Consider the following 57,671-nt stretch of genomic DNA (forward strand, 5'->3'; position numbering starts at 1 on the left):
GTCAGCGTCAGTTGCGTCAGCGTCTACTGCATCGGTCGCGTCAGCGTCAGTTGCATCAGCATCAGTTGCGTCAGCGTCTACTGCATCGGTCGCGTCAGCGTCAGTTGCATCAGCATCAGTTGCGTCAGCGTCTACTGCATCGGTCGCGTCAGCGTCAGTTGCATCAGCATCAGTTGCGTCAGCGTCTACTGCATCGGTCGCGTCAGCGTCAGTTGCGTCAGCATCTACAGCGTCAGTTGCATCAGCATCTACAGCGTCAGTTGCATCAGCATCTACAGCGTCAGTTGCATCAGCATCTACAGCGTCAGTTGCATCAGCATCTACAGCGTCAGTTGCATCAGCATCTACAGCGTCAGTTGCATCAGCATCTACAGCGTCAGTTGCATCAGCATCTACAGCGTCGGTAGCTTCAGTGTCGACATCAGTTGCCTCAGCATCAGCGGCCGGATCAACGACAACGAAGTTCACAACGTCAGTTGAATCGTTCTCGTCCGTTGCAGTGGCTGTATGGTCACCAGCCGGTACGTCAGGGAACGTAACAGTCCAGGTTCCGTCTTCGCCAACATTGGTCACCTGATCAGCTTGTCCCGGGATCGAGACAGTTACTTCAGTACCTGGCTCGCCGGTACCCGTCACGTCAACGTCGCCAACAGGAACTTCTTCACCCTCAGCAGGAGTCAAAATATCGACAACGGCCACTGCTGGTGCTTCAGCTGCTGCACGAACAGCCGAGGTACCCAGGTCAACGCCAACAGCTCCCGCTCCGAGCACTGGCAGAACATCGATTGCCAAAGCGGTAACGTAGTTCAATTCACCTTCGGGAGCTGGAGCTACAATCTGCGCAGCAGCCGGAGCAGCGGCACCAGTCGCAGGAACTGTCACATCAGTTGATGCGACGGTGCCCTGCTCGTTCAGGGTGACGCTCAGAGCACTTTGCAGCACCGGCTCAATGCCGGTGTCGATTAGTGGTCCGGCTACTTCAGTTACGAGCGCCTGGATTGCTTCTGGGTAACCATCGAGCAGTGCGTTCACACCCTGGAAGGCAGGACCAGTCACGCCAAGAACAAGTTCAAGAACACTGTCGAGCAGCGATCCAACGTTGATGCCGCCGAGACCTGGCAAGAGCTCTAGGGTATTTGCCAAAGTGAAGGCTTCAGTGTTGCCGTTGAGTAGATCGGCCAAGGAGCCACTGATATTGACACCACCGTCGACGAGGTCGCCGGCGAGTACTACTTCAGCGTTGACGTCAGCAGTCAGCGTGAAGGTTGCTTCCGCAAGGATCTCATTGACTGCATCAGTGAGGTTGGTGGTGACTTCATCGAGGAGACTGGTAATTTCCGCAGAAATTTTCGCTACAGTAGCGTCGTCCAGCAACTCAGTGTTTGCAGGCTGGTCGTTTAGGCCACCGGTAATGATCTTGGACAGATCAATGTTTACGGTCCCTTCGCCCAAGTTCAGCGAAACCGCGCCGGTGTCGGAAACCAGTTCTTGAGCAAGTACGGTGCTCAGGGTGCCGGTAACATCATCTAGGCCGTTGACAACCAGGTTGGAGTTCGACAGGCCAATTTCTGCAAGGAGCAGATCAACGTTGACAGCGTTCAGCGAGCTACTGATCGTATCGGTCAGGCCGCCATCTCCAACAATCCCGTTTAGCGCAGCGCCGAGCTCGGTGGTAGTGGTGGTCAGGCCGGTGCTCAGCTGGGAAATCAGCGGGCTACGCAGGTCAACGGTTGCCGAAGCGATCTTGTATTCGTGTGACGGGTCTGCGCCATCGGTGCGCTCGGTGGTGGATCCGAGTGCGCCCAGCTGGAGTTCAGCCTGGTCGAGGATGTCGTCGGTCACGCCTTCGAGTCCAGTCTGGCCGAACAGCTTGGTCAGGTCGATGGAAGCAAGGTCAGAGGTATTGCCGTCCACAGCCAACGCACCGTCGCCACCAAGTACACCAGCAGATGCCTTGGCGTGAGTTGCGGTGTCAGCAATTGCGTACGAGGACAAGGCACCAGCCTGACCCAGCTGGATAAGACCAGTTCCGTCATCACCGATGACTGGCAACGTAATAGCGCCTACCTCAACGCCAAGCAGTCCGTTAAGTGCGGAAAGGTTTAGTGGGTTCTCCTGAGCTGCAGGGGAGCTCGGGTTGGCTGAGTAGGAGTAGCCTGCGTCAGCTACATCCAGACCCAGGCCGTCGACGTTAATGACCTGGCCGAATGCTTCCGAGTGGTCTGTAGGAGCTGCAAAAGCCGCAGTAACAGTTGGCGCAGTAAAAAGAGCCGTAACAACTGCGCCGGCAAGTACCCGGCGAGCCGCGCGCGGGCCTGATCTCTGCTTAGTAGGGGTTTGATTCGCTTGCACCGATGTCCTCCAAGATTGGCTAAGTGATCCGGGCGAGACTAAATATGCCCAACTTTGACCCTACGATCGATAAACAAGAACTCACAGGTTATGTTCAGCCATTTCTGGGCAAATTCAGGTCAAACTTATGAGCCGAATGGTTATGAAAAATGAGCTACTAGGCGAACCAGCCAGTAACTTAGCTCATACACATGCCTGTATTCTCGGTATTTTTGCACAATGCTTCGCTCCAAAATAGCGAAAATAGGAAATCTTATTAGCTTGCAAGTTGATCGATTATGACCTTGTCGGTTAGAAACAATGTCCAGATGGCCATATGATAAAGCCAGCTGACGAAATGAAATGCACGTGGGGACGTGTTGGGGTCGTTCCACGCTGTCGTATTCGTTGCATTTTGAGGCAAAGGTGGTCCCCATTGAGCAAGATTCGGGTTCATTTGGCAGATAGCGATCATTTTTCGCGAGCCGGAATTTCAGGCGTTTTGGCTATGGCAGACGATATTGTGATTGAAAAAATTACGGATTCAATGGCCGGCGCGGTATCCGCGTCTTCGGAGCACCGCCCCGACATTGTCCTTCTTGAAGCGTCATTAAACGGTAATGATATCTATCGGGCGATCCATTCGATCGTCACCGAATCACCCAATACCAGGGTCGCTGTCTTGGCAACTAAATATGACCGCAACGAAGCCCTGCTCACTTATTCTGCAGGTAGTTCGGCCTTGATTTCCAAAAGCTCGATCAGTGAAGAATTACCCAGCACTCTGCGTCTGATCGCAACCGGGTACAAGATTTTCGCAGCACCAGATGACGGCTGGGAAATTGTTTCGCTTTCCCCTCACCGGACTCAGAATCAGAGCATCATCGAGGCGCTCAATGACCGGGACCGACGATTGATCTATTCCGTGGCGGCCGGCCTCACCAATACACAGATTTCTCGTACCCTGCATATTTCTGAAGGCTCTGTAAAACTTCACTTAGCGCGTTTAATGGACGAGCTACATGTCAGCAACAGGGTTCAGCTTGCCGTGATCGCCACGGAAAATGGTCTGATCACTTCCGCTGATCTCAAAACGGCCTAATAAACGGTTCGTAGCTGCGTGGCTGGGATCCACATCTCTTCACCATCACGTTCAATTTGTCGCCACGCGCCTTGACGCGCCACGATAATCACCGCGGTATCGGACTGCAAAATGCGCGCTAATGAATGGTGGTCCCCAGGGCCACGACGCGCGTTGAGCCGGATGGTGGTTAATGCGCGCTGATTCGGTACAGCAATCAACCCACCCTTGGCAGGGCGTGAGGGCAGAGTCTGCAAATACATACTCGGCACCCAGCCCAACAGCTGACCGAATTGTACTTGTGACCAAAGCCCTTGTTGCAGAACCATGCGCACCTTGCTCGCCTGCTCAATCACTTTGAGCACTGGATATCCGGTGCCGCTTCCTTTGCGAAGGTTTAGTGTAGCGGTGGTGACATGGGTAGCTTCGATTAACGAATAACGCGAAAGCACCCGTGGGCTTTGCTCATCTTCGCCCTGGCCTTCAATTTTTTCGTCAAACGCTGACGGAATCGGCTCTAGATAAATATTTGGTAGCCAGCCATAGATGCGGTGAACATATACGTGAGCCCAGGATCCTCGCACTTCAACGAGTGCAATTTCAGTTCCGGTGCTCAGATTGCTCTGAACAAGGTAGTGTCGCCCGGCACCCTTACGTAGTTTCAGCTCTGCCGTCGTGCGGTGCGTATGCGTCGGTGACGACGTCCGAGCCGAAGGATGCGGATAACCCAATTGGTTCACAACCACCTCGATATAGAAAAACTTAAGGAACCAGCAAGTAGCTGATTCCCTAAGTTTATTTCATGTTTGAAGAGTTTTTCTCTTCTTGTGGTTTTATTCGCCTGCCGACTGACGTGATCCTAGCTCACGGTCTAGTCGTAGGATGCCGCTTCCGTCATCTCCGACAAGCTTCAGGCGGTCCAAGATCTCGGATACGGTGGCCTCTTCTTCGACCTGTTCCTCGATAAACCAGTTCAGCATTGGGATCGAATCGATGTCACCCTCGGTCTGCGCCAGTCGGTACAGTTCACGGATTGCTTCCGATACTTTCCGTTCGTGTGCCAAAGACACTGCGAAGGCGTCTGCAACGGTTTTGACGTTCATCTGTGGTGCTGGCTGCTCACCGATGGTTGGGTGTGCGTCACGGTCAGTCATATGAGTCATGAACTTTTCCGCGTGCACGATTTCTTCGGCTGCCTGCGCACGGAACCAACCGGCAATGCCGGAAAGGCTCATGACATCCATCTCCACTGCCAGCTGCCGGTAAACGGTCGCAGCGGTCAATTCGAGAGTTAACTGAGTATTGAAGGCTTCTGCAAGTTTTCCTGTAAGTTCCATGACTAAAGACTACGACTCATTTCCCTACTTGTCATCGAAGTTCGGACACACTAATTAGCAGAGTAATTAGCGAACACTTTTGAGTTGACCAGTAGTTAATTGAGCCGATGCTAACCAAGGTTAGGGCAACCGAACTGATTCGCTAGGCTTACTTTCCCAGCCCCGCACGTCGCAACGCTTCCGCCATCGCGGTGTTTCCGCTCGGCGCCGGAGCTGGCTGACGGTTCGCCTTTGGGGCGCGGTCCCCGCGAGTCTTCGCTCCAGCATTGGGACGTTGTCCGGTACGAGCCTTTGGCTGCTCCGAAACAGTTTTCTCTCCGGGCAATTCATCATCTAAACGCAGGGTCAAAGAAATTCGCTTACGAGCAGCATCAACTTCAAGGACCTTCACCTTAACTATCTGCCCCGAGCTGACCACTTCGCGCGGATCCGAAATGAACTTAGTGCTCATTGCCGAGACATGGATCAGTCCGTCCTGATGCACACCCAAATCAACAAAGGCGCCGAAGGCCGCCACGTTGGAAACAGTACCTTCCATGATCATTCCCGGCAGCACATCGGAGAGTTTCTCCACGCCCTCACGCAACGCAGCGGTCACAAATTCGCCACGCGGGTCACGCGCGGGACGGCGTAGTTCTGCAATCACATCGCGAATGGTTGGTTCACCGAATTGTTCGGTGGTAAATTCCGCTGGATCTAATTCTTCTAAACGCCGTCCACGACTTTCTGCCGCTTGTTGCAAACTCTTGGCTAGTGCATAAGCTTCCGGGTGCACCGAGGACGCATCCAGCTTTTCCTTGCCACCGGTGATGCGCAAGAACCCGGCACACTGCTCATAGGCTTTGGCGCCCAAGCGCGGAACCTTGAGCAGCTCGCGGCGCGTAGCAAAGGCACCGTTAGCATTTCGGTGGTCCACAATGTTCCTGCTCAATAGTGGACCTACACCGGCAACACGTGAAAGCAGTGCCGGGGAGGCGGTATTAACATCCACGCCTACCGCGTTCACACAGTCTTCAACCACAGCGTCCAGTGCCCGGTCAAGCTTTGTCGCACTGACATCGTGTTGGTACTGGCCCACTCCAATGGATTTTGGATCAATTTTCACTAGCTCCGCGAGAGGGTCCTGCAAACGGCGGGCGATAGACACCGCTCCACGGATTGAGACATCTAGATCTGGCAATTCTTGGCTAGCAAGTTCTGAAGCCGAGTACACCGAGGCACCTGCCTCGGAAACGATGACCTTAGAGAGCTCTTGACCGCCCAGGGCCTTGATCACTTCTGCCGCCAGACGATCTGTTTCACGACCGGCCGTGCCATTACCCACGGCAATCAGCGAGGTGCCATGTTTCTGTGCCAGCTTGGTGAGCGTCTTAACCGATTCATCCCATTTGTTGGCAGGCGCATGCGGGTAAATCGTGGCAATGTCCACGACCTTGCCGGTCAGGTCCACCACTGCCACCTTCACCCCGGTACGCAGTCCCGGGTCAAGGCCAAGGACTGCCTTGTTTCCGGCTGGCGCAGCCAACAGGACATCGCGAAGATTAGCGGCAAAGATTTTGACCGATTCATCTTCGGCAGCATCAAAGAGACGAGCCCGAAGATCTGATTCAAAACGAGTTAATAAGCGGGCTTTCCAGGCCAGACGTACCGTCTGCTGTAGCCAGCTTGCTGCCGGTGTATCGCCACCGGTGCTGATGCCCAAGGACGCTGCAATAGCGTTCTCGTAGCCCGAACGAGCGTGTGCTAGAGCTTGGTCATCGCGCGGGTCTGCCTCGGCAAACTGAAGCTTCAGCACCCCATCACGTTCACCACGTAGTAGCGCGAGCACCCGATGTGAAGGCAAGGAATCTAGCGTCGCCACGTAGTCCAAGTAGTCCTTGTACTTTCCTTGAGCCTCCGCGGTCGCAGTAGCTGCGGGGCTGGCCCCGATCCTGCCGGTTTTCCACAGGCGCTCACGCAACTCGGATGCCAGCACGATATCTTGCGAGACTCGTTCGGTCACAATCGAGCGCGCACCGGAGAGCGCATCTAGCTCGGTAGCAAAACCTGCCTCGGCGTTCAGGTACGCACCCGCTGCAACCTGCGGATCAGTGTTGGGATTGGCTAAGAGTAGATCTGCCAACGGTTCCAGGCCCGCTTCTCGCGCAATCTGAGCCTTGGTGCGACGCTTGGATTTGAATGGAAGATAGATGTCTTCCAACTCGGCTTTAGTCGCCGCAGCGGTAATGGCTGAATCGAGTTCGTCGGTGAGTTTCCCGACTTCGTTAATTGCTTCGCGGACCGTCACGCGGCGTTCTTCGAGTTCACGCAGGTAGCGCAGTCGCTCTTCGAGAAGGCGCAGTTGAGTATCGGAGAGCATGCCAGTGACTTCTTTACGGTATCTGGCGATGAACGGAACGGTGGATCCGGAGTCCAAAAGTTCAACGGCGGCTTTGACCTGCCAGATGGCTACTTTGCTGTCGCCAGATAGTTCGATGGCCAGCTGTTCAAGGATTCTCTGCTCTGTGCTACTCACCGAACCATTGTGCCTCACACAGCTTATTCTTCAGATGATCGACTCGGTTGACACCCAGCTGATCCTAAAACTTGGACGTTAGACTTGCTAACTATGGGGAGTGTAACTATTCGAAAAACTGCTGCGATACTTGCCGTATCGTCGCTCGTCGTGTTGACCGCAGGTTGTTCAGTTTTAGAGGACACCGCATCGTCAGCCGCAACACAGCTAACCGATGCTGCTGCGAAGGAAATGGTGCGCCAAGCGTGCGCTCCAGTTCAGGACGGCACCATTGACGCCGGAGAGTTACGCGTGCTGGGTTCCATCATTACTTCGGTCGAGGGTGGCGGGTTGCCACAATCCATGATTGATATTCTCAACGAGCTAGCGAACGCCGGGGATCAGGCCCCGCGTGCCCTGCAGGATCGGCTAGTTAAAGCCTGCGAGGATTCCAACGCGGCAGGTAACTAACCCCGCGGTGATCTAGACTTTTGAATCATGGTCGAAATTCCCACTCGCGGTAAGGTCCGTCTCGATGCGTGGCTGTGGGCCGTGCGTATCTATAAAACGCGTTCGGCCGCAACGACTGCCTGCCGCGCTGGACACGTTCGGCTTAATGGGGACCCGGTCAAAGCCTCTCAAATTGTTGTTCCTGGAGATCGCATCCGTGTACGCAAAGACGGTTGGGACCGGGAGCTGGAAGTCACCGCGCTTATTTCCAAACGTGTCGGTGCCCCGGTAGCGGTTAAATGCTATCTAGACCATACTCCGCCGCGTGAAAAGGTCGTCGTCCCGCAAGTTCCCATCCGGGACAGAGGAGCCGGACGCCCCACCAAGAAGGACCGCCGCGAAATGGATCGCCTGCGCTCCTCTTGGTTGGACACCGAGGACTAGCTCAGCGTAATCGCGGGAACATCGGTCTCAAATTCGAAAATTTGCGCGTAGAACGCTAATGAACTTTCCAAGGCCTTGATGATATTTGCCGACTGCCGGAAGCCATGCTGTTCACCAGCAAACAGGATGTAGGCATGCGGAATTCCACGCTTTGCTAATGCGTCGGCGACCACTTGTGATTGTGCCGGCGGTACCACCTTGTCCTCGTCACCTTGCAAGAGCAACACCGGGCAGGAAATCTTCTCCACATGGTTGATCGGAGCCCGCTTTTCATAAAGATCAGCTGCCTCCGGATACGGGCCGACAAGCGAGAACATGTACTGGGACTCGAAGTCATGGGTATCTTGAACCAGTCCCACTAAGTCCGAGACACCATAACGACTGATCCCAGCGGTAAACACGTCGGAGAACGTCAGAGCACACAGCACGGTCCACCCACCAGCGCTTCCGCCTTCAATGCCGATCCGCTGGGGATCTGCCAGTCCCCGGTTGATGAGCGCCTTGATCACCGTGACGGTATCGGCAACGTCAACAACACCCCATGCGCCGCGTAGTCGATTACGGTAGTTGCGTCCGTATCCGGTGGAGCCACCGTAGTTCACATCCACCACCCCAATACCGCGTGATGTGTAGTAGGCAATGGAGGTGCTCAATGTAGCCACGGCCTGACTGGTAGGTCCACCGTGAACGAAGGTTACATACGGTGGAAGTTCCCCTTCAAGCCCGGCGTAGCCACCTTGGCGAGGTTTGTAGAGCAGTGCGTGCACCGCTTGTCCTGCCTCATTAACACACTCAAATTCTTCGACTTCCGGAAGCATTTGCGGGTCTGGCAACTGCTCGATAGAACGGGTCACACAGCTGTGCTCTAGAGTTTCGACATTGATCAAGGAGATTTCTTCTCCATTGGTCAACGAGGATGTTCGGGCCAGTAGCCAGTCGCCGTCAAGATCCAGCGGGCGCACCCTGGCGAAAGGCAAATCTAGATCCTCTAATCCCCCGGTGGTGGTGTGAACTCGTGCGAGCTTAGTAGTTCCGGTTCCATAGGAGCACAGTAGTGTCTGTGGGTTTTGACGTAGGTACCATCCGGTACCTACCTGCCATAGCGGGCCGGCAAATTCTGCGGCGCGGTCCACCAGTCGCACGGTTCGTCCCGAGCTGAGCTGGTAGGTGTAAGGATTCCACCACCCAGAGGAGTCTGAGATAAATGCCAGCCGGTCATCATCAGCCCATTCGGGCTGCAGTACCGATATTTCTGGTCCTCCGGCAATGACCGTGTCTTTCAAGAACCCTTGCGTGGAATATTCTGCGAGGTGAAGTTCGGTGCTGTCCCATGGCATATTCGGGTGTTCCCAGCTAATCCAAGTCAGCTGTTCACCGTTCGGGCTCAGCCGTGGACCGGCAACAAAGCGCGCAGGAGAACTGAGCAGTCGGATTGCTGCTAGATCTTCGCTAGCACTGCCATCAAGAGGAATTTCCACGATATGGCGGACTGGTTCACCGCGTAAATCTTCCATAATCGCCAAGACGTGCCCTGCCGGGCCGGGAACAAATTCGGCGAAACGCAGCGTGGGGTCCGAGTCGACCATGCTCTGCGGGGTCAAGGCAATCGGGGTTTGGTCTGCCAACAGCTGCAAATACACTCGCTGATCGCTGAAGTTCGCGAAGACTACCGCAGGAACATCGCCCGCTAACAGCAGCCAGCTAGCGCCGCCGTATTCGTGCACTCTCGAACGCACGTTATAGGGAGCATCAATAAGAGTTCGTCCCGCTTCAGGGCTGTGACGGTCATACTCCACCAGGGTCATCCGGCCGCCCTCGGAAGGCAGGCCTTCTTGCACAATGAGTTTGTCGCCGAAGAACGAGGCGGCACCCAAAGGTTTAGTGCCGGCCGCTACTTGCTCGGCTGAGATAGTTGACGGCCAGGATCCATAAGGCATGTGCTGAGGCATGTGTTAGATACTAGTCACATATTCTGCTCGGAACGACCCTCGACAAGCCATAACACGGTGCGCTTGGATGGAGTTATGGCTAAATTTGTGCTGTTTTTACGCGGAGTAAACGTCGGTGGGGTCAAGATTCTGATGAAAGATCTTACTGAGCTACTTAGCGATGCCGGATACAGCCAGGTAAAAACGGTGCTCGCCAGTGGCAATGCTGTCCTTGAGGCCCCACACGACAACGCGTCGGTGCTTCGTGAGCACTGCGAAGCACTATTGGCTCAACATTATTCTCGTGCGATTCCCTGCCTGGTCTTCACCGCGCAAGAGGTCCATGAGCTTTCTGAGGACTTCCCGGTGCAACTACCGGATACCCATCACGAGTATCACCGGTACCTTAGCCTGTGCGCCAGTCAGGAGGATGCCCAGCAACTTCAGCTTGGCGCGACGGCGCTGGATTCGACACAGCAGACGGCCCTTCGCGGCCGAGCACTGTGCTGGGTGAGTCCGAAAGGGCAAAGTCTGGAGAGTCCGGTAGCGAAATTGGTGGCCGCTCAGTCTCGCAGGTACCTGATCACCACGCGGAACCTAAATACCTTAGTAAAACTTTCGACAATTATTCGAGCGCAGTAGTTCCGAGCATAATTAGCTCTGCTGTTTCCATTTCAACTCGCTGAGGGCCACGTCCATGCTCATTGTCTTCGAACTCGTTGGCATCTTCTTTTTTGCGGTCGCCGGGTCGCTGATGGCTGCGCGTCGCGGTTTCGACATCCTCGGTTCGTTGTTCTTAGGTGGCGTCACTGGCTTAGGAGGCGGCGTGGTGCGCGATTTGATCCTTAATGAATCCCCCGCAACCTTTGCGCACCCCATATATTTTGCGCCCCCGGTACTCGCCGCATTATTGGTCTACGGTTTTACTCCGGCTATTCAAAAACTTCACCGTTTGGTGCTGGTCTTTGACGCGGCCGGGTTAGCGCTGTTCTGTGTCACCGGCACCATGAAGGCGCTACAGCATAACTTCAACCCGGTAACCGCGGTACTGCTAGGAGTCATCTCCGGAGTCGGTGGCGGTCTCTTACGTGACGTGATTTCCAACGTCACCCCGGATTTGTTCAACCCGCGCGATATCTATGCGATTGCCGCGATGTTCGGTGGCACGCTCACCGCAGTGTTCTGGAGCTTGGAGCTATTCAACCCGGTAGTTGTGGTGGCTATTGCTGCGCTCACCTTTGCCATTCGTCTGGCCTCGTTGAAGTTTGGCTGGCGGATTCCGCTGGCTGCCGGACATTGGTATCGTCCTAGCCCGAGCGCTCCGCCGCATGATGGGCCACAGCGACATTTCTAGGCGTTGCTACTGAACGCGTTCGAGCCTGCCCTCGCCCTCGGCGCCGGGAGCCGTGTCTTCGATGGTGCGTGGTGGGTTGATGATAATTGCTCCCACCAACATCACCACGATGCATACGCCCAGCATCGAGAAAGCCACTCCCCAGGAGCCGCTGGCCTGCTGGACTATGCCAAATAGCATCGGTACAACCGCTGCACCGGCGTAGCCTAAACCTTGAGCAAAACCGGAGAGCACTCCGGAGCCGTAGGTGGTGCGTGAGCGCAGATTCATCATCAACAAGGCGATGGCAAAGGTTCCCTGCCCGAGCCCTGCCATGGAAACCCAGATCCAGGTCCCAGAGGTTGGTGAAAGGTAAATCCCTAGGTGGCCCACGATCCAGCAGGCAGTAAAAACACCCACTGCGATGATCGGGTTTTTTAAGCGTGGAACCCATAGCGGAACCAACAAGCTCACCGGAAGTCCAAGGATCGCGAACAGTGCCAGCATATTGCCACTGCTCGCTTCGCTGAGCCCCTGGGCGTGAAGATACGGCGGGAGCCAGGTGAAGTAGACGTAGGTCTGTGCGGAGTTGCCGGCAAGGAAGATCGCCAGTCCCCAGGCCACCTTGGATTTCCAGGGGTTGATTCGCACAATTTCATGCCCACCCACCGCTGGTAGCTGAGTTTCGGGACGCTGCACACGGCGGTCAGCAAATAGCTGCACCATCCAGGGAATCAGCACGATGGAAGATAGTAGCGCCCAAGAACCAATGGAGGTTTTCCAGTTGCCGATATTGGCGAAAGGAACCGAAAACTGCGGGGCCAGCCAGGTACCGATGGCAATCATCGTGACATATCCGCTGGTGACCACGCCGATACGGTCCGGGAAGTATTTTTTGACCAGCGGCGGAAGTACCACGTTGCCCATGCCGTAACCGGCCAGCGTGACGATGGAAAGCGCCAAGAATGGGTAAACATTTGGCATAAATGGACGTGCCAACTGACCAACCACGGCTAAGGCCACGGAGACGATGAGGGTTCGTTCTAAGCCCCACAGCCGAATCAGCCGCGGAGTGAGCAGTCCAAAAACTGCAAATGAAATGGGGGCCAGCATAGCCAGTAGGCCAGTGGTGAATTCGGTGAATTCGATATCTTGTTGGATCCGAGCCAATAATGGTGGCACCGAGACAACCGCCGCGCGTAGCGACAAAGCCATCAGCAGGATGCCAAGTAGCGCTCCGATACGACCCTTGAGTCGTTTATTTGCACCATCTGTGGCCATGTGACACGTCCCTGCGAGATTATTCGTTGAGTTACTTCAACTTTTTGAGTTGCGGAACTAAGTCTAGTAATTCTTGGAGCCGACCATCAAAAGTACTCTGATACCAGGAACCCGGCGTCGCTAAATGAGCATAGAGTCCTTCACCAATCAGGATCACTAAATGAGCTATGGATTGGTCACCTACCTCGTCCAAGATCAGCTGGAACCACCGCGAGTGCACGTCTTTTAACATCTCCGAGGCGCTTACAACACCGGCTTGGGCCAGACGTTGCACCGCCACTAAATGCCGGTCCAATTCGGTATCAACTTCTGCGGAGGTCTGCACGTAATAAACCGACGCACCCTCTGGCACTTCGCTCATGCGGGTCAGATCCAATTGCACGTGCTCTTCGGTAGATTCGATCACCCCGTCGGCTAGCGCCTCCTTTGAAGCGAAGTGATAAAGCAGTCCCCCTTTGGAGACTCCTGCTCGGCTCGCCGTGGCTTCCAAGGTTGCGGCGCGTTCGCCTTCTTCGCAGAGTAGCGAAATATAGGCATCGAGGCATTTGTTGCGTGCCGCTGGTGGGCGAGCCATTGAACTCCTTCGTAGGACGGTGACGGATTTAACCTTACATTCGATGGTAACTATACCAACCGGACGGTATAGTTATGAACGAGGAACAATTCCTCCTCACTCAATACGCAATTTTTGAAGGCCAATCCCATGAGCTCACAGATTACCGAACGCACCTTGACTCTGAGTCGTTCGCGCCGCTGGGCCGCTCTAGCAGTACTACTATTTCCAGTACTCCTAATCTCAGTGGACAACACCGTACTGTCATTCGCAGTTCCCGCTATCTCGGCTGCCTTGTCCCCGAGCGGGGCGCAGCTGTTGTGGATCATTGATATTTATCCTTTGATCCTCGCGGGACTGCTAGTACCCATGGGATTTTTAGGTGACCGGATTGGCCGACGAAAAGTCCTTTTGATTGGTGCCACCGGCTTTGCACTCATCTCCGCGCTAGCCGCCTTTGCTACCGACGCGATCCAACTCGTGTTGGCACGCGCACTTCTGGGCGTCTTCGGCGCCATGCTCATGCCTGCCACACTGTCGCTGATCCGCAATATCTTTCCTGACGCGAAGGAGCGCCGCACCGCGATTGCCATCTGGGCGAGCGCTTTTTCCGGCGGCGCCGTGCTCGGTCCTATCGTTGGCGGGATCTTACTGGAGCACTTCTGGTGGGGTTCGGTCTTCTTGCTAGCCGTCCCGATGCTACTTCCGCTGCTCGTTGGTGGACTTTTGCTCCTGCCCGAATCCAAGGACCCAAACCCCGGGCGTGTTGATCCCTGGTCGATTGTCTTAGTGATTTTCACGCTGCTGCCATTTGTTTACGCGGTTAAATCCTTCACTACCGAACCTGTGTACATCGCGGTCGGTGCGTTGTCGTTGGCAATCGTCAGTGGAATCACCTTTGTACGCAGGCAATTAGTCTTAGCAAACCCGATGATTGACGTGCGACTCTTTTCAAATGGTGTGTTCTCCGGTGCGTTGACGGTGAACCTTATCGGAGTTTTCTCCTTGGTCGGCTTCATTTACTTCGTTTCCCAGCATCTGCAGCTGATCGCCGGATACAGTCCGCTCGAGGCGGGCCTGCTGATGACTCCCGGGCTCGTTCTGACCATGGCCTTCGGTTTACTCTCGGTGCCGCTGGCCTCCCGCTTCGGCGCGCCGGGCATTATGGTCGGAGGTCTGCTGCTCTCCGCGCTTGCCTACGCTTTAGTGGTCTTTGCAGGATCTTCTGGCGATGTCTTCTGGCTCATGGTGGCGTTCTGCATCTTGGGCATCGGTGTCGGCATGTCCGAGACCCTGTCTAACGACATGGTGCTCAGTGCGGTGCCCGCGGCGAAGTCCGGAGCCGCCTCGGCCATCTCCGAGACCGCATATGAGGTTGGTGCGGTGCTCGGCGTGGCAGTGCTCGGAACGATCCTGAACACCGTGTATGCGGCTCAATTGCGGGTTCCCGAGATACTCACTGAGACGCAAGTCCAGTTAGCTGGCGAAACTTTGAGTGGCGCGCATCAAATTGCTCAAGGCTTACCAACCAACCAAGCACAAGATCTTTTGGCCTCTGCAGCCCACGCTTTTGACAATGGTGTGCTCATTACCTCGAGCATCGCCGCGGTCCTAGCGCTGGTCGCGGCAATCGTGGTAGCGCGAATCATCAAACCCGCTACTCGGTGAACGAATTAAGACACTTTTTGAAAATCTTGATTAATTAGGTCAAAGATATTCAAAAGTTGCGAAACTCGACGTAGGCTAGGCAGTGTAGTTCCAAAGTAATTCGCGAAGAACCCTTTAGAAGTTTGTGAATGTCGATCCGCATGGTTGGCGCGAACCCCTTCTAGACGTGAAGTGAATGACTTGGCTGCTTCGTTAGATGGAGAAATTTCGGTTTCAAAGTCTCACGTGGATTACAACCAAGCTCACCGATAAGAACGGTGAGGAACGTCTGAAAGGACCAAATAATATAATGGCAACCGGTATCGTCAAATGGTTTAACGCTGAAAAAGGCTTCGGATTCATCGCTCCAGACAGCGGAGATCCAGACGTCTTTGCTCACTTCTCCGCCATCCAGACCGAGGGATTCCGTTCCTTGGAAGAGGGCCAGAAGGTTGAGTTCGAAGTAGTTGAGGGCCCTAAGGGTCTTCAGGCAGCGGACATCCGCGGACTCTAAAGTTCTACGGCGAATAGCCTACAGACTTGAGCGATAACGTCGCCTTCCCAGAATCATCTGGGAAGGCGACGTTTTCACGTTAAACTCCATTCCCGGAATACTCCCGCGCTTAGGTGGGTTGTACCGGGTGTGAAGCTTTCGATTCTTGATCTTGCCCCGGTTGCTCCTAACAGCACCATCTCCGACTCATTTAAATCATCGGTACGACTTGCGCAGCTTGCCGAACGCACCGGTTATGAACGTGTTTGGTACGCCGAACACCACAACATGCCAACCATCGCCTCCAGCGCGACCTCGCTACTGATCAGCCATGTAGCCCACCACACCGAGAAAATTCGTTTGGGTTCTGGTGGTGTGATGCTCCCGAACCACTCCCCCTTGGTGATCGCCGAACAATTTGGCACCTTGGCCGAGATCTTCGGAGATCGCATTGACCTAGGTCTGGGCCGTGCCCCGGGGACGGATATGACCACCTTGCGTGCGCTGCGCCGCGAACCGTCGGCCTCCGATTCATTCCCACACGATGTGCTCGAGCTTCAGGCCTATCTGGCTGGCGAATCACGGGTGCCAACGGTACAGGCAGTCCCTGGCGCCGGAACTAACGTTCCGCTCTACATTTTGGGCTCATCCTTATTTGGCGCTCAGCTCGCCGCGCAGTTTGGTCTGCCATATTCCTTCGCCTCGCACTTCGCCCCGGCGGCACTGCATCAGGCAATCAAGACCTACCGCGAACAGTTCAAGCCGTCGGCTCAGCTGGCCGAACCATATGTGATCGCCGGAGTGGGTGTTATCGCTGCGGATAGTGCAGCGCAAGCTCACGAATTGAAGGTGCAGGCTGAACGCCAACGCGTGTCATCCTTCTTGGGCCGAAATGCCAAGAAGGAATTCACCGAGGCAGAGCTCGATATGGTGATGACTACCCCACAGGCCGAGCAGATCTTGGATATGATGCGCTACACCGCCATCGGTACCGGCGAACAGGTCGCCGAATACCTGCAGGAATTTGCGCTCAATGCTCAGGCTGATGAACTGATCACCGTGCATAGCCCATTGCATGAAGAGGATCGCTTGAAGTCGGTCCAGCTGACCGCGGACGCCTGCCAGCTGGTTAGCGTGGGCTAATACTGACCCACCGCTTGCACGCAAGCACCAACGCGATCACCAGCGTTACGGTAAGTACCCCTTCTACGCCGATATAGGCGTAGTGCCACAGTGATCCGCCATCGGAATTTCCGGCCAGCACCGCATCGGTGCGAACCGAGAGTCCGGGGCGGATCACTGCCGCTTTAAGCAGCAACAAGAATCCAGCGATTCCCACGATCCACCACCAGGCACGGTCCATGTGGCGTTTAAAGCTTCCTGCGAACCAGCAGACAAAGAGCACTATTTCTACCGCGTTCATGGCGGTGAAGACTAAGCGGCCAATCCCTAAGCCCAAGGCGATAGTGATCCCCGGCGCGGTGAACTTCAGGGGTGCTTCGATGAAGGAAATTCCAATGATCATTCCCAGCCATATTGCGGGAATGAGAATTCGGGCGGCAACTGCCCACGTAGCGGCCCGTGAGGCCACCAAGGCTGTGGATGTACTCATACTTTCTAGGCTACGCCGAAATTTTTCGCTCGCGGACTAGTGAGGTGATTGACCAGCAGGTCAGCAAGAGGGACAGTAATGCGCAGAGAATGCTGAAGACCAAAATGCTTAGCTCTTGGCCGTAGACTCCCACGGCCCAACCCAATGCAATCACCGGCAGCGCGCTACCTAAGTAGGTCACCAGGTAGATCGTGGAGACGGTCTGGGCGTGTAGTGACGCCGAGACGGCGTTGACCGCACCGCTAAATGCGGTTCTAAAAGCCATCCCCTGGCCTAGCCCAATGAGCACTAACGCGACAATAGCTGACCACAATGAACCATGTTCGGCGGCGATCACTAGCCCGATGGTGCTGGCAGCCAGAATCACTAACCCGACGGGCAATAGGTATTTTCCGCCGCGAATAACCACCTGTGAGAGGGCCGAAACGCCTAGGGGTAGGCCTGCAATAAGTCCGATCACCGGGAGGAATTCCAGCTCGAAGACCTGGGCGAAGTAGCCCGGTGCCAGCGACAAGGCAAAACCAAATACCGCGAAACTCAAGAATCCGACCAGTGCGCCCATCCAGAATTTTGCGCGTGCCTCGGCCGGGATGCCTAATCGGCGCGGAGCTAAGGCCCGATGGCGGTCGCCTCGTTCGGCCATCGCGATTGCCGGGCGTGCCTTCAACGCGACCAATGGGATCAGGGTTGCTAAGAGCAGTATTGCTTGGATAGTAAACACGGTGTTGCGCCCGCCCGGCAGTAGCGCAAGCACACCACCAAGGACCGGACCGAAGGCCACACCACCAGAGGAGGCAAGCAACGTGAAGCGTGAGGCCCATTCGGGCTTATGCGGCAGCAACTCACGCAAGGCGGCGGCGCTGGCTCCGGTGGCTAGGGCCACGCCTGCTCCTTGCAGTCCACGGCCCAAGCACAGTTCCCACAGGCTTGAGGCACTACCGAAGCTGATGGTTCCCACCAGCGAGACGATAATGGCGAGCACCAATGCGGCGCGGCGTCCGATGTGATCTGACCAGTGGCCCACGATGTAGAGGAAAAACATCAGCGAACAGACGTAGCTGGCGAAGGCAATGGTGGTGCCCATGGCACCAAGTGCTAGGTCCTGCTGTAGCTGGGGGTACAGCGGCGTGGCAAGGTTTGCCCCGACCAGCAGGGTGAAACTGACCAGCACCGTGATGCCTAGCCGGGTATTGATCCCGGGATTCCATGAGCGCACGGTGGTTCGGGTCGGTTGCATGCGTAGTTCACTGATTACCGACATGTTTTCTCCGAAGCGGCGCGTGGTCCAAGGGATCTCGCCAGGTTGTTGCATTAGAAAGTTTTTTTGCCGGTGGGGTTACTCGTTACCCCACCGGCTAGTTGAGCGATCTGTAAGAAAATGTCTACTGATCTAGACCGTTCACTCACAAATATCCGGCAAAGCGGGACATCGGGTCTAAAAAGTTGTTAGCGTTTGAGCAAAATAGTCAAAATATTGACCCACAGGGGTCTAAGGAGTGAGCAAATGGTGCGTTTGGATGACGTCGATCTGAAAATTCTGCTGGCGTTAATCCGTGACCCCAGAATTCAAATATCCGAGCTCGCGGACGAAGTTGCGGTGGCACGAAACACCGCGCAATCGCGTTTACGTCGGCTCCAGCGTGCAGAGGTCTTGCGTGCCGGCGGCAGAGACGTAGATTTGTCCACACTCGGCTATGACGTGCTGGCCTTTGTCACCTTGGAAGTTCTTCACCGCGAACTAGATACCGTGGTGACCTCGCTGCGGCAGATCCCTAATGTGCTAGAAATCCACGAAACCTCGGGCCGCGGTGACGTCTGGGTCAGACTCATTGCCACCGACACCCATCAGCTGCAATCGGGGTTACGACAGATTCTGCGGATCAAGGGAGTGACCCGTTCGGAGACAACCTTCGCGCTGCACACGCACTTGGCTTATCGCACCTCTCCGCTGCTGGAGCACTATGGCGAACACAATCACTGAAAGTGCTAAAAATACAAGTCTTTCCTTGAAACGGTTACCGGCCTAGGCTGTGATTACGAGATGTCACGAGGGATAACCCCGACTCTCGTCGGGTCCCTCGCAATTTGTGGAGGAGTACGCGATGACTAAGGATTTTGAACCAACCGACTTCAATCCGGAATATGGAAACGATATCTACGAGCCGGATGACGGACGTGATTCCCAGGCCTACGAAGGCTCCAGCGATGCTCCCGAAACCATGCGCAACATCGATCCGCTCGCGACTCGCAGCTACCTGCTTGATGACGATCTGGAAACCGAATCACAGCTGGATAATGAATTCACCGAGGAATCCAATGACGACGAAGATGAGGACTAGCTCACTGACTAAGCATCCCTTAGGCTTCTGCGTTTAGAATTTAGAAGTGATCAATCCAGTCCATCTGCGTACCCTGCTCGAAGTGGTGGCGCATCGTTCCTTTGCCACGGCCGCAACCCGGCTGGGCTATACCGCCAGCGCCGTCTCCCAACAAATGACAGCCCTAGAACGCAGCACCGGAACAACATTGTTCTTACGCGGTGCCCGTTCAATTACGCCTACTCCCGGTGCGATGCGGATGGTGCGCCATGCCAAGCGCGTGTTGACGGACCTCGACGCGCTGATGGCAGACGTTGCCACCATCTCCACGGACTCCAGCGAGCGTGAGGAAATCAAGCTAGGGATCTTCCCCTCGCTGGCCACTTACGCCCTACCGAAGTTACTGACCTCCGAGGACTGGAACGCGCTAGGAATTAACCTGCGCCTGTGGATCGGCGAACCCCAGCAGACCGTCGCCGGACTTGGCAATGGTGGGGATCTAGATCTCGCACTGATTTTCCAGGTGGGCCCCGGAGGGCTTAGCTGGCCCGCCTCCTTAGAGCGCGCATGGCTTGGCGATGATCAGTTCCGTGTGGTCATTCCGGCCTCGTGGCCTATCGCCGACGACGCACAACTTACCGTGGACCAGTTGGCCGAATGGCCGTGGATTTTCCACCACCCAGGCACCTCCGATGCCACACTGATTTCTCGGCTCTTCGCCTCATACAATATTCACCCGCAGGTAGCTGCATACTGCGATGACTTTAACGCCTCGCTGAGTTTAGTTTCCTCCGGTCTGGGTGCCGCGCTGGTCCCAGACCTGGCAATGACTCAAGCTCCCGAAGGTCTGCGCATTGTCGATGCTCCGGAAATTAGGTTGGCACGCTCTATTTTTGCGCTTAAGCCAGAGAATTCGAAGAAGCCTAAGGTCGCCCTCGTTTTGGACCGACTCACGCAGATCCTTTCCGACTAGGGTAGAAAGCGATCATTGCCGACTGTCAAGGAAAGGGCGGTCATGGAAGAACTTGTCATCGCGAAAGTGCATGGACCGGTAGGGCATCTACAGCTAAACCGTCCAGCGAAGATTAATGCCCTGAATCTGCAGATGCTGCAAGAACTTCTCCGGGTCTTGCATCTGTGGGCCGAAGATCCAAAAATCCAGTTGGTCTTGCTCACCGGTACCGGCGAGCGTGGATTCTGTGCCGGCGGCGATATCGCAAACTTCCATACGGCGCTCACCACCGGTGCGCACAAAGACTTTTTGGCGTTACTTTCCCTAGAGTTCGACACCGACCATTTGATCTCGGTTTATCCCAAACCCTTGATCACCGTGGCCCATGGGGTCACCATGGGTGGGGGCATTGGTCTAGCAAGCCACGCACCGGTCCGTCTTGTGACCGCACAGGCCACCATGGGCATGCCCGAGGCACGAATTGGATACACCCCGGATGTTGGCGGAACTCATCTGCTCGCGGGCGCACCAGGCCATTTTGGCGAATACTTCGCCATGACTGCCGCCTCGTTTAGCGGTGAGGATGCGGTGTTCCTGGGCTTCGCCGATGCGGTTATCTCTACCGAGTTTGCCGAATCCATCTTTGACGAACTCGATGACCTCGTGGGGCTGGGCTCGGCAGATATTGCCTCGGCCATTGAGGTGCTGCATTCGGTTCCCGAATCGCACAAGCTCGAACTTGAACAAGGCTGGGTCGACTACGCTTTTGGAGCTCCCACGCTGGCTGAAGTTTTGCAGCGACTGACCGAGATGGTGCACCCCGCAGCCCGCAAGGCTGCCGCCAGCATCGCGGGGAATTCACCGACCAGTGTGGCCGCCGCGTTCCATAGTGTGCGTGCAGCCCGCGCGGAGCAAAACCTTCGTGGCGCCTTAGACCGCGAACTACGGCTGGCTGATTACCTGATGCATCTGCCAGATCTTGCCGAAGGGATCCGCGCACAGATCATCGACAAGGACCGCAACCCGCAGTGGAAACCAAACAGCCCGGCCGCGGTGAACGAGGCCGAGCTGCTGGCATTATTGGAGGGCTAAGCCCTCTGTACTAGATTCCAGGTTTACCTTCGGGCCTTGTGACGTCGTGTGGAAGTGGCACAACTTTCAGCGAATTCGTCGCATCAATGCGCGGCGCTTTCGTCTCGCTGGCCCGAGTCTGGTGCTTCAACGCAACAGTCCTCGGCCGCCCATAGGACACTGCAACATGCTCGCCGAAGTGGTCTGCGTCTGCCTCTTCCCAGTCTTCTTTCCAAGACGGCGGAGCATCGTGCAACAGTTCTCCGGGCTTCAGCCAGTGGAACAGCGAGGCGTAGGAACGTGTGGACTGTAAGTTCACCCGACGGCGCAGCATTCGAGTGTTGAGCTGATCCGGACTTTCTAGGCCCATGGAGGCCATAATCTGTCCGGCTTCGGTGACCGTCAACCGGTGGTAGTTGTAAACGCGGTGGCCTTTATCTTCCACATCGATGGCGCGTTGCAGACGCTTGCTCTGCGTGGCCACACCGACCGGGCAATGATTCGTGTGACATTTTTGCGCTTGAATGCAGCCGGTAGCCATCATCATGGAACGCGCTGCAAAGGTGAAGTCTGCGCCTTGGATCAGTCGTTTGACGATATCCGAGCCGTTGGCCACCTTGCCGGCAGCCGCTATCCGAATTTCTTCGCGTAGCCCTGAGCCCACCAAGACGTTGTGTACCAGCAGTAGCCCCTCGGTCAACGGGGTGCCCACATGATCTTCGTATTCTAGCGGGGCAGCACCGGTACCGCCTTCGGCGCCATCCACGGTAATGAAGTCGACGAGCACGCCTGTTTCGATCATGGCTTTACAGATGGCCATCACATCGGTGCGTGAACCGACACAGAATTTGATGCCAATGGGCTTGCCCTGAGCCAGGTCACGTAGCTGCGCAACAAAGGCCATCAGTTCCCGAGGAGTGGAGAATTCTGGGTGGCTTGCCGGAGAGATGCAGTCCTCCCCCATGGGGACCTGCCTAGCCTCGGAAATTTCTTCGGTGACTTTCGCCGCCGGCAGCACGCCGCCCAGTCCGGGTTTTGCGCCCTGGGACATCTTGATGGTGATGCCTTTGACCTGTGGAAGGTTTGCTTTGTGTGCGAAAGATTCTGGGTCAAAACGCCCCTCGGGGGTGCGACACCCGAAGTAGCCCGAGCCAATTTCCCAGAAGAGATCTGCCCCGAATTCCAGGTGGTACTTAGTCAATCCACCCTCACCGGTCTCATGGACAAATTCGCCCATCGCCGCTCCCTTATTCATGGAACGTACCGCATTTGCGGACAATGATCCGAAACTCATGGAGGAGATATTGAGCAAGGAGATCTCATAGGGCTGGGTGCACTGGCTGGAGCCGATGCTAACCCTATGTTGTTCGGTGGCTGGGGCTACCGGTGCGCTGGAGTGCAGCAGGTATTCGTGGCCAACCTCATTTACCTGAAGTTCGGTGCCAAAAGCCTTGTGGCTGTCCACGCCCTTAGCGCGGGCGTAGATCATCGAACGGGTATCCCTATTGAAGGGGGTGCCATCGGTATTTCGCTCAATGAAGTACTGCTGGATTTCGGGGCGAATGAATTCAAAGAGATACCTTGCGTGACCCAGAATTGGGAAGTTGCGTAGGATCGAGTGTCGCTTCTGCGTAACGTCTCTGATCCCCACCGCCAACAGCGCCGCGGCCAGCACCACCAGGATCCACCACACCCAGTTGCCCGATGTCCCTGCAAAGAGCGCGGTGAGCACAAACCCGGCCGCCAGCACGAACAAAAACAGGATCACGACTATTCGCATCATGTACTCGACACTAGTACGTGAACGGAAAGCTGTCAGGGTGACTCGGCAGTAATCCGATCGTTTTCTCGCACCACCATTGAATAGAACACCCCGCCAGTATTGGCAAGTAGCGCCTGGGGCGTCCCGGCCTCGACAGCTTTCCCCGCATCAAGCACCATCACCGCGCTGGCCTCCCGGACGGTGGCTAACCGGTGACTAATCATGAGCACACCCATCCCGTATCCGCGCCGCTCGTTAATGGCCTTGAGCACCAGTTGCTCGCTGTCCGCATCCAGTGCGCTGGTCGATTCGTCCATGATCAATATGGCCGGGTGGCGCACCAGCGCACGGACCAGAGCTAAACGTTGACGTTGTCCCCCGGACAGACTGGTAGAACGGTCAGCTAGCCGGGTGTCTAGCCCATCGCGTTGGGCTCTGAGCCATGGACCTAAACCTAGTTCGTTGATGACCGAGCGCAGTTCTTCATCGGTAATTCCCTCGGCTCCCAGAACAAGATTTTCACGGATACTCCCGCGAATCATCATTGCTTCCTGCGAGACCAAGACAATGCGTGAGCGAAGTTCCGCTAGCGGAACCATATCCAGCTGTACCTCGCCTAAAGTCAACGTTCCGTCGCTTTTCAGTGCGCGGACCAAAGCTGCGGCAATTGAAGACTTCCCCGAGCCCGAGGCTCCGACAACTGTCAGCAGCTCGCCCGGTGAAATGCTGAAATCAACGTCCGCCACGACCTGACGTTGCCCGTGGGACACGCTCAGATTTTGCACGTTCAGTGTTCCGGTATGTGGCAGTGGCACGGTGCCCGCCTGCTCGGCCACCACCGGTGGGGCGCTGGCGGTCGCGAACAGTCGGCGAGCGCTAGCTAGAGAATCTTGGAGTCCGAGGACAAAACCGTCAACCGCACGCACTGAATCATAGGAGGGCACCGCGATGACCACTAAAATGATGGTGGCTGACAGTGTGGCTTCGGATGCGAGCACCAGCATCAGGGCACTGCCCCAGATGACTATTTGGCTCAGTGCCGCACGTAGTCCGGTAACCCAGCTTGCTCTCTTGCCCTGCGCCGCGTCGGCGCTAGCGGTGGTCCCCAATCGTTTAAGCATCTGTTCCCCGGCACCGAAGGCGTGAAGCACCTCGATGCCTGCCAGAGACTCCAGCACAAGCTGATTTTGTTTGCCACGTGAGGCGGCCGCCGAGCTGGCGGCGCTTCGCAGGGTCGGCACTCCGATCATTGGTAGGAGAACTCCAACGATCACATACCCGCCCAGCAAGATCAGCGCTGGGGTGCTACCAAAGTTGAGGTAAGTCCACCAACTCACCGCGGCACTCACCACCACTGCTGCCACCGCAGGTGGCAGGGTATGAGCGAAGAACACCTCGACCTTGTCGATATCTCGGGTGGCTTTGGCCAGCAACGATCCAGAACTCTTAGTAGCCGCGGTGAAGGGTGCTTGCTTTGCGAAGGCCTCATACATCGTTGAACGCAGCCGGGAGAGCGCAAGGAAGGCGACCTTATGCCCGACATATTGTTCCGCGTAGCGTAGCCCGCCTTTTAATAGGCCAGCAAAGATGATGGACACAATAAGTAGCCCAAAGTGTATTCGTGGCAGCTGCCCGGGAAGTTCAAGGCCAATCACTTGGACCAGTCCCACCGCAGCGAGCAAGTAAATGCCTAAGGCGACCAAACGATTAAGACAGGCGAGCAGGCTGGCGAGCGCCAACGGTGGCAACAGGTCTAAGGTGTGGGAGATCAGCCAACGGGAACTGGCTAGGGAGCCAGGAAGAGTTTGTGGCTTGCTCATGATTGTTCCCCCGGTCCTTGTCCTCCGCCAAGTGAGTGCACACGGTCGGTGAAATTCTCCATGGCCCGTTTTAGATATCCCTCGCGGTCTAACAGTTCGGTGCGCGACCCGGCCTGCATGATCCGTCCCTGATCTAGAACCAGCACCTGATCATAATCGGCGAGCAAGCCCAACCGGTGGGTGACGGTAATAACCGTCAGATCCGCTGCTACCTCGCGCAAGGTGGCCAACACCTGCTCCTCGGTTTTGACGTCTAACGAACTGGTCGGCTCATCCAATAAGAGAATCGGACGTTCAGCCAGCAAGGCCCGGGCAATCGCCAATCGTTGTGCCTGGCCTCCGGATAGCGTGGCCCCGCCCTCGCCGAGTACCGTGTCCAGCCCCGCAGGCAACTGCTCAAACCAATCTGTCAGTCCCACGCGTTCGATAAGTTCAGTCAGCTTTTTGTCTTTCGCCTGTTGATCTGCGAACAGCAGGTTCGCCCGCACGCTGAGCCCAAAGAGTGTCGCACCTTGTTCAACTACCGCAGTATTAGACCGCAAGGTGGCGGGGCCGAGCGCTTGATGACCTTCGTGGATAATCCCTGCGCTGGTCTCCAACTGGCCTTGCAATACTCGCAGTAACGTGGTCTTGCCACTGCCCGAGGCTCCAATGACCGCGGTCTTCGATCCGGGTGGGAAACTAAAGTTCATTTGATGTAGCGCTTCGGGATAGCCTTCATACCCGGCACTCAAGTCTTCTAGCTGAAGGGTGTCCTCGCGCAGGTTGACACTCAGTGGGTTAGCCGAAGAGCGGTGCCATGGGGTTTCCATGACGGACTCGATTTTTTCTTCCGCCGCGCGACCGGTCATCCCGATATAGAAGAAACTACCCACGTAGTTAACCGGGGCCAGCATCAGGAAGCTGAGCAGAATCAGTGAGACTCCCTCGCCAGCGGTGATCGCCTGAGCACCAACTCGCCACCAGGCCAGCAATGCCGCGGTAGCCAATAAGAGCACCGCGAAGCTCGCGTCGATGACCAGTAGCACCAGCTGGTTTCGGGCCAGCAACTTCATCACCTGTAGGCGTACTTTTTCGCTGGCCACACCAATACGTTTGCCCATCCAGGCGGCGCCGCCGTTGAGTTTGAGCATGTTCAGTGAACGTAGGGCATCGATAAAAGTCGCCGAGAGAAGTCCTTGGGCCCGGCGGTATTCTCCTGACGAGCCACGGAACAGCTTTTGAAATCCAAGGACAATCGGCGGTACCAGCGCGGTGGGAATCAACAGTAGTCCGGCGCTGAGCGGGTCAATAAACAACATAATAGAAATGAGCACCAACACCGGGGTGGCTACCGCGCAGATAGCTGGGCCAATGAACCCGGTACGGAATCGTACCGAACGGTCTACCGCGTCCATCGCGGCATCTACTAGTTCGCCCTCCCCTAAACGGCGTACCGCCAGCGGGCCAATGTCCATGTAGTGACGAACCAAGCGGTGACGTTCTAAAGCGGTGAGCTTACGCGCAGACCGTGCAATGAGCACCGGAGTCAATAACGTGGCCAGCGCTACCAGTAACAATTCATGGACCGCAGCCAGGTACCAGCCCAGGTCTAATTGCTGCCCGGCGTGAAACAAATCGATGGCGCGACCAATGAGCACCGTCAGTCCCACGGTGCCAACGGCCGAGAGCAACCCCAGGCAGACCACCGCCGCTGTGGATGCCGAAAAAATTCCAAAGACCCTACGCACCCCTCCATCCTAGGACGAAAGCCACGCGTCATAGGTTGGCAACCACCGCCCAGAGAGGGGAAACTAGCTAAATGACTACTCCGCCAACGGCCAACCACCCGCATTCTGTCACCTTGCGTTTCCTCGCAGCCCCCACAGATGTCGGTATCACCGGGACCGTGGCTGCCGGAACCGTGCTGGAATGGGTCGATAAGGCGGCCTACGCCGCCGCGGTGGGCTGGTCCGCAAATTACTGTGTGACCGCCTATGTCGGTAACATCCACTTCGCTGACCCGATTCACTCCGGAGATCTGGTGGAGGTGACCGCCTCGGTGGTGTACACCGGGCGCAGCTCCATGCACATTCGTACCGAGGTCTCCTTCTCGGATCCACGCGAGCTCAAACCCGTCACCTCCTCCACCTGCTTGGTGATCTTCGTGGCGGTTGACGAGCATGGAAAACCCACACCGGTACCTTCCTTTACCCCGGGTACCGCACGTGAACTTGAATTGCGTGAGCATGCCCTAGCGCGTATTGAAATTCGTGAGCGCATCGTCGCCTCGATGAACAACCAGTCCTACACCGATGCGGGCACCGCCGAACGAGTAGTACTGCGCTTTATGGCAGCCCCCACGGATGTGAACTGGGGCGGCAAGGTGCACGGCGGCATCGTGATGAAATGGATCGATGAGGCAGCGGATTTGTGTGCCAGCCGCTACAGCGGATTAGACGCCGTCGCGGTCTTCTCCGGCGGGGTGCGCTTTTACCGTCCGCTACACATTGGTGATCTGGTCGAGGTTGAAGCCCGGCTGGTCTACACGGGCACCAAGGGGATGCACATCGCGGTGCATGTGCGCTCCGGGGATCCAAAAACAAATCAGTTGGAGTTGACCACCTACTGTCTGACGGTGATGGTGGCCCGCGATGAATCCGGCACCGCCGTACCGGTGAAGGCTTGGGAACCGGTCAGTGAGGAAGACTCCCGGCTCTGGCACCACGCCCGTGAACTACTTGAAATCCGTGCCAACGCCCCGGGCGGGTATACCCCCACCCATCTGAGCCAGGAACACCCCACCGCGAAGGTTTCCCGATGAATACCCACGCCTTTGTCAAGATCTGCGGACTAGCTACCGCCGAGGATGTCACCGTGGCAGTAGCCGGTGGCGCCGACGCACTCGGTTTTGTGTTGACCAGTTCCGCCCGGGAGATTACCCCCGCACATGCTGCCACCCTGACCGCATTAGTTCCCCAGGGTGTCGCCACAGTAGCGGTATTTCGTAGCGAAGACACCGCTACCGCAATCACTCGGGCTCGCGAAGCCGGCGTTGGCTGGATCCAGTTGCACGGAACACGTACCCCCGCGGAGGTGGCCGGGGTGCTCGAGGCAGGATTCAAGGTCATCCGTGCGGTCCGCATGGACGCACCAACAGAGCAATTTGAGCACTGGGGTGAAGACTTTTTGCTGATTGACGCCGCGGTGCCCGGCAGCGGCGAAAGCTGGGACTATGCCAAGGTACGCACCCTTGCCGCCGGCCGTAATTGGTTAGTGGCCGGCGGGCTCAGCACAGCAAACGTTGCGGCGGCGCTCGCCGAGTCCGGTGCCAGTGGCGCGGATGTTTCCTCCGGAGTGGAGTCCTCTCGCGGAGTGAAAGATCCGGCACTGATCACCGCGTTTTTGAAGGCCGCACACCAGCAGCCTTAAGCCCTAACGGATGAGGGCGAACGGTGCTGGCTTGCGAGCTCCAGGCAAAGAGCTTGCTTCACGCCATGCGGTGATCCATTCGGGGACTAACCGGTCTTCGGGCATGGTGGTTCCAATAGCGGCGAGGATTTCCTCATTCGAAACCGGACCCTTTTTGCCGGTCATCCGAGTGGCGATGTACCCGCGAGCATAAATCTCGCCATTGACTACGATGTGCTGTTCAAAGTAGATGCAACGCTCGTCCATGCCCAACACTCGGGTCTCTTGGGTGAATTTCGCGCCCAGTTTCACCGATTTTCTAAAGGTCATGGTTTCGGCTTGCACCACCGGGATCCACTTATTTTTTCGAAGGACGTCCCAAGCGCCGGAGCGGAACATCAGATCGAAGCGGCCCAGATCAAAGATCGAGAAGTACATTCCGTTATTAATATGACCGGCAAAGTCGATATCCGTAAGGGTGGCACGCATCGGCACCGACCCGGAATCAAACATGGAGATCTTGGAAGCCTTCTTGCTTCGGACTAGCATCAGCAGGATGCGAAAAATCATGTGCATGCCATCACATTACCGTCCGGTAACTTGTTTGACCATGTTCTATGACGCCTACCGCGACGAACGATGTAATCCGCAAGACTCATTCGTTGGACACCGTAGGGCAGGTAAAGTCCAGTGCGGACGATAATTCTCGCCAGCTAAAACCGAAAGAGGAAGAGACCATGCTCCGCCTCTCGCAGCTCCTGCACCGTCGTGTCCCCTCGTTGCCGCCGCCCGATTGGGAACGCGAGATGCCCACCCCGGTGGCGCTTCGCCGCGATATCTTCTCGGCATTGGGCTTCTTCGTTCTTGCCTTGCTGATGCAGGAATTGGTGCTTTCGATGACCGAGGCCGGTAAAAGTGCGGATCGCCCGCTGGCCTTCGCACTACTCGCGGCACTGATTTTGCCGCTGATGTTCCGCAGACGCTGGCCGATCACCATGATGCTCATCGGTTCGGCCGCATTTTTGATTGGCGGCTCCACCGCCACCGCCACGGTGGCCATGCAATTCTGCGCCCAACTAGGCTACTTCCTAGGCCTCTACACCGCGGTCGCCTGGGCGCGCAACCGCCGCGGGCTATGGACCGCAATGGGCTTGGTACTGCTGAACATGGCGGTGTGGCTGATCATTTCTTTCTTCGCCAGCGACCTTTACGAGGCCACTGGCACGCTGATGGTCGAAAACCCGATGGGATCCATTCCCGAAAATGTGGCTATCCCGCTCTACACCTTCGTGATCAATGTGCTCTACTTTGGCGGCGCCATCTTCCTGGGGTTGACCAGCTGGTCAAACTCTTATTCCAAGTCGGTAGTGCTCAGCCAGGCGGCCCGCATCGCCGCACAGGCAGAAGAACTCGCGGCCCGTGCGGTCAACGAGGAACGCTTGCGTATCGCCCGTGAACTGCACGACGTCATCGCCCACCACATCGCTTCCGTCGGAGTGCAAGCTTCCGCTGCACGGTTGGTGCAACCGCGCGATCCAGACAAAGCCATAGATTTGATGCGCGGCATCGAATCTTCCGCGCGTAGTGCGGTGGCCGAAACCCGTTCGTTGCTCGGCGTGCTGCGCGAGCAGTCGGCCGGCAATCCCGATACCAATATGGTGTCCGGCCGTGACCCGGAACCTTCCATTGCCCAAATTTCCCAGCTTCTCCAGGACAACGCCGCGCAAGGATTACAGGTGAGCCTCTCGCGCGATGAACACCGCGATGACTTCTTTGACTCGCTTGCCCCCGGACTCTCATTGGCCTTGTACCGAATTAGCGGCGAGGCCCTAGCCAATGTGCGCCGCCATTCCACTGCACGAACCGCCATCCTCGCATTGCGCTCTGGAATCGACGAGCAAGGTACCTGGGTAGAAATTGAAGTCACCGACCAGGGCTCCCCACGGCCAGACACCGCGGGCAGCGGTTTTGGTTTACGCGGCATCCGCGAACGTGCTGCACTACATCATGGTCTCGTAGAAATCGGTCCGCGCGTCCCACGTGGTTGGCGCACTCGCGCGCGACTACGTCTGCCAGAGACCACCGATAGGATTGAATCATGAGCAAAATTTCGGTGGTGATCTGTGATGATCAACCGTTGATCCGTTCTTCACTGAAGCTCATCCTGGAAACAGATCCGGGCCTTGAAGTCATCGGCACTGCCAGTAACGGGGCCGAGGCGGTAGCGCTGATCACCGAACTCACCCCAGATGTGGCGCTGATGGATATTCAAATGCCCCAGCTGGACGGTATCGGAGCCACCACCCAGCTTTCTGGGACTACACGCACCAAAATCATTGTGCTGACCACCTTTGACCGCGAAGATTACCTTTTTGATGCACTTGATGCCGGCGCCAGCGGATTCCTGCTGAAAAATGCCGAACCCGAACTACTGATCACCGCAGTCCACCAAATCCACGCCGGTTATGGGTTGCTCTCCCCCGAGGTCACGCTTAAACTCATCAAACGCCAGACCGGTACGAGCCTCCCCACCGGTACCGAACAGTCGCGCCTCACGCCCTTGCGCGCGCTGACCACCCGCGAACTGCAGGTGCTCACCGAACTGGCCACAGGTAAAAATAACCAAGAAATCTCCGAGGTGCTATCACTGTCCGAAGCGACGGTGAAAACCCACCTGTCCAATCTTTTAGCCAAACTGCACCTGCGCGACCGAGTGCAAGCGGCACTTTACGCCCACCGTGCCGGGCTCATCCAATAGTTTCATCCCACCGGCTCACGTAGACGAACAACGACCTGCCTAAGCTGGAAGTAAAGTGACCACACGCCAGAAAGACGGCCCCGCCCATGCTCGAACTCCACCAGATTAGCCGCTCCTTTTCTGGCACCAAGGTGTTAGATGAGGTCAGCTTCGCGGTGCCGCGCGGCGCTCTGACCGGATTTGTTGGCGCCAATGGGGCCGGGAAAACCACCACCATGCGCATCATCATGGGACTCCTCACGGCGAATTCCGGTCATGTGTCTTTAGACGGTAAAACACTATCGGCGCCCACCCGGCCAAGCTTTGGCTACATGCCCGAAGAACGCGGGCTTTACCCCAAACAACCAATCATCGACCAGCTGATTTATCTGGGTCAATTGCACTCCTTATCTCGGGCTACCGCCCGCGAGCGCGCCATGGAACTGCTCTCCCGCTTCGGATTGGAACACCGCGCCAAGTCAAAACTTGAGTCGCTCTCGCTGGGAAACCAGCAACGTGTCCAGGTGGCCGCCGCGCTACTGCACGAACCCGACGTACTAGTGCTCGATGAACCTTTCAGTGGTTTAGACCCCTTGGCTGTGGACGCAATGAGCTCAATTCTGGCCGATTACGCGGCCCGCGGTGTCCCGGTGCTTTTCTCTTCACATCAACTAGATCTGTTGGACACCTTGGTTGATCATTTGGTGATTATCCAAGATGGCAAAATCCGCGCCAACGCCTCGGCCGAAGAACTACGAGCAGCCCACACCTCCCGTTACCAACTTTCTTTAGGCGCAGATGCCGGCTGGCTGCGTACCGAACCCGGAGTTGAAGTGATCGACTTGTCAGGCTCCAACGCGCTGGTCAGCTTCGCCACCGTTGCCGATTCCCAACGCGTACTCACCCACGCGCTGTCCCGCGGCAACGTCACCGAATTTGCCGTGCACCGTCCTGCACTGGCAGATATCTACCGGGAGATCATCGCATGAGCACCCAAATCACTCACCCCTGGCTGATCGTCACCCTGCGCGAGGTGGAAACCAAACTTCGCGACAAGGCCTTCATCATTTCCACCCTGATCACGCTGTTGCTGATCATCGGTTCGATCGCCGTAACCGGTTTTCTCGCCACACGCACCACGCAGTTTTCGGTGGCCGCCACCGACCAGGCCAGTTTCAGCGTGCTCAATCAAGCAGCGTCAGATGCCGAAGAACAGTTGAAAATCAGCGTTGAACAGTTGCCCGCCGATGACGCCGCCGCGCAATTGGATGCGGGTCAGCTTGATGCCACGATGAGCCAGAATTCAGCAAATAAATTCACGCTCACCGGATCCGATGAAGTGCCGGCAAAACTCCACGGGGCGCTACGTGACGCCACCGAAAAGGTGTTGACCGCGCAATTGCTCACTTCGGCCGGGCTGAACGTAGATCAGCTGCCGGACGATAACGCGCTAGAGATCAGCCAAATGCACGGGGATGCCGAACGTTCCTCAATGATCCAGGCCATGGCGTTTCTCTTTTCCTTCTTGTTCTACATGTCCGCAATTATCTTCGGCATGCCCATTGCCAACTCGGTGATCGAAGAAAAACAAAACCGAGTAGTGGAGATCCTTGCCTCGGCGATCAATCTTCGTCAACTACTCGCCGGCAAAATTTTGGGCAACGTGATTCTCGCACTCGCCCAACTGTTGCTCTTCCTGGCCGTCGGCCTGCTCGCCGCCTATCTCTCACCAGTCCAGATCCCCTTCCTTGGAGTCGTCTCGCAAGTAGCTGGCTGGTTTGTGGTCTTCTTCCTCGGCGGATTCCTGGTGCTCGCTGGCATCTGGGCGACACTCGGCGCACTAGCCAGCCGCACCGAAGACCTCCAACAATCTTCTGGGCCGGTAGTCGGGGTGCTGATGGCGGTGCTCTTTATTGGGATGTACGCCAAGGGCGGCTTCCTAGTGATCGCCTCCTATGTGCCAATAGTTTCCTCCGTGGCGATGCCAATCCGTCTGCTCGGCGGAGAAGTCTCGCTTGTCGAACCAATCATCTCGCTCGCCATCACGCTGGCTACCTGCTGGTTCACCATTTTGTTCGCCGAACGTATCTACCGCCGAGCGGTGATGCACACCGGTGGGGCATTAACCTTGCGCAAGGCGCTGAAGCTGGAACTCTAAGCTGCCAATATAGCTAGTACACAGCCACGCTGACTACACTTGATTCGGTGACCGAGAACAAACCAAGCATGCAGCTTTCAGCCCTGTCCATCTTCATCTGGTTCGCGGTGCTCCTAGGATTAGCCGGCAACACGGCGCTAGCCATGACCCATTTGGTCTTAGGTTCGAACGCCCTGGTAGTCGTCAGCCTCTGGGTGCTGCGCTGCCTGGTACTGGCCGCTTTTTGGCTATTGCCGATCACTCGTGCGGCAAAAATATTTGGCATGGGGATCATCATGCTTAGCTTGCTGCTCGATGTGCTGCTCAAACTTCCGGTGCTCGGCACCATTGAATACGGCGACTGGTTCTTCGTCTCTGCGCTGGATCTCACCGGAGCCTATACCGGCTATTTCCACGCTCTTGGCCTAATCCTTCCGTTACTCACACTCACCGGTTGGTTCATTCTGCGTTCACGTCGCTTGGCCGGCTGGATTACCGGTTTGGTGACCGGGCTGGGTCTGGGCTTTCTCGCACTGAACACCGCTCAAGCATCAGACGGTTCGCTGACTACTTTTATGCTCGCCACTATGGCGCGCTATATTCTGCCCGCATGGTTTGCGGTCGCCGCCGATGCGATAGCAGCCCGCTACTCCGGTCCAAAGAAATTGCTTTCAAAGTCCTGATCGCGGATCCACGCATCTCTCCTTGTGCAACGCGGACGGGCTTATAACTGAGCCGACGAGAACGGTAAAAGCCATCCGGCCAATGCTCCGCGGTTGCGGCGTAATTCGTGACTGGCCCCCGCTCAATTGTATTTACACCGGCGCTGATATCTCCGTCGAGGGAAGTATCGTCTTGCTCGGCCCTAACTGCACAAGAGTGGACGAATAAATCAGTGTCTCCCGGTCCCATCCTCGGTGTTGTTTTCGAACAAGCCGGGGACGAAAACGCTGCGCTGAGGCTTACCGCATTTCGGCTCGGTCAGTCTCTGCAGAGGGTGCAATCCTTGTACGTAGCGGGCACGCTGGGACAACAAACCAGCACAGGACCAATGCCACGGCGATTACGGAGGCCACGAGACCGAGGATGAGATTAGCTGGGGAGGGAAGTTCCTGAACGAGCACAAAGACACCCATCACGAGCACGAAGTAGCCAAAGCCCTGACGCAGTGCGGCTTCGGGGATTCGCCCACTGAGACGGGCGCCCAGGAAAGAACCGAAGATCGCGGCGATAGTTACGGCTCCGACCAACACCCAATCCAGAGATACTGTGGTGAGGTAGCCACCAAGTCCCGCGAAAGACTTCATGGCAATAACTACCAGCGAAGTGCCAACCGCAACCGGCATCGACAAGCCGCCGAGCAACGCAAGCGCCGGGACCACAAGGAAGCCGCCACCGGCACCAACCAACCCGGTAACCAGACCCACAACCAGCCCCTCGAAGATGACCTTGAGTACCGGGAGTTCTCCTTCGTGGGTGACGGTATGGTTCTTACGACCACGGATCATCGCCAGTGAGGTAGCGACCATCATCAGAGCGAACGCGATCATGAGAATGGTTCCGGGGATATGCCCGCCCAATAGACCACCGCCAAAGGCCCCGGCCATGCCCGCTGCTCCGAAAAGAAGTCCGGTACGCCACTTCACACGTTTCTTGCGGGCATGGGTCACAGCGCTGACCGCTGAGGTAGCACCCACCACGAAGAGCGAGGCGGCGATGGCCTCTTTGGGGTTCATGCCTGCGACATAAGTGAGGATCGGGACGGTGAGGATGGATCCGCCTCCTCCGAGCAGCCCGAGCGAAAGCCCGATCAGCACTGAAAGTAGCACGGTGAGTGCGAGGGTGAGGGTCATGGGGAGAATTCCTTGCCGGTAGGGGTCAGCGTCAGCCGATGTGGGTGGAGCGGGTAATCGTCACGGCTTTTGGTTAGTTGATGGGCAGTCCGGCCTGCTGCCAGGCGACCATGCCGCCGCCCATGGTGTCGGCGCTGAATCCGGCAGCCGTCAGTGCGTCGGCGGCGCGGGCGCTTCGGTTGCCGCTGCGGCAGACCACGATGACTGGGCGCGCCCGGTCGATCTCGTTCAGTCGGCTGCTCAGCTCTCCCATGGGGATGTGGATCGCATTTGGGATCATGCCGTCGGTGACTTCGAAGTCTTCGCGGACATCGAGGATCTGGTCCTTGGCACGTCGTTGGTCGGTGTCGGTGATGGTTATTTCGGGCATGGTCTGCTCCTGATAGGACGGTGCGGGTGTGGGTGGTTTTCGGGCCCGGAGGGGGGTTGGGTCCGGGCCCGAAAGTCGGCTGGAAGAGCTGGTCGGGCCTGCCGTAGCGGGGTGTTAGGACCTTCCCACCGGTAGCTGCGCGATCACCGATTCACGGGTCGGGTCATTGCCGGTCTTGTTCCATGGCATCATGGACAAGGCCTTACCCATGGCGCAGGTGTTGGTGGCAGCTGAGAAGGTCAAGCCAGCGCCGATCACGCCAGCGACGGTACGCAGCTGCGGGGAAAGAAATTTGCCCCCAGCCAGTCCCGCAACGACTAATGAACCGGCCACCATGCGCACCTGGCGTTCCAGGGCCCAGCGCTTTGATCCTTCGATAGTTTCCCCGCCTGCCTGATGGTAAGCGGGGACTCCGCCGTCAAGGACGTGGGCTTCGCTGAATCCAGCTGACGCGAGTTTGGTCTTGGCCTCCGTGGCCCGGACTCCGGACTGGCAGACCAGCACTACCTTGGTGTCGAGTTTCGAAGCAAGTTCCTCGGTATGTTCAGCGAGCAACGGCAAGGGAACGTTGTAGGACCCCTTGATGTGTAGGGTTTCGAATTCGGCGGCTGAGCGCACATCAAGTACGACGATCTGGGCACCGGACGCAATCCAGTCTTTGAGTTCTTCAGGACTGGTGTTCTGAGGGTTGGTATTCATGGGTGTGCGTCTTTCTGCCGGATTTTTGCGCCCGGCCGGTCCCGCTTCCGAATCTGGGGAGGCGGGACCACGAACAATAGTTGGAATTAGTAAGGTGTCGGAGATTTGGAGGCGCAGAACCTAGACGTTCTGCGTTTGCTTCCAGTCAGCCCAGCCTGCATAGCTGCCCTCTAGTTCAACGACGTCGAACCCTGCCCGGCGCAGAGCCGAAGCCGCCACCGAGTTACGGACTCCCGACTGGCAGTAACTCACGATCACCCCGTCCTTCGGTAGCTTTTCGGTGTGCCACAACACGCGCCCTGCATTGAGTTGCTCGGAGCCCGGGATGTGCCCGGCGGTGTGTTCGGATTTATTGCGCACATCCAGAACCAGGGCAGCATCGAACCCGGCCAGACCGGCGGGTGCCAAAGTCTTAGGAATGTAGACCGGCAGACCGTCAAAGGACGTGATGTATCCAGCGACATTATCGATGCCCACGCGGATGAGGTGGTCCCACATCTCGGTGGCGGTTTCGCTGCTCGGTGCCAACAGCACCAGCGGGCGGTGGTCGGTTTCCGGGTCCACGGCCCAACCGCCGTAGCTTGCCGCCTTATTGCCCGCCGGAATATTCAAGGCGCCGGTCACGGTGCCGGCCTGCACCTGACTGTGGTGCCGGGTATCGACGACACCGAATTTGTCGGCGGCCAGGGCCACAGCGACGTCGTTTGTTGCCAGCTCGGTCAATGGTGTGCGTTCGCCCAGGATCGCTGGTCCCTGGCGGTTTTGGCGCTTCATGCGGCCGAAGTAGGCGTGGGCGTCTGGCTGGCCGTCGAGCAGTGCCTCGACGAATCCGGCTTCGTCGTCGGCGGCCAAGTAGGGGCCCCACCAGGCGAAGTTGCGTTCGTAACCGACGGTGGAAGAGGGGATTGACCCTAGCGCCTTACCGCAGGCACTGCCGGCTCCGTGGCCCGGGTAGACCTGAATGTAGTCCGGCAAGGTCAGAAACTTCTCCTTGAGGGAAACGAACAGGTCGTGGGCTCCAGCAAAACGGGTGTCGATGCCACCGGCGGCCTCGTCGAGCAGGTCCGGGCGGCCCAAGTCTCCGGAGAACACGAAGTCCCCGGAGAGTAGAAAGCCCGGCTTGTCGCTGAAGGCGCCATCGGTGACCAAGAAGGACAGATGCTCGGGGGTGTGCCCCGGGGTATGCAGGGCCTTGATGCTGATATTTCCCAGCGTAATGGCGTCCTGATCGAAGAGGCGTTCGCCTTCGAATTCGTACTGCCAGTCTTCTCCGCCTTCGCCCGAAACGTAAATGGTTGCATCGGTGGCGGCGGCTAGTTCCCGAGTGCCTGAGAGATAGTCGGCGTGGATGTGAGTCTCGGTAACGGCCACGATTTTCATACCGTTTTTCGCCGCAAGGTCTTGGTATACCTGAATGTCGCGGCGGGCGTCGACCACTACGGCTTCTCCCTTGGCTTGGCAGCCAATGAAGTAGCTGGCCTGGGCGAGGTCCTCGTCATAAATGCGTTCGAGAAGCATGCTCTATCCTTTGTTTGCGTGAACGTCCCCAAATACCCCTAGGGGTATGAGGTTTAGATACGACAATAATACCCCTAGGGGTATGTGTCAAATCTTTTTTCAGTCACTCTTTGAGCGGCAGGGGCCGCAGGAGACCGCGCTCGGACTGCCATCAGTAGTGCTTATCTACGCCTCGCTCGAAGCGGGCAAGGTTATCGACGGTGCTCAGAAAGGCCGCTCGCACGCGTGCGCTGGACATACCCCGCAGGGTATTACGATTCATTACCTTCGCGGCGCCCATAAACCCCTAGGGGTATACAATGATTGGAACTAACAGCCAGAAAGGACCCACCATGAAACTTGAAGTGGACACCATGAAACCCGCCATCAACAGACTCAAACGAGCTCAAGGCCAGTTGAACGCGGTGATTCGCATGCTGGAGGAAGGCAGTGACTGCCGCGCGGTTGTTACCCAACTTTCCGCTGCGTCCAAGGCCATTGACCGCGCAGGGTTTTCAATCATTGCCACCGGGCTAGAAGAATGCCTGAAGAGCGAGGACCCCACGGCCGACCGCGCCGATATGGAAAAGCTCTTCCTCTCTTTGGCTTAATCCACGGCCAGCTCGCGGTCGCGCCCACGTTGGCTCGCACCTACGCAGCATCTCGTAAATGAGTCACTCTCAACGAAGGGCATCGAATGAGCCACCATCTTCTACTACACCTCGCCGGCCCTGAGGAATCCTCGTTCCCAGACCTCGCAACAGCCGCACGAATTGCACGCAATGCCCGTGCCGAACTACCGGTTTACACTATCGAGATCGTCGTCCAGGGACCGAAGGTGAAAAGCCTATTAAATGATGGCGATTCTGCCCCAATAGTGACTTCCCTATTAGAAGCAGGATTCATCATTAGCGCTTGCGCCAACAGCCTTCGATCAACTGGCATCGAGCGCAAACAACTCATTGAGGGCGTACTCATTGTCAGCGCCGCGGTAGCCCACCTAGCCAAGAAGCAAATCGAAGGCGCCGCATATATACGCCTATAACCGATTCGGAAAAGGCCAGACGAACCAGACGACGGACGCACCTTGCAGACGGAAAATGGGAGCGAGAAAGAGCCCTCGACGTCTTTTCATGCGCATCATATGGTTCCCAGCACGCAACGCGGTCGTCATCGACCGCACGCTGGCCAATCTCGAAACCCACATGACCACTCGGATCTAAGCCGTCACTTTAGGTCGATACTGGTGGCTTCCAGACATGGAGTGGACCGTCTGATTGTCCGCCAGTACCCAAGGTAAGTGGGGCGTTCTTTAGCGGCGAGGGCACGCCGGGCCTCGGCTAAATCGGCGCTGGCCTGTAAGTCTCTCTGACGTGGGACCACTAGCTCTGGCCTTGCTCTTGGCACCATTGTTTCCAATGGCATGACTTACTATCCCTATGAATCTATTCCTGCACAGAAGGGTGTTCCATGCCGTCTCTCAGCAACATCCTGACAAAACTCAAGAGTCACCTTGGGTCCAAGTTCTCAGATGAACCGATGGTCTACGTTGTTTACGGTAAACTACCCAGCCCGTTTCCGGATTTAGAATTCATAGAGCCAATAATTGCGGTTGCGGCCAGTGAGCAGGAATGCTTTGCGATTCAGGAAAAGTATCCAGAGACTGAAGTTAGTTGGGAAGCCCGAAAGGTTGAGGGTGCTGCAGGCAGCGGTAGCGCAGGAGGCAGCGTTCTGTATCTCGCCCACACCACTTTGTTACCGTACGACGAGGACACCATTGGGAATCCAGTCTTCGGAATCATGGAGTCGCCGCGGCCCACTGCCCTATATTGCAGTCGAGCTACTGCTGAACTAGAAGCGCCGGATCAATATCTGCACATAGTCAATATCGGTGACGTAAACCTTCGCGGCGTCGGAGAGCTTTTGGAATAAGCATTCGTCATCTTTAGCCTATATCTGACCTGCCAGACCCGAAGAAGTTCGCACCCAAAGCCATAGTCACGCGCTACGTTGCAGGCGATGAAACCGGTTCAGATGCCACTTTGACCTGCTCTACGTTGTCTCAATTACCCATCGTTAAAGCCCCGTGGGCCGGTCCGACTTCAATAAGAGGTGCAGACCGGCCCACGGTCTATGCGTTACAAACTAGCGGGTGATTAGATCAATTCATCAGTGAGGTGATTCGGTGTACCGAAGCGGTGCGCGGTAATCGACACAGCCTGCTCGTGCAGGAATGGCAACATTTCCACGCGTCCGGCACCGGTGACCGACGAGGCGTAGATGGCGACATCCGGCTTACCATTGGTAGCCTCGGCCAGAGCCTTCACCGAACCACCGATCAAATGGATTCGTGATGAAGAATTCGGTCCGGTCTTCGCAGCTAGGCGAGCAGCATTGTCAAACCTCTATTGGATCCCGTAGGCCCAATGGCAAACTCTATGCTTTGATGGCTCCCACCGCATCAGTCATCACTGCCCGTTCTCTGAATGCAATGACCTGTTCCAGCGCAGCGGCAACACCAAAGGTGGTAGTTTCATCCCAACTTTGACCAACGACCTGCATTCCCACAGGTACGTTATCGGCGCCTACTCCGCATGGAAGGCTAAACACAGGCCGCTGATTAGCGACGTTGAAAGGACTGGTCATATGTCCTTCCCAATAATGGGTCAGTTTCCGGCTACCCACTTGCAACCCATCGAGATAGTCGCCGTCTGCAAGCAACCAGTCCATCGCGTTAGTCGGGCACAACAGCACGTCCACATCCGTGGTCGCTTCGGTTAGTTGTGCGTTCATGATCGCGTCCAACTGCAGCGATTCGATGAGCGAGACCGTTTCAGCCTGGTCCAAGGCATCTTTCATGAATTGGTCCGTATACGCCGCTCGTGGTTCGGAGGAGTCTCCAATAATTTCGGCCATCGCCGGAGCGAGAATATGTCCGAAGTGGGCGAAAGTCGTCTTACGAACTTGCTCCGTGGTCCACGGAATCTTGATCTCGCGGATATCGGCACCGGCGGCACGGAATTTGTTAATTGCGTTTCCTATACAACGCATCACCTCGCTGGTGACCGGGTAGTCTCCCAAGTCAAAACTGACACCGATACGTAATTGCGCAAGTTGCTTTTCCTCGCGGAACAACGCTGTACCGGTTTCACCCCACGAGTTCGTGTCCGCGGGATGCTTGCCGCTGATGATCGAGGACATAAGCGCAACATCGGCAACCGTTCGTCCCATAGGTCCGTCGCCACGGTACCAGTCCACAGATAAGTAACCTGCGCCGGGAATTCGGCCATAGGGTGCTTTATACCCCACATTTCCGGTGAAGGCTGCCGGGATGCGTGTTGAACCGGCGATATCCGACGCCGTCGCTAGGGTGCAAAATCCGGCTGCCAAGGCTGCACCTGCCCCGCCTGAAGAGCCACCGGGAGACATTTGCAGGTTCCACGGATTCCGAGTGGTTCCCCACATTGGTGAATGCGTTACCGTTGCACAACTAAATTCGGGACTCGTCGTCCGAGCGTGGATGATCGCTCCAGCCGCACGCAGCCTGGCTACGATTGGATGGTCCGACTCGGCGATCTTTCCGCTCAGTGCGCGAAGCCCCTGGGAATGTGTTTTCCCCGCCAACGCGTGCTTTTCCTTCGTTGCAACGGTGATTCCGAGCAAATCTGGAAGCACTCGCTTGCTACTGCGCCTGTGGCGGGCATATTCATCGCTGGCCGCGCTGGCCGCGGTACGCGCTTGCTCATGCATAACCTCGGTGAGGGCATTCACGCCCGTTCCTTCGCCATAGTTATATATTTCGATCCTGCTAAGTTGAGCTTCTAGGACATCTCTGGGTGAAAGCTCCCCCTCGATGAACGACTGTCGCTGGTGTAGTGCAGAAAGAAAGGCGATGTCTTCGGCATTCATGAGATCTGCACGGCCGAGTCGAATAGGAATTCGTCTTGCCCGGTCTCGGCCGCCAACGCGCCAAAGATCATCTGCCAACCTGTTTCTGCCAGCACCTCAAGACCGTCAAGCATATGTTCGTCGGTCGAAAATTCGCGTTCACAATGGCTGACGCCATCGATTGATGGAATGAACATCATGACTGTCGGCACGATCTTATTCATCGCCACCGAGTCATGCCCCGCCATTGTGCGAATCCTTCGCACGGACTTGCCAAGGTTTGCAGTAACTTTTTCGACCAATTGCAGCCCTGACTCCGGGTAGTACTGAATATCGCGGATGTCGAAGTCGTTGACGTTAATTTTGATATCGTGCTCTTTGGCGATCGTGGCGATGTCCTCCAGCATTATCCGCCGTGCTTCGGCCACCGTTGGCTGGTCGACCGCACGCAAGTCGGCCACCAAGCTAACGCGCCTGGCCACAACAATCGGCGAATTCGGTTCCAGCGTCATCCTGCCCACGGAAGACACAATGTTGCCCTTTTCAAACCGCTCAACCACCTCGTGGACTTTGAGAATCACCTTGCTCGCAGCAACCAGCGCGTCATGCCGATCTGCCATTGCGGTGGCACCGGTGTGCGATTGTTCGCCTAATACTTCGACATCAAGCTTCTGTGTATGCCAAGAGTAGTCAACGGCTCCGATGGACACTGATTCCCGCTCCAAGATCCGTCCCTGCTCAATATGAATTTCGGCATATCCGGCTACTTCAGGACGAAGATCATTCCCGAGATACCCGATTGCTTCCAGCGCCTGAGCCACGTTAATTCCTTCAAGATCGCTCACGCTGAGCATCTCATGTTGGTCCATTGAACCCACAAAGACCGACGAGCCCATGATCGACGGAGCAAAACGTCCGCCTTCTTCGTTGAACCAGTTCACGACGCCTAAGTTGAACCGCGGTGACACGTTTTCTAATCGCAGTCGTGCCTCGATATGTTTAGCTGCATGCAGACCTGCGATGACACCGTAAGCACCGTCAAAGCGACCGCCCAGAGGCTGCGAGTCTAAGTGCGAACCCAGCAGGATGTAGGGTGCGCCAGGAGTAAATTCGATCAGTGCAAACATATTGCCGATTGCATCCACCCGCAGTTCCCAACCCTTGTCTTGCGTAAACTGCGCGAACCAATCTCGGCTCAGTTTGTCTTCTGCGGTTGCCGCCTGGCGATCCACACCATGGTTAGGGGTAGCGCCAAAGGTGGCAACGTGGTGGAAATCGGTAAGAAAATCGTGGGACATCATGTGGTCCTTTCAAAAAGACGGTTTGCTGGCCTGGCTACTTGGCTGCGGTGGCTTCTTGTTTCTTAAACAACGGGTGAGTTTCTGGAACCGGGGTGAAAACCAACAGGCAGAGTACGATCAGCGCGGCCGCTGCCATATAAACGCCTGGGATCATCGAGATGCCGGTCGTCGAAACGAGCCATGTGCCAATAAATGGTGCAGTGCCACCAAACAACGCGTAGGCGATGTTGTAGCTGATTGCCGCGGAGGTAAATCGAGTTTTGGTGGTGAAAATTTCAACGAAAAAGGTATAGCAACCGCCGCCATAAATACACATTGGAATCACGAAGAGCAGCTGTCCGGCGATAGCCAGCGGCAATGATCCGCTAGTTACTAGCCAGAAACACGGAATACTCAGGATGAGCAACGCGGCAGACCCTGCAATCAGCATCGGTTTGCGTCCAAATTTATCGCCCAGTAGGCCGCCGATTGGCAGCAATAGAGCGTAGGCGGCCATGGCCACGGCGTTGGCAAGCAACGACATTTCCAAGCTGAGGTTTCCTGATACCTGCACGTAGGAGACAAAATATCCGGAGAGGAAGTAGAAGCCCATAGCCGTCAGCGCCATTACAAAAGCAACCTGGAGCATACGGAGTTTATTTTCGGCGAATGCCTGACGCAGCGGACTGTATTCCTTATGTTGATTCTTCAGTATCACCGCTTTGAATTCTTCTGATTCCTCGGTTTTTGCCCTAATCCACAGCCCAAAGAGCGCCAGCGGAAGTGCCAACAGGAATGGAATACGCCATCCGTACGCTTCGAAGTTAGCTGGATCCATCGTCGTTGATAACACTAGAATTAACGTTCCGCCGACGACCGAAGGTAACGCCGTTGCCGCGAGGGTAATGGTCAGCCAGAATCCGCGCCGGTTCAAGGGCGCATGCTCAAAAACGAATGCTGGCGCACCGACTGATTCACCACCTGCGGAGAACCCTTGGACCAGGCGGCAAAGGACCAATAGTGCCGGAGCCAACGCACCGATCTGAGCAAAAGTTGGGAGTAATCCGATTCCGAAGGTAGCGAGACCGATAGTCAGCAAGGTAATGAAGAGGACTTTTCGTCGGCCGATCTTATCGCCCAGCGCACCAAAGAATAGGCCGCCGATTGGACGTACCAAGAACGCCACGCCGAATGCAGCGAAGGTTGCTAGCAATCCCGCTAGGGCACTCTGCGAAGGGAAGAACAAAGCTGAGAGGGTGACCGCAGAAAGTCCATAAAGCGTGAAGTCATAGAATTCGATGAACTGACCGATACTACCGCCAGCGAGAACACGGTGTTTCATCTTCTTTTCTTGTTGCTTCTCTGACGCGTCAACATCAGATTTGAGGGTACTCACAGTCACGGATCTTCCTTCTTTCGGTCCCTGCCCTATTACTTCAGGCTGGTGCTCTTGGGGAAGGACGGGCTTTGTTGCTCGTTCTCTTGTACTCAAGAATCTGTGAGTTCAAACACATAGTCCAACGGGAAAGATTCGTTAGGCTAATCGTTAAAAACGATCAGACTAAGCGCTAGCCATCGCTTCCCCCCGCAAATGTTGCAAAGACTCTGGCCTTTCGACTTACCGGGAGATCCTTCGGATAGACGACAACAACGGTTATCGGAAGCACCGGATCGGCGATAATGATTGGCACCACTGTCTTCCCCGTGTAAGTCTGATCGTGTGGCAAGCGACGGTTTAAGATTGAATACCCCAGACCCATGGCCACGTACGATCGAACGGTTTCATAGCCGGACACCCAATAACCAATTTTTGGTTCGAGATTGAGTACCGAGAATAACCTCAGAAAGTATTCCCTCGAATGCTCCTGATCAAGTAGGACTAGTGGTTCGTCAACAAGTTGAGCGAGCTGGACAGGCAGCTCTTGCTTTGCCAGCCAATGGTCCTGACTGACAATCACGTGCGCGCCAAGCCGTTCTACCGGCTCCATGGCAAATTCAGCACCTACGCCAAGGTCATACATCATGGCGATTTCACATTCCCCGTTCCGTAGAGCCTGAAGAATTTGACTCTGGTCCCCTTCGATGAAATTTACCGTCATGTTCGGGTATTTGGTACTAAATTCCTTGAGTAGTTTTGGGGCAATGAATGCGGCCAGAGGCGCAAACAGTCCCACACGCAGTACACCGCTCAGGCTCTGACTCTCACCGCTAATCGACAGACTAAGCGAATCAGCATCTTCAAGTAGCAATCTGGCGCCAGAGGCCATGCGCTTTCCGTCTTGGGTGATGCGCAGTGCGCGATTCGGTAGTCGCTGAAATAACTGCACACCCAAATCATGCTCAAGCTGGCTGAGCGAAGCGGACAGCGTCGACTGCGTTACATTCAATTCTTGAGCGGCTGCACGCATGTTTTCTAACCGTGCAATTTCCATGAAGTAACGAAGCTGAATAAGGGTAAATGAACGAGCCATACCTCGAATACTAGTCATGTCCGTTATAAGCAACGACAAAATTCGAGCTTAAAGCAGGACAAGCGCTGGATACTACGAATGTAATATCCAGCGCTTGCACCAGCATCTAACTGCTCGCAGTGAACTAGATCAATTCATCACTTAGGTGATTCGGCGTACCGAAGCGGTGCGCGGTAATCGACACTGCCTGCTCGTGCAGGAATGGCAACATTTCCACGCGTCCGGCACCGGTGACCGGCGAGGCGTAGATCGCCACATCCGGCTTACCATCGGTAGCCTCGGCCAGAGCCTTCACCGAACCACCGATCAAACGGATTCGTGATGAAGAAGTCGGACCGGTCTTCGCAGCCAGGCGAGCAGCCCGAGCGGCGAAAGCATTCGCATCCTCATCAACCACGATCACCGAGTGTTCGGCGAACAGGTTGCGTACCCCACGAGGCAGTTCCAGCTCGCTGGAAAGTAGCACGCGAGATCCTGCGGTGACGCCGGCAGCGACTACACGCAATGCCTCGGCCACACCGTGTTCGCTGGTTGCAGCCTCGAAGCGGACGGTGACATCTACCGGCTTGTAGCGGAAGATATTTCGTTCGGCGACCAGACCCGAGCGGTCCTTAGCCTGGTTGAATTCCTGATTCCACCACAGCTTGTCACTACCCAGTGCGCCGCGCAGCCAGGCCGAATCGGTTTCGGATAGCTCCGCTGCGTTCAGCAGTCGTTCGTCAAAGACGGACAGTGCGGCGGTTTCGCGCACCGGCGCGTCAACCCAGCTACCCATGCCGACCAGGTAGTTCGGGCCGCCAGCCTTGGTGCCTGCACCAATGGCCGACTTCTTCCAACCACCAAATGGCTGGCGCTGCACGATAGCGCCGGTGATGCCACGGTTCACGTAGATGTTTCCGGCCTGGATGTTTTCCATCCAGTAAGCCAGCTCATCGCGGTCCAGCGAGTGCAAGCCTGAAGTCAACCCGAAGTCGACCTCGTTGACCAGCTCAACTGCTTCTTCCAGGGTCGGCGCGGTCATCACGCCAAGGATCGGGCCGAAGTATTCGGTCAGGTGATATTCGCTGCCACGCTTGACTCCGTAACGTACGCCTGGCGAGTAGAGCTTGCCCGACTCGTCAAGTTGCTTCGGTTCCACGGCCCAACGCTCACCGGCACCGAGGGTGGTCAAACCACGCTTCAGCTTTTCGCCTGGCTCATCGATCAATGGGCCCATCTGAGATTCTGGGTTCCATGGGTAACCGACCTTCAGCGACTTCACCGCGTCGATCAGCTGGCTGTTGAAGCGCCGTGACTCTGCCACGGAGCCAACGAGTACTACCAGTGAGGCGGCGGAGCATTTCTGTCCGGCGTGCCCGAAGGCCGAGGCAACCACGTCGCGAGCAGCCAGGTCCAGGTCCGCGTGCGGGGTGACGATGATGGCGTTCTTGCCCGAGGTTTCGGCCAGCAGCGGCAGGTCCTTGCGGAAGGAACGGAAGAGTTCAGCGGTCTCGTAACCACCGGTGAGGATCAAACGATCCACCCGCTCATCGGATACCAACTGGGTACCCAGGTCACGGTTGCCGGCGAAGACCAGCTGCAGGACGTCCTTAGGCACTCCGGCGTCCCAGAGGGTCTGCACCATCACCGAGCCAATACGTGAGGCCAAGGTGGCAGGCTTGATGATCACCGCGGAGCCGGCGGCCAGTGCGGACATGGTCGAACCGGCAGGGATTGCCATCGGGAAGTTCCACGGCGGGGTGACCACCGTCAGCTTCGAAGGCACAAAGGTTGCGCCATCAACGGTGTCTAGTTCCAGTCCACGCTGTGCGTAGTAGTGCGCGAAGTCGATCGCCTCGGAGATTTCCACATCACCCTGGTCGATGTTCTTTCCGCATTCCGAACCGAGTACCTCTAGCAGCATCGCACGGCGCTCTTCGAAGAGCAGTCCGGCGCGGTGCAGAATTTCTGCGCGGGCCGTAGCGCCCAAGGCCTGCCAATCAGCGGAGGCGTCAACGCCCATGGCGATGGCCTCATCCATTTCGCTTGCCGAGTGCAGGGTGTTGGCCGCAACCAGGTCCTTGCCGAGCTTCGACTCCTGCATCTTGGAGAGGATTTCGCGTCCCCAGCTGCGGTTTACGTCTAGATCCGGGTCGGTATCTGGGGTGTTGAAGAAGCTGGTGGATCCGTCGGCGAACCCAGCGACTACCTCGGTCAGCGCCGGGTCCGACTCCTGACGGTTCTGTACGCGGTGCGAAGCCGGAACCACATCGGCCAAGTTTTCTAGTGAGGCGAGGAAGCGGTTCTTCTCGCGCTCAAAGAGTTCTTCGTTCTTCTCTAGTTCGAAGACCGCGGACATGAAGTTTTCCTGGCTGGCGCCTTCTTCGAGGCGGCGGATCAGGTAGGCGATGGCCACGTCGAATTCAGCCGGGTGTACTACCGGGGTGTACAACAACAGTTCGCCCACGTCGCGGCGTACCGCTTCGGCCTGACCGGTGGCCATGCCCAACAGCATTTCAAACTCGATGCCGTGCTTGACGTCGCGTGCCTTGGCCAATAGCCAAGCTAGTGCGATGTCGAACAGGTTGTGTCCTGCAATGCCGATGCGCACGTTCTCCACGTGGCCTGGGCGCAGTGCGTATTCGAGCACCGACTTGTAGCTGGTGTCGGTGTCCTGCTTGGAGTGCCAGGTGGCTAGTGGCCAGCCGTGGATGTCTGCCTCCATGATTTCCATGGGCAGGTTAGCGCCCTTAACTACGCGCACCTTAATAGGTGCTCCGCCCTGCGCCACGCGGGCTGCGGAGAACTCTTGGAGTTCAATCATCGCGCCCAGTGCGTCGGGTAGGTAAGCCTGCAAGACGATGCCGGCAGATAGTTCCTTGAATTCAGGTAGGGCCAGGATCTTGGTGAAGACCGCGATGGTCAGCTCCAGGTCCTTGAACTCTTCCATGTCCAGGTTGATGAACTTCTTCTTTGTTGCCTTATTTGCCAGCTCATACAGTGGGCGCAGCTTCTCGACAATGTGCTCCACCGCTTCGTCGAAGGCCCAGTGGTTATGTGGGGCGACGGTGGAAGAGACCTTGATCGAGACGTAGTCCACGTCATCGCGGCTCAAAAGCTTGGTGGTGCCATCTAGGCGACGGGTTGCTTCGCCCTGGCCGAGGATTGCCTCGCCGAGTAGGTTGACGTTCAGGTTAACGCCGTCGCGCTTGATCTTGGAGATCGCGCCGCCTAGCTTGTGATCCGAGGCGTCAATGATCAGGTGTCCCACCATTTCGCGCAGCACACGGCGCGCGATAGGGACAACGATCGATGGCAGTACCGGCGCCATGGCGCCGCCTAGCGCGACGGCCTTGCGCATGTACCAAGGCAGGAAGCTTGGCACCATCGGTGCCAGCTTCTTCAGGTTGCCCGCGGCGACCTTTAGATCTTCGGGGCGGATGACACCATCAACAAACCCGACGGTGAAGTCTAGTCCCTGAGGGTCCTTGAGTACTCCGGCCAGCCGGGCTGCGGAGGCATCGATAGGGAAGGTGGAGGCTTCGGTCAGCCAGTGACGGACTAGTTTAATAGTCTCGTCTGCAAGTTCTGCCGGAAGGGTCAGGGGGTTGCCTGCCGAGTCGACCGCCGGTGCGACGGTTCGTGCGGTGGTGATAGAGGATGACATGTTGTGTCGGTCCCTTCGATGCGATGCGTACTTGGATTAGATACACCGAACGCGAATTTCGTGATGGCTGACGAGCTTACGGAATCACCGGATAGTTGGCCGCGAAAATGCTGTGTGCAATTCGAGTATGACCCTAACTTTGCTTAAGCAAAAGTGAACAAAACCGAACGTTTCACTTCGGGTTTGCTAATGTATTGACAGGTGCCTAAATCACCCCTTTTGCACCCTCAAAGTACCGCGTAGAGACCGGAGTTGAACCCATGCTTGAACTGCGAAGATTACGTCTACTTAGGGAGCTAAGTATTCGCGGAACGATAGCCGAGGTGGCGGACGTACTGAGCTACTCTCCTTCGTCGGTTTCCCAGCAATTGAGTCAGCTTGAAGAAGAGGCCGGAGTCGAGCTCTTGCGCCGCAATGGACGCAAGCTGGCACTCACCCCACAGGCCCAAGTTCTGGTGGCGCACACCGAAGAATTATTGGGTTCTATGGAACGCGCCGAAGCAGATCTGGCAGCGACCATGTCCAGTGTCTCGGGGACCGTGCGACTGGCAGTATTCCAGACCGCAATGCTCGCGGTCATGCCTCCGGTATTGCGCAAACTTCATGATCTGCACCCACATCTGCGCGTGGAAATGACCCAGCATGAGCCGGAGGAAGCACTGCATGAAACCAGTGCGCGGAACTTTGATCTAGTGATTGCCGAACAGTATCAAGGTCACGCCGCCCCGATCTTTGAGTCCTTAGATCGCCGTCATCTAGCCCATGATCCGATTCGTTTAGCTCTTCCACTGCTCGGCGGTGAGGGCAATACCGATTTTGATCGCGTCACTTCGCTAACCGAGGCGGCCACCCTTCCCTGGGTGATGGAACCCCCGGGAGCCGCGAGTCGTCACTGGGCGGAACAGTCCTGCCGAATGGCCGGTTTTGAACCCGACGTGCGTTACGAAACGGCAGATCTTCAGGCACATGTCACCCTGGTGGAAACCGGCACCGCGGTGGCCTTGCTGCCCGATTTGGTCTGGACACAGTTCGAGCGACAGCTGCGCTTCGTAGATCTAGACAACGCCCCGGTGCGCACTATTTTTACCGCCATGCGCCACTCTTCAGCGCGCTCCCCCTCCATTGCGGCGGTGCGTACTTTGGTGCACGAACAGCTAAAAAATCAGTCTGCCTAAGAAAACTCGATTCTGCTTCTGCCGGGTAGTTCGGTAGTGTTCCTAAGGTCACAAAACGATCACGAGCGAAGTAGGTCACCGAGACAAACGGGAATTTAAGTGCAATAGTGGTGACTCGCACCACAAGATCCGCTGTCTACTCGGGTGACCACTCGCTCCGACGGACAATAAACGGCAATGAGGGAAAATGTCTGACCAGACTTATCAGATCATCGCGATCGTCATCTATATGGGCGCGATGCTCGGCATCGGCTACGTAGCCTTTAGACGAACGAACGACATCGACGACTACATGCTTGCAGGCCGTGGCTTGAAGCCCGGGGTAGCAGCCCTGTCCGCAGGTGCAAGTGACATGTCCGGCTGGCTGCTCATGGGCTTGCCCGGCGCAATCTACCTTGGCGGCATGCACGAGGCCTGGATCGGTATCGGTCTATTGATCGGCGCCTGGCTGAACTGGAAGTACGTGGCTCCTCGCCTACGTTCCTACACCGCAATCTCGCAGAACGCCATCACCATCCCAAGCTTCTTCGAAAAGCGCCTGAAGGACAATAAGCACCTGCTGCGCATCGGTAGCGCGGTCATCATCTTGGTGTTCTTCACCTTCTATGTCTCTTCGGGCATGGTCGCCGCTGGCAAATTCTTTGATGCCTCCTTCGGCTGGCCTTACCTGAGTGGCATGATCTTCGTTGCTGTCATCACCTTGCTCTACACCCTGTTTGGCGGATTCCTTGGTGCATCGCTAACCGACGTGGCTCAGGGCCTACTGATGTTCGCCGCACTCATTGCCGTACCAATCGTCGCGGTCATTAAGATCGGCGACTTCGAAACTTTGGGCTCGCGCATCACCACGGCAAACCCCGAAGCGTTCAACCTGTTCTCCTCGTTCTCCGACAACGCCTGGTGGGTCGCGGTCATCGCGATCTTCTCCACCGCTGCATGGGGCTTGGGTTACTTCGGTCAGCCGCACATCCTGGTCCGCTTCATGGCGCTGCGCACCCCAGCCGAGGCAAAGACTGCACGTCGCATCGGCGTGGGTTGGATGTTCCTGACCTCCGTAGGCGCGGTCGCTACCTCGCTGATCGGTATCGCGTACTTTGCGAAGGATCCGCTGAGCGAGACAAACAGCGAAACCGTGTTCTTGCTGCTCAGCCAAGTCTTCTTCCACCCATTCGTCGCCGGCCTAGTGCTCGCGGCCGTGTTGGCGGCAATTATGTCGACGATGTCCTCACAGATGATCGTTTGCTCCTCGGCATTGGTCGAAGACCTCTACAACATCACCGGTCGCAAGGCTTCGCCGAAGGCGCTAGTGATGCTCGGACGCACCGGCGTGCTGGTCATCGCGGTCGTCGCAGCACTGCTGGCACTGAACCCGAACTCCTCGATCCTGGACCTGGTGGCTTTCGCTTGGGCCGGCTTCGGCGGCGCCTTCGGTCCAATCGTGCTATTGGCTCTGTACTGGCGTAAGCTCACCGCGATTGGTGCCTTCGCTGGCATGATCTCCGGTGCAGCCGTTGTCTTCATCTGGGGCAACGTCGACGTACTGACCGGCAACATGTACGAGATCGTGCCAGGCTTCCTGGTCTGCCTCGTGGTTGCATGGCTCGTCTCGCGTGCAACGTTCAAGCCAAGCACTGAAATCGAGGCTGAATTCACCTCGATGGAAGAAGAGATTGGCGCAAAGGTTACCGCCTAAGGCGTACCGCGCGAATAACGCTCAAGGTACCGGCGTTGTGCAAAGCTTCACAGCTTTGCACAACGCCGGTTTCTGCGTTTAACCACGCCTCTGCCGACGGCCTGCGCTCACCCAGAGCGCAATCGGCGCGTACCGGGTGCCGGTGACACCCGGCGCACAGTAACCTAGAGGTGTCCGAAGTTTCGTTTCACGTCGAAGGATGATCTAGCCATGGCGCAAAAGCTCACTAAGTTCACTCGCTGGCAGCGCACCGAATCGCAATACCTCGCCGCAGATCCCGAGGCCGTGTATTCGATCGTCGGCAATCTGTCGCAGACCGGCAGCTGGATGAAGAGCTTCGACGGTTTTGTGGTGCACGATGACCAGCGCGGAGTGGGTACCAAGGTTGATCTCTTGGCCCCGGGCAAACTCTTCGGTCCACTACATCAAAAGACCGCGCCGGCAGGCTCAATCACTAGGCGCAACCCGGCTCAGCGCATGGTTGAGTTCACCCAGCCGCAACCCGGTGGCGAAATGGTATTGCGCTGGCAAGTAGATGCCGCCGATACCGGAGCGATCCTTCGCTTCACCGTAATCCTGCGTGGCCCAGGCACCACGGCATTCAAATTTAGCGTCGCTAACACCCTCTGCGAGGACTTTGCACTAGCCTGCGCCAGGCTCTTCAAGGTCATACCCTCGGGAGCACACCGCACCGTTCCGGTGCGTGTGGTGATCTCCGGCGGACGCGGCTTCCTCGGACGCAATCTGGTAGCCGAGCTGGTCTGCCGCGGGTTGTCCGTGGCCGTGCTCACCCGACGCATTGAAGCAGACTTCCCCGCCGACCAGTACCCGTGGGATGGCCTTCACCTAGGCGCATGGACCAGTGCGTTAAGCCACGCCAAATTCCCGGTACACCTGATCAACTTGGCCGGCGAGCGCGTGGATAAGCGCAACACCGAAGAAAATATCGCAAAGCTCACCGCCTCCCGGGTGCGCACCACACAAACTTTGGCCGAGGCCGCCGCCGGACTCGACACCCCGTTGGCCAGCTGGATTCAGTCCAGCACCACCGCGATCTTTGGTGATGGCGGTGAAGCAGAATTTACCGAAGACAGCCCAGTGCCTACCGGTGAGCGGGCACTTCCGGAAATGACCGGGGTCGCCTCCGCCTGGGAGCAGGCCTTCCATGATGCGAAGGTCAATGCCGAACGCAGTTATGTGCTGCGCAGCTCGCTAGTGATGCATCCCGATGCGCCACTGCTCAAACCACTGACCGCGCTGGTACACACCGGTCTGGGTGGGCCGATGGGTGATGGCAGGCAGTGGTTCAGCTGGATCGGTCTGGAAGATTGGTTGCATTTGGTGCGAATCTTGCTCGGCTTAGAAGAGACTTCGCTACCCGCGGGGTTGATCCATGCCGCGCATCCGGTGCCTTTGCGCAACGCCGAGGTGATGGCTGCGCTGCGTTCAAACGCTGGGTTGCCAGGACTTCCTACCGGCACGTTATTGCCCAAGCTTGGTGCGGCGGTGCTCGGCTCCAATGCTCGTGTGGCATTGACCGGACGCAAGGTCAGCTCCCGGGTGTTAGCGGATGCCGGATTCGAGTTTAGCCAAAACGACTTTGCGGCCACGCTAAACGGCGAATAATTTCCCGCCGCGTTTGCGTGCCGAAAGCACCATCGCGGTCTTCAGCTGCACCATCTCACCCCACGGGGTGTCGGAAATGAATCGGTATAGGTCCTTTTGGGTGCGCACGGTGACATCAACGATGAGCTGTGCGTCCCCGGCCACCGCGGCCGCGTAACGCACCTCGGGCAGTAGCCGTAGCCGCTGCCCGAGCTGCTCAACGCTCTGCGGAGAGGTCTGTACCCAGAGCAGCGCCTCCACCGGGTAGCCCAGGAGCGCCGGTTCCACCAGTGTGCGGATCGAGATATGTTCCCCGCGCAGTAGCCAGTCCACCCGGCGGGCCACCGATGATTCGCTCAGCTTCACCTGCCGAGAAATCGTGTCCACCGAGGCCCGCCCATCTTTACGCAGCACCTCGATGATCAGCTTGTCATTCTCTGTTAGCCCGGCCGCGGGGTTCCATTCGGTCAGTTCCCCACCGCTGACTGGCCGCAACGCGCGCTCCGCCGCTTCGGGTAGTGGCTCGGCACGCCAGGCACGGATGGTTTTGAAGTATTTCAGGATCGGATAGACCGCTAACGCATTAATTCCTGGAGTTGCCGGTAGCTGCATGGTGAGAATCTCGGCCAGGTCCCCGTCGTAGTGCAGCTCGGTGACCACGTCACTTTGCCCGGTGACCATATAGCTGAAGCTGGTGTCCCCGCGCTGAGCCAACGCCTCGCAGGCCACCCGCACGGTTCCCGGGGCGCAGGTAAACGCGGCGACCAATGATCCCGTGCGGTGTTGAATTGCCGCCACCGAAACTTTTGAACTAGCCAACAGTGCCTGCCCATAGCGTGCCACGGTGCGTTCGGGCTCGCCAAAAACCTGAGCGATCTTGCGCCAGGTAGCGCGCCCATCGGCCTGCAGCGCGATCACTATTTTCCGTTCAAGCTCGTTAAACTCGTCGTTTTGCTCCATGCGGTACTCCTGTGAGGTGCTGGCCTGCGGTCATAGGCATTTTCCGGCTCGGTGTTTGCCTAGGCTGGTCACTTAGGACCCAATCTTCTCTGACGATTTTTCGCTTTTTAGCCCAGTCAATCTTCATGTTTTGGTGGAAAACGACAGAAAACTGGCAACATGTGCCAATTATTGTCGATATCTCAGCTTAGCGCCATGGTTGTAAGTAGATGCGATGCGCATCACATCAGTTCACTTACTTACCTACTTTCAGGAGCCCACCGTGCAGCCACAGCTCATTCTGGCCGCTGGCGATCCCAGTTCAACAAACATCTGGGCCATCGCTAACACCCCCTTCCTGTGGTTCTGCGCCTTGGGCGTGTTCGCAGTCATCTTCATCCAGACGATCCTCTATGCGCGGGCCGCAAAGGTTGCCGCACCGCACGTGAATATGCCGGCACGTGAGCTGAAGGAATCCTTCCGCGCCGGAGCCGTCGCCTCTATCGGTCCCTCGCTGGCGGTAGTCTTCGTCGCCATCGCGTTGCTGGCACTCTTTGGTACCCCAGCGGTGCTGGTACGTATCGGACTGATCGGCTCGGTCTCGGCAGAAACCGCCTCGGCGAATATCTCTGCGGTGTCCATGGGAGCCACCCTCGGCGGAGCCGACTACACCCAGCAGGTCTTCGCCGTCGCATTTATGGCGATGAGCCTGTCCGGAGCAATGTGGATGCTCTCCACGCTGATTTTGACCCCCATCATGAAAAAGGGCGGCAAGTCGCTCGCCAAGCGCAACCCCGCGGTAATGGCGCTGATCCCTACCGCCGCGCTACTTGGAGCGTTCTCCGCGCTGACCTTCGCCGAGCTGCCAAAATCGTCGATTCACATGATTCTCGTGGCGGTCTCCGCGGCAAGCATGGGCCTATGCCTGTTGCTGGCTAAGGTTTTGCACGCGAAATGGTTGAAGGAATGGGCGCTGGGCATCTCCATCGCCATTGCTATCACCGCCGGCTACTTCCTGCACACTGCAGCCTAAGACCAGGAGCAAAACCCCATGAGCACTCCAACTATTACTCTGACAAGCGCCGACGCCTCGATGGCGCGTTTTGAAAAGCAGACCACCCGCTACGGCTCACTCACCATGACCGCGGGGCTGATCTTTTCGCTACTCGGCCCGATCTATCTAGTCTTCTTCTCCGACCTACAGATTGCCCCCTCGATGATCTGGGTGGCGTTCCTCGCCGTCGCGGCAACCTTTGGGGTGTTGTGGATCGTGGAGCCGGTGACCTACTTCCCTATTCTGGGTTCGGCTGCCATGTACCAGGCATTTATGATCGGCAATATTTCTAACAAGCTACTGCCAGCTGCCATCGTGGCGCAGTCCTCCATTGGAGCGAAGCCCGGCACAAAGCGCGGGGATCTCGCCGCGGTGATGGCCATTTGTGGAGCCGCCACCGTGCACCTGACCAGTCTGTTGCTATTTGTCGGTGTGCTTGGCACCTGGCTAGTTTCTCAGGTGCCCGCCGAGGTCATCGACGTGGCCCGACTTTACATCTTGCCCTCGCTGATGGGTGCGGTGCTCGTGCAGTCGATCGTCGCGATGAAGTCGCTGCGTCCCACCATCATCGCTATCGCGCTTGCCTTGCTGATGAACTTCGTGGTGTTGCCGGCTATGCCGGCGGTGGCAATGTTTGCTACCGCACTGGTAGTCATCGCCTCGATCTTGGTTTCTTGGGTGTTGCGTGACCGCAAGGCCCTAGTGACAACCAGCGAAGACTAAACCAGAGTATTTTTCACCTGAACATTTACCCCTCAAGATAAAGGACACCATGCTGAGCACCGCGCTGACCGAGGACGAAACCCGCACGCTGCACGAAAATTATCTGCACTTGCACGCGCACCCCGAATTATCGATGGCCGAACACGCGACTGCGCAATACATTCAGGAACGACTGAACGAGCTGGGTATCGAGAACTTCATTTCTGGTGGCACCGGTGTGGTGGGTATTCAGCGTAACGGCGACGGTCCGGTCATAGCCTTCCGCGCAGATTCCGATGGCCTGCCAATCAAGGAAGACACCGGCGCGGACTACGCCTCGGTGGACACCGGGGTCCTAGCCGACGGCACCGAGGTGCCGGTTATGCACGGTTGCGGCCATGACACCCACGTAGCCTCCGCGCTCAGCGCCGCACAGGTACTGGCCAGGAACACCGAGAACTGGTCCGGAACGGTGCTGTGGATCTTCCAGCCTGGAGAGGAAACTGCCGCCGGGGCGCGCGCTATGCTCGCAGACGGGTTGTGGGAGAAAGTCCCACAACCGCAGGTAGTCCTCGGCCAGCATGTCTTCCCGTTCCAAACCGGATCCATCGCGGTCACCGAGGGCAGCGCGATGGCTTTAGCCGATTCGCTGAAGGTGACCTTGTACGGCAAGCAGTCCCACGGCTCACAGCCTCAGGATTCGGTTGACCCGATCGTGCTTGGCGCGCATATCATCACGCGTTTACAAACCATCGTCTCGCGCGAGCTGCATCCGCTGAGCCCGGCGGTGATCACCTGTGGAACCTTCCATGCGGGACTGAAGGAAAATATCATTCCGGACCGCGCAGAATTCACGCTGAACATTCGCACGCTCACCGAAGAGGTTCGCGCCCAAGTGCTGTCGGCCGTCACCCGCATCATCAATGCCGAAGCGGTGGCAGCTAACGCGCAAGCCCCACTGATTGAGGAACTCTACAATTTCCCACGGCTCTACAATGATCCGGAACAGACCCAATCGCTAGCCGCAGCCTTCGGTCAAGAATTCGGGACAGACCAGGTTCACTTCTCTCCTCCGGCTATGGGTTCGGAAGACTTTGGGGCGCTGGCGGACGCGCTGGATGTGCCCAATGTGTTTTGGATGTTTGGCGGTTTTGACCTCAGTAATGGTCCTGCCCCGGTCAATCATTCGCCACACTTTTTGCCTGACTACATTCCGGCGCTAGATACCGGCGTTCGCGCGGCCTTGGCTGCTATCGAATATTACGTCTCAAAGAAAAACTGACTAAGTCTTATGACGTCCAACATCCTAACGTGTCATCTACTTCACGTTAGGACTTTGGCGCGTCTAAGCTAATGCTCAACGCTAACGCGTCTACAAACTAAATATTCATTCCCGATTAACCTCCCAGCTTCACCCGGCTTACTCTCACCGACCACCATGGAGTGAGTTAGCCGGTCCAGATTGTGTCCAACGGCGGGCACAGAGCATCATCACTTAGGTCTACCAGTTTGAAGGAACGACACCATGGCAAATTTTCTTGAGGCGAGCGAAGGTGCTGCACGACCGCAGATGCCTAAACCCAGCGATCTAGCTAAATTACGTAAACAGGCTGGTGCCGCACAAGCGC

At 56.8% G+C, this 57,671-nt stretch carries 52 protein-coding genes and 1 pseudogene (1 of these 53 only partly in view); 29 read left to right on the forward strand and 24 right to left on the reverse strand.

Features of this window, described 5'->3' with window-relative positions:
* The coding region (locus CQ011_RS07245) for a choice-of-anchor G family protein (protein ID WP_146112584.1) at positions 1-2,352 on the reverse strand (2,352 nt) is incomplete at its 3' end.
* 415 nt (positions 2,353-2,767) lie between these two features.
* On the opposite strand from CQ011_RS07245, the gene CQ011_RS07250 reads away from it, so the two are divergent.
* Positions 2,768-3,433 (forward strand): response regulator transcription factor, encoded by a 666-nt coding sequence (locus tag CQ011_RS07250; RefSeq protein WP_181148023.1) that lies wholly within the window; start codon positions 2,768-2,770, stop codon positions 3,431-3,433.
* Here the strand turns inward: CQ011_RS07250 and CQ011_RS07255 are convergent.
* The 3 genes from CQ011_RS07255 to CQ011_RS07265 form a co-directional block, all read right to left on the reverse strand.
* Positions 3,430-4,152, reverse strand: a complete 723-nt coding sequence (locus CQ011_RS07255) for an SH3 domain-containing protein (RefSeq protein WP_105675981.1) — start codon at positions 4,150-4,152, stop codon at positions 3,430-3,432. The genes CQ011_RS07250 and CQ011_RS07255 overlap by 4 nt on opposite strands.
* A gap of 93 nt (positions 4,153-4,245) precedes the next feature.
* Positions 4,246-4,749: a ferritin gene (locus tag CQ011_RS07260; protein WP_105675983.1), complete on the reverse strand. Its 504-nt coding sequence runs from the start codon at positions 4,747-4,749 to the stop codon at positions 4,246-4,248.
* A gap of 148 nt (positions 4,750-4,897) precedes the next feature.
* On the reverse strand, positions 4,898-7,264 hold the full coding sequence (locus tag CQ011_RS07265; RefSeq protein WP_105675985.1) for a Tex family protein: 2,367 nt from the start codon (positions 7,262-7,264) through the stop codon (positions 4,898-4,900).
* 93 nt (positions 7,265-7,357) lie between these two features.
* On the opposite strand from CQ011_RS07265, the gene CQ011_RS07270 reads away from it, so the two are divergent.
* Both CQ011_RS07270 and CQ011_RS07275 read left to right on the forward strand, forming a co-directional pair.
* Positions 7,358-7,714 (forward strand): hypothetical protein, encoded by a 357-nt coding sequence (locus CQ011_RS07270; protein ID WP_105675987.1) that lies wholly within the window; start codon positions 7,358-7,360, stop codon positions 7,712-7,714.
* A gap of 27 nt (positions 7,715-7,741) precedes the next feature.
* Complete coding sequence (locus tag CQ011_RS07275; protein WP_105675989.1) at positions 7,742-8,137, forward strand: RNA-binding S4 domain-containing protein; 396 nt, start codon at positions 7,742-7,744, stop codon at positions 8,135-8,137.
* Here the strand turns inward: CQ011_RS07275 and CQ011_RS07280 are convergent.
* Positions 8,134-10,086, reverse strand: coding sequence for a S9 family peptidase (locus tag CQ011_RS07280; protein WP_105675991.1), 1,953 nt, complete (start codon positions 10,084-10,086; stop codon positions 8,134-8,136). The genes CQ011_RS07275 and CQ011_RS07280 overlap by 4 nt on opposite strands.
* Before the next feature lie 75 nt (positions 10,087-10,161).
* On the opposite strand from CQ011_RS07280, the gene CQ011_RS07285 reads away from it, so the two are divergent.
* Both CQ011_RS07285 and CQ011_RS07290 read left to right on the forward strand, forming a co-directional pair.
* Positions 10,162-10,707, forward strand: coding sequence for a DUF1697 domain-containing protein (locus CQ011_RS07285; RefSeq protein WP_105675993.1), 546 nt, complete (start codon positions 10,162-10,164; stop codon positions 10,705-10,707).
* 55 nt (positions 10,708-10,762) lie between these two features.
* Positions 10,763-11,419, forward strand: a complete 657-nt coding sequence (locus tag CQ011_RS07290) for a trimeric intracellular cation channel family protein (protein WP_105675995.1) — start codon at positions 10,763-10,765, stop codon at positions 11,417-11,419.
* 6 nt (positions 11,420-11,425) lie between these two features.
* Here CQ011_RS07290 and CQ011_RS07295 read toward each other — a convergent pair whose 3' ends face one another.
* Both CQ011_RS07295 and CQ011_RS07300 read right to left on the reverse strand, forming a co-directional pair.
* Positions 11,426-12,679 carry an MFS transporter gene (locus CQ011_RS07295; RefSeq protein ID WP_105675997.1) on the reverse strand — a complete coding sequence of 418 codons (1,254 nt, stop codon included), beginning with the start codon at positions 12,677-12,679 and terminating at the stop codon, positions 11,426-11,428.
* 31 nt (positions 12,680-12,710) lie between these two features.
* A complete protein-coding gene (locus CQ011_RS07300) occupies positions 12,711-13,253 on the reverse strand; it encodes a TetR/AcrR family transcriptional regulator (RefSeq protein ID WP_105675999.1) in 543 nt (180 codons plus the stop codon).
* A 129-nt stretch (positions 13,254-13,382) separates the two neighbouring features.
* Between CQ011_RS07300 and CQ011_RS07305 the strand changes: the two genes are divergently transcribed.
* The 3 genes from CQ011_RS07305 (at position 13,383) to CQ011_RS07315 (ending at position 16,515) form a co-directional block, all read left to right on the forward strand.
* Positions 13,383-14,900 carry an MFS transporter gene (locus CQ011_RS07305; protein WP_105676001.1) on the forward strand — a complete coding sequence of 506 codons (1,518 nt, stop codon included), beginning with the start codon at positions 13,383-13,385 and terminating at the stop codon, positions 14,898-14,900.
* A 289-nt stretch (positions 14,901-15,189) separates the two neighbouring features.
* On the forward strand, positions 15,190-15,393 hold the full coding sequence (locus CQ011_RS07310) for a cold-shock protein (RefSeq protein WP_096255687.1): 204 nt from the start codon (positions 15,190-15,192) through the stop codon (positions 15,391-15,393).
* A 129-nt stretch (positions 15,394-15,522) separates the two neighbouring features.
* On the forward strand, positions 15,523-16,515 hold the full coding sequence (locus tag CQ011_RS07315) for an LLM class flavin-dependent oxidoreductase (RefSeq protein ID WP_105676003.1): 993 nt from the start codon (positions 15,523-15,525) through the stop codon (positions 16,513-16,515).
* On the opposite strand, the gene CQ011_RS07320 is transcribed toward CQ011_RS07315, so the two are convergent.
* Positions 16,502-16,984 (reverse strand): hypothetical protein, encoded by a 483-nt coding sequence (locus CQ011_RS07320; protein WP_105676005.1) that lies wholly within the window; start codon positions 16,982-16,984, stop codon positions 16,502-16,504. The two genes, CQ011_RS07315 and CQ011_RS07320, sit on opposite strands and share 14 nt — an antisense overlap.
* A gap of 10 nt (positions 16,985-16,994) precedes the next feature.
* Positions 16,995-18,245, reverse strand: coding sequence for an MFS transporter (locus tag CQ011_RS07325; RefSeq protein ID WP_105676007.1), 1,251 nt, complete (start codon positions 18,243-18,245; stop codon positions 16,995-16,997).
* 243 nt (positions 18,246-18,488) lie between these two features.
* On the opposite strand from CQ011_RS07325, the gene CQ011_RS07330 reads away from it, so the two are divergent.
* From CQ011_RS07330 to CQ011_RS07345, 4 genes are all read left to right on the forward strand, one after another.
* Entirely contained in the window at positions 18,489-18,965 is a 477-nt protein-coding gene (locus CQ011_RS07330; RefSeq protein ID WP_105676009.1) for an Lrp/AsnC family transcriptional regulator, read from the forward strand.
* A gap of 121 nt (positions 18,966-19,086) precedes the next feature.
* Positions 19,087-19,323: a hypothetical protein gene (locus tag CQ011_RS07335; RefSeq protein WP_105676011.1), complete on the forward strand. Its 237-nt coding sequence runs from the start codon at positions 19,087-19,089 to the stop codon at positions 19,321-19,323.
* A 46-nt stretch (positions 19,324-19,369) separates the two neighbouring features.
* Positions 19,370-20,275: a LysR family transcriptional regulator gene (locus CQ011_RS07340; RefSeq protein ID WP_105676013.1), complete on the forward strand. Its 906-nt coding sequence runs from the start codon at positions 19,370-19,372 to the stop codon at positions 20,273-20,275.
* 42 nt (positions 20,276-20,317) lie between these two features.
* A complete protein-coding gene (locus CQ011_RS07345; protein WP_105676015.1) occupies positions 20,318-21,346 on the forward strand; it encodes an enoyl-CoA hydratase/isomerase family protein in 1,029 nt (342 codons plus the stop codon).
* 10 nt (positions 21,347-21,356) lie between these two features.
* Here CQ011_RS07345 and CQ011_RS07350 read toward each other — a convergent pair whose 3' ends face one another.
* From CQ011_RS07350 to CQ011_RS07360, 3 genes are read right to left on the reverse strand one after another with little or no spacing between them, the layout of a single operon-like run.
* Positions 21,357-23,108: an FMN-binding glutamate synthase family protein gene (locus tag CQ011_RS07350; protein WP_105676017.1), complete on the reverse strand. Its 1,752-nt coding sequence runs from the start codon at positions 23,106-23,108 to the stop codon at positions 21,357-21,359.
* A gap of 32 nt (positions 23,109-23,140) precedes the next feature.
* Entirely contained in the window at positions 23,141-24,907 is a 1,767-nt protein-coding gene (locus tag CQ011_RS07355; RefSeq protein ID WP_105676019.1) for an amino acid ABC transporter ATP-binding/permease protein, read from the reverse strand.
* Positions 24,904-26,637, reverse strand: coding sequence for an ABC transporter ATP-binding protein/permease (locus tag CQ011_RS07360; protein WP_105676021.1), 1,734 nt, complete (start codon positions 26,635-26,637; stop codon positions 24,904-24,906). The genes CQ011_RS07355 and CQ011_RS07360 overlap by 4 nt, the downstream gene beginning before the upstream one ends.
* A 71-nt stretch (positions 26,638-26,708) precedes the next feature.
* Between CQ011_RS07360 and CQ011_RS07365 the strand changes: the two genes are divergently transcribed.
* Positions 26,709-27,710, forward strand: coding sequence for an acyl-CoA thioesterase (locus tag CQ011_RS07365; protein WP_105676023.1), 1,002 nt, complete (start codon positions 26,709-26,711; stop codon positions 27,708-27,710).
* Positions 27,707-28,318: a phosphoribosylanthranilate isomerase gene (locus tag CQ011_RS07370; protein WP_105676025.1), complete on the forward strand. Its 612-nt coding sequence runs from the start codon at positions 27,707-27,709 to the stop codon at positions 28,316-28,318. The genes CQ011_RS07365 and CQ011_RS07370 overlap by 4 nt, the downstream gene beginning before the upstream one ends.
* 3 nt (positions 28,319-28,321) lie before the next feature.
* Here the strand turns inward: CQ011_RS07370 and CQ011_RS07375 are convergent, their stop codons facing one another.
* Positions 28,322-28,873: an acyl-CoA thioesterase gene (locus CQ011_RS07375; protein ID WP_181148024.1), complete on the reverse strand. Its 552-nt coding sequence runs from the start codon at positions 28,871-28,873 to the stop codon at positions 28,322-28,324.
* 161 nt (positions 28,874-29,034) lie between these two features.
* On the opposite strand from CQ011_RS07375, the gene CQ011_RS07380 reads away from it, so the two are divergent.
* The 5 genes from CQ011_RS07380 (at position 29,035) to CQ011_RS07400 (ending at position 33,854) form a co-directional block, all read left to right on the forward strand.
* Positions 29,035-30,399, forward strand: coding sequence for a sensor histidine kinase (locus CQ011_RS07380; RefSeq protein WP_181148025.1), 1,365 nt, complete (start codon positions 29,035-29,037; stop codon positions 30,397-30,399).
* The gene (locus tag CQ011_RS07385; protein ID WP_105676031.1) at positions 30,396-31,055 is read left to right on the forward strand and encodes a response regulator; all 660 of its coding nucleotides are present in this window, start codon (positions 30,396-30,398) and stop codon (positions 31,053-31,055) included. The genes CQ011_RS07380 and CQ011_RS07385 overlap by 4 nt, the downstream gene beginning before the upstream one ends.
* 86 nt (positions 31,056-31,141) lie before the next feature.
* Positions 31,142-32,023, forward strand: a complete 882-nt coding sequence (locus tag CQ011_RS07390; protein ID WP_105676033.1) for an ABC transporter ATP-binding protein — start codon at positions 31,142-31,144, stop codon at positions 32,021-32,023.
* Entirely contained in the window at positions 32,020-33,192 is a 1,173-nt protein-coding gene (locus tag CQ011_RS07395) for an ABC transporter permease (protein WP_105676035.1), read from the forward strand. Before CQ011_RS07390 ends, CQ011_RS07395 begins: the two co-directional genes overlap by 4 nt.
* A gap of 47 nt (positions 33,193-33,239) precedes the next feature.
* Positions 33,240-33,854, forward strand: coding sequence for a hypothetical protein (locus CQ011_RS07400; protein ID WP_146112578.1), 615 nt, complete (start codon positions 33,240-33,242; stop codon positions 33,852-33,854).
* Between the two features lie 279 nt (positions 33,855-34,133).
* Here CQ011_RS07400 and CQ011_RS07405 read toward each other — a convergent pair whose 3' ends face one another.
* The 4 genes from CQ011_RS07405 to CQ011_RS07420 all read right to left on the reverse strand — a co-directional run bounded on the left by CQ011_RS07405 (position 34,134) and on the right by CQ011_RS07420 (position 37,611).
* Positions 34,134-35,024, reverse strand: coding sequence for a sulfite exporter TauE/SafE family protein (locus CQ011_RS07405; protein ID WP_105676039.1), 891 nt, complete (start codon positions 35,022-35,024; stop codon positions 34,134-34,136).
* Positions 35,025-35,097: 73 nt separating this feature from the next.
* On the reverse strand, positions 35,098-35,394 hold the full coding sequence (locus tag CQ011_RS07410; RefSeq protein WP_105676041.1) for a rhodanese-like domain-containing protein: 297 nt from the start codon (positions 35,392-35,394) through the stop codon (positions 35,098-35,100).
* A gap of 114 nt (positions 35,395-35,508) precedes the next feature.
* On the reverse strand, positions 35,509-36,093 hold the full coding sequence (locus CQ011_RS07415) for a rhodanese-like domain-containing protein (RefSeq protein WP_105676043.1): 585 nt from the start codon (positions 36,091-36,093) through the stop codon (positions 35,509-35,511).
* A gap of 120 nt (positions 36,094-36,213) precedes the next feature.
* Positions 36,214-37,611 carry an MBL fold metallo-hydrolase gene (locus CQ011_RS07420; protein ID WP_105676045.1) on the reverse strand — a complete coding sequence of 466 codons (1,398 nt, stop codon included), beginning with the start codon at positions 37,609-37,611 and terminating at the stop codon, positions 36,214-36,216.
* Positions 37,612-37,943: 332 nt separating this feature from the next.
* Between CQ011_RS07420 and CQ011_RS07430 the strand changes: the two genes are divergently transcribed.
* From CQ011_RS07430 to CQ011_RS07440, 3 genes are all read left to right on the forward strand, one after another.
* Entirely contained in the window at positions 37,944-38,201 is a 258-nt protein-coding gene (locus tag CQ011_RS07430) for a metal-sensitive transcriptional regulator (protein ID WP_105676049.1), read from the forward strand.
* 86 nt (positions 38,202-38,287) lie between these two features.
* Positions 38,288-38,635, forward strand: a complete 348-nt coding sequence (locus tag CQ011_RS07435) for a DsrE family protein (RefSeq protein ID WP_105676051.1) — start codon at positions 38,288-38,290, stop codon at positions 38,633-38,635.
* A 425-nt stretch (positions 38,636-39,060) separates the two neighbouring features.
* Complete coding sequence (locus CQ011_RS07440; protein WP_105676053.1) at positions 39,061-39,522, forward strand: hypothetical protein; 462 nt, start codon at positions 39,061-39,063, stop codon at positions 39,520-39,522.
* A 224-nt stretch (positions 39,523-39,746) separates the two neighbouring features.
* Here the strand turns inward: CQ011_RS07440 and CQ011_RS17775 are convergent.
* The 6 genes and pseudogenes from CQ011_RS17775 to CQ011_RS07470 all read right to left on the reverse strand — a co-directional run.
* Positions 39,747-39,983 (reverse strand): annotated as a pseudogene (locus CQ011_RS17775) (hypothetical protein); the annotation flags it as partial.
* 43 nt (positions 39,984-40,026) lie between these two features.
* Positions 40,027-41,499, reverse strand: a complete 1,473-nt coding sequence (locus CQ011_RS07450) for an amidase (protein WP_105676057.1) — start codon at positions 41,497-41,499, stop codon at positions 40,027-40,029.
* Complete coding sequence (locus CQ011_RS07455; protein WP_353616164.1) at positions 41,496-42,776, reverse strand: M20 family metallo-hydrolase; 1,281 nt, start codon at positions 42,774-42,776, stop codon at positions 41,496-41,498. Before CQ011_RS07455 ends, CQ011_RS07450 begins: the two co-directional genes overlap by 4 nt.
* Before the next feature lie 37 nt (positions 42,777-42,813).
* The gene (locus CQ011_RS07460; RefSeq protein ID WP_286161116.1) at positions 42,814-44,160 is read right to left on the reverse strand and encodes an MFS transporter; all 1,347 of its coding nucleotides are present in this window, start codon (positions 44,158-44,160) and stop codon (positions 42,814-42,816) included.
* A 166-nt stretch (positions 44,161-44,326) separates the two neighbouring features.
* Positions 44,327-45,229: a LysR family transcriptional regulator gene (locus tag CQ011_RS07465; RefSeq protein ID WP_105676061.1), complete on the reverse strand. Its 903-nt coding sequence runs from the start codon at positions 45,227-45,229 to the stop codon at positions 44,327-44,329.
* Between the two features lie 124 nt (positions 45,230-45,353).
* Positions 45,354-48,875 carry a bifunctional proline dehydrogenase/L-glutamate gamma-semialdehyde dehydrogenase gene (locus CQ011_RS07470; RefSeq protein WP_105676063.1) on the reverse strand — a complete coding sequence of 1,174 codons (3,522 nt, stop codon included), beginning with the start codon at positions 48,873-48,875 and terminating at the stop codon, positions 45,354-45,356.
* Between the two features lie 260 nt (positions 48,876-49,135).
* Between CQ011_RS07470 and CQ011_RS07475 the strand changes: the two genes are divergently transcribed.
* The 3 genes from CQ011_RS07475 (at position 49,136) to CQ011_RS07485 (ending at position 53,369) form a co-directional block, all read left to right on the forward strand.
* Positions 49,136-50,050 carry a LysR substrate-binding domain-containing protein gene (locus CQ011_RS07475; RefSeq protein ID WP_096255734.1) on the forward strand — a complete coding sequence of 305 codons (915 nt, stop codon included), beginning with the start codon at positions 49,136-49,138 and terminating at the stop codon, positions 50,048-50,050.
* Between the two features lie 187 nt (positions 50,051-50,237).
* A complete protein-coding gene (gene putP / locus CQ011_RS07480; RefSeq protein ID WP_105676064.1) occupies positions 50,238-51,743 on the forward strand; it encodes a sodium/proline symporter PutP in 1,506 nt (501 codons plus the stop codon).
* Between the two features lie 210 nt (positions 51,744-51,953).
* Positions 51,954-53,369 (forward strand): NAD-dependent epimerase/dehydratase family protein, encoded by a 1,416-nt coding sequence (locus CQ011_RS07485; RefSeq protein WP_105676066.1) that lies wholly within the window; start codon positions 51,954-51,956, stop codon positions 53,367-53,369.
* Here the strand turns inward: CQ011_RS07485 and CQ011_RS07490 are convergent.
* Complete coding sequence (locus CQ011_RS07490) at positions 53,355-54,308, reverse strand: AsnC family transcriptional regulator (protein WP_105676068.1); 954 nt, start codon at positions 54,306-54,308, stop codon at positions 53,355-53,357. The genes CQ011_RS07485 and CQ011_RS07490 overlap by 15 nt on opposite strands.
* A gap of 262 nt (positions 54,309-54,570) precedes the next feature.
* Between CQ011_RS07490 and CQ011_RS07495 the strand changes: the two genes are divergently transcribed.
* The 4 genes from CQ011_RS07495 to CQ011_RS07510 all read left to right on the forward strand — a co-directional run.
* A complete protein-coding gene (locus CQ011_RS07495) occupies positions 54,571-55,320 on the forward strand; it encodes a DUF5058 family protein (protein ID WP_286161117.1) in 750 nt (249 codons plus the stop codon).
* A gap of 18 nt (positions 55,321-55,338) precedes the next feature.
* The gene (locus tag CQ011_RS07500; protein WP_105676072.1) at positions 55,339-56,064 is read left to right on the forward strand and encodes a hypothetical protein; all 726 of its coding nucleotides are present in this window, start codon (positions 55,339-55,341) and stop codon (positions 56,062-56,064) included.
* A gap of 49 nt (positions 56,065-56,113) precedes the next feature.
* Complete coding sequence (locus CQ011_RS07505; protein WP_105676074.1) at positions 56,114-57,325, forward strand: amidohydrolase; 1,212 nt, start codon at positions 56,114-56,116, stop codon at positions 57,323-57,325.
* A 243-nt stretch (positions 57,326-57,568) separates the two neighbouring features.
* On the forward strand, positions 57,569-57,671 hold the start of the coding sequence (locus tag CQ011_RS07510; protein WP_105676076.1) for a biotin carboxylase. The gene runs 1,538 nt beyond the window's last position; only the first 103 of its 1,641 coding nucleotides appear in the window; its start codon is at positions 57,569-57,571; the stop codon falls past the right edge of the window.

Source organism: Arthrobacter sp. MYb213 (assembly GCF_002979915.1).
GTDB lineage: Bacteria > Actinomycetota > Actinomycetes > Actinomycetales > Micrococcaceae > Glutamicibacter.

What these genes read in the sequence shown, in the direction of transcription:
- CQ011_RS07260 (WP_105675983.1), bottom strand. Translation starts at nt 4,749, where the DNA reads ATGGAACTTACAGGAAAACTTGCAGAAGCCTTCAATACTCAGTTAACT.
- CQ011_RS07270 (WP_105675987.1), top strand. Translation starts at nt 7,358, where the DNA reads ATGGGGAGTGTAACTATTCGAAAAACTGCTGCGATACTTGCCGTATCG.
- CQ011_RS07275 (WP_105675989.1), top strand. Translation starts at nt 7,742, where the DNA reads ATGGTCGAAATTCCCACTCGCGGTAAGGTCCGTCTCGATGCGTGGCTG.
- CQ011_RS07280 (WP_105675991.1), bottom strand. Translation starts at nt 10,086, where the DNA reads ATGCCTCAGCACATGCCTTATGGATCCTGGCCGTCAACTATCTCAGCC.
- CQ011_RS07285 (WP_105675993.1), top strand. Translation starts at nt 10,162, where the DNA reads ATGGCTAAATTTGTGCTGTTTTTACGCGGAGTAAACGTCGGTGGGGTC.
- CQ011_RS07290 (WP_105675995.1), top strand. Translation starts at nt 10,763, where the DNA reads ATGCTCATTGTCTTCGAACTCGTTGGCATCTTCTTTTTTGCGGTCGCC.
- CQ011_RS07295 (WP_105675997.1), bottom strand. Translation starts at nt 12,679, where the DNA reads ATGGCCACAGATGGTGCAAATAAACGACTCAAGGGTCGTATCGGAGCG.
- CQ011_RS07300 (WP_105675999.1), bottom strand. Translation starts at nt 13,253, where the DNA reads ATGGCTCGCCCACCAGCGGCACGCAACAAATGCCTCGATGCCTATATT.
- CQ011_RS07305 (WP_105676001.1), top strand. Translation starts at nt 13,383, where the DNA reads ATGAGCTCACAGATTACCGAACGCACCTTGACTCTGAGTCGTTCGCGC.
- CQ011_RS07310 (WP_096255687.1), top strand. Translation starts at nt 15,190, where the DNA reads ATGGCAACCGGTATCGTCAAATGGTTTAACGCTGAAAAAGGCTTCGGA.
- CQ011_RS07320 (WP_105676005.1), bottom strand. Translation starts at nt 16,984, where the DNA reads ATGAGTACATCCACAGCCTTGGTGGCCTCACGGGCCGCTACGTGGGCA.
- CQ011_RS07325 (WP_105676007.1), bottom strand. Translation starts at nt 18,245, where the DNA reads ATGTCGGTAATCAGTGAACTACGCATGCAACCGACCCGAACCACCGTG.
- CQ011_RS07330 (WP_105676009.1), top strand. Translation starts at nt 18,489, where the DNA reads ATGGTGCGTTTGGATGACGTCGATCTGAAAATTCTGCTGGCGTTAATC.
- CQ011_RS07335 (WP_105676011.1), top strand. Translation starts at nt 19,087, where the DNA reads ATGACTAAGGATTTTGAACCAACCGACTTCAATCCGGAATATGGAAAC.
- CQ011_RS07345 (WP_105676015.1), top strand. Translation starts at nt 20,318, where the DNA reads ATGGAAGAACTTGTCATCGCGAAAGTGCATGGACCGGTAGGGCATCTA.
- CQ011_RS07350 (WP_105676017.1), bottom strand. Translation starts at nt 23,108, where the DNA reads ATGATGCGAATAGTCGTGATCCTGTTTTTGTTCGTGCTGGCGGCCGGG.
- CQ011_RS07355 (WP_105676019.1), bottom strand. Translation starts at nt 24,907, where the DNA reads ATGAGCAAGCCACAAACTCTTCCTGGCTCCCTAGCCAGTTCCCGTTGG.
- CQ011_RS07365 (WP_105676023.1), top strand. Translation starts at nt 26,709, where the DNA reads ATGACTACTCCGCCAACGGCCAACCACCCGCATTCTGTCACCTTGCGT.
- CQ011_RS07370 (WP_105676025.1), top strand. Translation starts at nt 27,707, where the DNA reads ATGAATACCCACGCCTTTGTCAAGATCTGCGGACTAGCTACCGCCGAG.
- CQ011_RS07375 (WP_181148024.1), bottom strand. Translation starts at nt 28,873, where the DNA reads ATGCACATGATTTTTCGCATCCTGCTGATGCTAGTCCGAAGCAAGAAG.
- CQ011_RS07380 (WP_181148025.1), top strand. Translation starts at nt 29,035, where the DNA reads ATGCTCCGCCTCTCGCAGCTCCTGCACCGTCGTGTCCCCTCGTTGCCG.
- CQ011_RS07385 (WP_105676031.1), top strand. Translation starts at nt 30,396, where the DNA reads ATGAGCAAAATTTCGGTGGTGATCTGTGATGATCAACCGTTGATCCGT.
- CQ011_RS07390 (WP_105676033.1), top strand. Translation starts at nt 31,142, where the DNA reads ATGCTCGAACTCCACCAGATTAGCCGCTCCTTTTCTGGCACCAAGGTG.
- CQ011_RS07395 (WP_105676035.1), top strand. Translation starts at nt 32,020, where the DNA reads ATGAGCACCCAAATCACTCACCCCTGGCTGATCGTCACCCTGCGCGAG.
- CQ011_RS07405 (WP_105676039.1), bottom strand. Translation starts at nt 35,024, where the DNA reads ATGACCCTCACCCTCGCACTCACCGTGCTACTTTCAGTGCTGATCGGG.
- CQ011_RS07410 (WP_105676041.1), bottom strand. Translation starts at nt 35,394, where the DNA reads ATGCCCGAAATAACCATCACCGACACCGACCAACGACGTGCCAAGGAC.
- CQ011_RS07415 (WP_105676043.1), bottom strand. Translation starts at nt 36,093, where the DNA reads ATGAATACCAACCCTCAGAACACCAGTCCTGAAGAACTCAAAGACTGG.
- CQ011_RS07420 (WP_105676045.1), bottom strand. Translation starts at nt 37,611, where the DNA reads ATGCTTCTCGAACGCATTTATGACGAGGACCTCGCCCAGGCCAGCTAC.
- CQ011_RS07430 (WP_105676049.1), top strand. Translation starts at nt 37,944, where the DNA reads ATGAAACTTGAAGTGGACACCATGAAACCCGCCATCAACAGACTCAAA.
- CQ011_RS07435 (WP_105676051.1), top strand. Translation starts at nt 38,288, where the DNA reads ATGAGCCACCATCTTCTACTACACCTCGCCGGCCCTGAGGAATCCTCG.
- CQ011_RS07440 (WP_105676053.1), top strand. Translation starts at nt 39,061, where the DNA reads ATGCCGTCTCTCAGCAACATCCTGACAAAACTCAAGAGTCACCTTGGG.
- CQ011_RS07450 (WP_105676057.1), bottom strand. Translation starts at nt 41,499, where the DNA reads ATGAATGCCGAAGACATCGCCTTTCTTTCTGCACTACACCAGCGACAG.
- CQ011_RS07455 (WP_353616164.1), bottom strand. Translation starts at nt 42,776, where the DNA reads ATGTCCCACGATTTTCTTACCGATTTCCACCACGTTGCCACCTTTGGC.
- CQ011_RS07465 (WP_105676061.1), bottom strand. Translation starts at nt 45,229, where the DNA reads ATGGCTCGTTCATTTACCCTTATTCAGCTTCGTTACTTCATGGAAATT.
- CQ011_RS07470 (WP_105676063.1), bottom strand. Translation starts at nt 48,875, where the DNA reads ATGTCATCCTCTATCACCACCGCACGAACCGTCGCACCGGCGGTCGAC.
- CQ011_RS07475 (WP_096255734.1), top strand. Translation starts at nt 49,136, where the DNA reads ATGCTTGAACTGCGAAGATTACGTCTACTTAGGGAGCTAAGTATTCGC.
- putP (WP_105676064.1), top strand. Translation starts at nt 50,238, where the DNA reads ATGTCTGACCAGACTTATCAGATCATCGCGATCGTCATCTATATGGGC.
- CQ011_RS07485 (WP_105676066.1), top strand. Translation starts at nt 51,954, where the DNA reads ATGGCGCAAAAGCTCACTAAGTTCACTCGCTGGCAGCGCACCGAATCG.
- CQ011_RS07490 (WP_105676068.1), bottom strand. Translation starts at nt 54,308, where the DNA reads ATGGAGCAAAACGACGAGTTTAACGAGCTTGAACGGAAAATAGTGATC.
- CQ011_RS07500 (WP_105676072.1), top strand. Translation starts at nt 55,339, where the DNA reads ATGAGCACTCCAACTATTACTCTGACAAGCGCCGACGCCTCGATGGCG.
- CQ011_RS07505 (WP_105676074.1), top strand. Translation starts at nt 56,114, where the DNA reads ATGCTGAGCACCGCGCTGACCGAGGACGAAACCCGCACGCTGCACGAA.